This is a genomic window from Streptococcus sp. HMSC065E03 (assembly GCF_001815045.1).
Classification (GTDB): domain Bacteria; phylum Bacillota; class Bacilli; order Lactobacillales; family Streptococcaceae; genus Streptococcus; species Streptococcus parasanguinis_AD.
Window position 1 is genome coordinate 239,252 of sequence record NZ_KV818852.1, and the last position, 41,318, is coordinate 280,569.

A 41,318-nucleotide genomic window follows, 5' to 3' on the forward strand; every position below is an offset into this window, starting at 1 on the left:
AAAAAGAGGTCCACTGGACCTGAAAAAAAGACCCGTTAGGGTCTTAATTCGCTCTCTTGTCTTCAAGCTCATGAAAAAAAGACCCGTTGGGGTCTTACTCGCTTTTTTATTTTCAAGCTCGTGAAAAAGAGGTCCACTGGACCTGAAAAAAAGACCCATAAGGGTCTTTTCTTTAATCTTCGTTTACGAAAGGCATCAAAGCCATTACGCGAGCGCGTTTGATAGCTGTTGTTACTTTACGTTGGTTCTTCGCTGAAGTTCCAGTTACACGACGAGGAAGGATTTTCCCACGTTCTGAAACGAAACGGCTAAGAAGCTCAGTATCTTTGTAATCGACATATTCGATTTTGTTTGCTGCGATGTAATCAACTTTTTTACGGCGTTTGAATCCGCCACGACGTTGTTGAGCCATGTTTAATTCTCCTTTATAGTTTTAATTCGTTAAACCCATTCTTAGAATGGAAGATCGTCGTCTGAGATATCCATTGGATTCGCTCCAAATGGATTTTCTTCACGACCAAAGTTTGGCGCTGCATTGCTTGGTTCAGATCCACCAAAGCTTGGGGTTGCATTTCCAGCAAAACCACCGTTACCTGATGAATAGCCACCACCTGCATGCCCTTCGCGTGCTGCACGGCTTTCCAATAGTTGGAAGCTGTCTGCTACGACTTCAGTGACATAAACACGTTGACCTTGCTGGTTTTCGTAATTACGTGTTTGAATGCGACCGGTAATCCCAATCAAAGCACCTTTCTTAGCCCAGTTGGCTAAGTTTTCTGCTTGCTGACGCCAGATCACACAGTTGATGAAATCGGCTTCGCGCTCTCCATTTTGACTCTTGAAGTTGCGGTTGACAGCTAGGCTGAAAGTAGCAACTGCTTGATTGCTTGGAGTGTAGCGAAGTTCAGCATCACGGGTCATACGACCGACAAGTACAACATTGTTAATCATAAGTCACCTCTGATGATTTCTTACGCGTCAACTTTTACGATCATGTGACGAAGAATGTCACCGTTGATTTTTGAAAGACGGTCGAACTCGTTAAGAGCTACAGCGTCGTTCGCTTCAACGTTTACGATGTGGTAAAGTCCTTCACGGAAATCTTGGATTTCGTATGCAAGACGACGTTTTTCCCAATCTTTTGATTCAACAACAGTTGCACCGTTGTCAGTCAAGATAGAATCGAAACGTGCTACCAAAGCGTTTTTAGCTTCTTCTTCAATGTTTGGACGAATAATATAAAGAATTTCGTATTTAGCCATTGATAATGTTCCTCCTTTTGGACTAATGACCCCCTGTCTTTGCAAGGGGTAAGTGAGGTTTACTCACAAGAAACTATTATACCAGACTTTTCGAACAAAGGCAAGAATTATCTTTAGGATTTGAAAAATGATTCTGGACGTCCCCTTCGAGAAAAAAGAAAGAAATGTCCTAAAAAATGACATTTTATAGAAGAAACCCCTCCCCTTCTTTCTCCTCTTTCCTTAAAGAAAACTGATATCAGTTAGCTTTAAGCTTGAGTCTTTATACTAGCTACAACAAATCTCAAGAAACGAGGAACGATTATGAATTATCTTATCATCCCCGCCTATCAACCGGATCTGAATCTTGTCAAACTGGTTCGCCTGGTTCACGCTAAGAGCGATCTCCACATCATCGTCATCGACGATGGGAGTGACGCTGACAAGAAAGTGATCTTTGACAAATTAGAGGGTCTTGCGACAGTTCTGACTCATGAGCACAACCAAGGAAAAGGACAAGCACTCAAGACTGCTTATGCCTACATCCTAGAAAGAGGCACCTATGGAAGCATTGTTACAGCTGATGCAGACGGTCAGCACAAAATTTGGGATATTTTCAGGGTTGTTAACCAATCTCAAGAGCATCCTGGAACACTTATTCTAGGAGCACGCGCCTTCTCTGGAAAAGTTCCTTTGCGTTCTGCTTTCGGAAATAAATTGACTCGTTTCTTGTTTAAGCAACAAACAGGGGTCGCTGTGACAGATACGCAGACTGGCCTTCGAGCCTTTACAACCAACATGATCCCCTTTATGTTAGAAATCGAGGGACAACGGTATGAGTACGAAATGAATGTACTCCTCGCAGCAAGCAAATCCTTCCCCATCGTGGAAGTTCCCATCGAGACGGTCTACATCAATGACAACGAAGGCTCCCATTTCCGACCTATTCGAGATGGCCTCATGATCTACAAGGACATGTTCAAGTTTGCCCTCTCCTCTCTGAGTAGTTTTATCGTTGACTATCTGGTCTACGCCTTCTTCCTTTTCGTGATGATGGCCGTGCCCATTAGTCTGCGTATTCTCCTAGCGAATGGGATCGCTCGTGTGACGAGTTCCATCTTTAACTACTCGACCAATAAGCACCTGGTCTTTAAGAATAAAGATAGTGTCGCTAAAACTGGAAGTGGCTACTTTGGTCTAGCTCTTGGCCTCTTTATTCTCGATACGCTCTTGATTCGACTCTTCTATACTGCTTTCGGGCTCAATCTCCTGATCAGTAAGATTGTCGTCGGCTTCCTCCTCTTTCTGGTCTCATGGGTGATCCAGAAAAAAGTGATCTTCAAAGAAAGGACTGCTCCCCACCATGAAATTCTTTAAAAAATCCTACACCTATGCTGCCTGCTTTGGCCTTCTTTTGACCAGCAGTTTTAGCTACTCGATGCTCAAGACCTTTGTCTTATCCGATGCCATCCAAACCGTAAAAGCTACGACTACGGACACCAAGGCAGCCAAAAAAGCAGCTGCATCGGCTACAACGACCGATACTAGCTATTCAGATGACAATATCCAGGTGAACCTAACAGAAAAAACGGTTGAAAATACCCAGGTTTACATTGCAGATATCACAGTCAGCTCATCTGACTACCTCAAAACAGCCTTTGCACAAAACACTTACGGAACCAACGTGACTGCTAAGACCTCTGTCACAGCCGCCAACAACAGTGCCATTCTAGCAGTGAATGGTGACTATTACGGGGCTAACAGTACAGGATACGTCATCCGAAATGGAGTGGTCTACCGCGATACCGTTCGGGAAGATGCAAGCAATGGTGACCTAGCCATTTACAAGGATGGATCCTTCAAAATTATCTACGAAGACGAGATCTCTGCAGATCAATTGGTCAAGGACGGGGTCGTCAATCTCCTCGCTTTCGGTCCTTCCTTAGTTGAAAATGGAGAAATTACTGTCGATACCAACTCAGAGGTTGGGCAATCTATGGCATCCAACCCACGGACAGCGATTGGGATCATCGATGAAAACCACTACATTATCGTCGTGTCAGACGGACGGACTTCAGAAAGTGAAGGCCTGTCTCTCTACCAATTAGCAGAAGTGATGAAGTCTTATGGCGTTAAAACAGCCTACAACCTGGATGGGGGTGGATCTTCTACCCTTTACTTCAATGGCCAAGTTATTAACAAACCAACAACAAATGGTACTATCTCAGAAAGGGCGGTGAGTGACATTGTCTACATCGGTTACTAATCCTATTAAACAACGGTTTAAAAAAACGATTCTCTGGTACACTCTGATTTCAGCTTTCTTCTTCGTTGGAAGTCGCATTTACGAACACTTTAGTTTTGGCGAAACCTCCGCCTTCATGCACTACCTCTTCTTGATTCCTTTGATCGGTGGCGCCCTACTAGTGGCTCTACAGTTGATGGTGAAAGGCTTCTCTCGACTGAGTCTCAATCTTTGGAATTCAGGAGTAGCTACGCTCACAGCCGGGGCCCTCTACCGAGGGATTGTCAACCTCTCTGGTCGATCTACCACAATGGATCAACCCTATTATTACCTTGGAGTTGCCTTTCTAGCACTAGCTCTGATCAGCCTCTTCTTTGTCCGCAGTGTCTGGGTGGAAAAAACAGCCTAAGATATCAAAAACGTCCGTTTCTTAAAAGAACGGACGTTTTTTAGGGTAACTTAACGGATGAAGAACTTAGCCTTCACGTTTTTTGCTGGCTACAAATCCTGCTAAAGCTAGTGAGGTCATGCCAAAGAGGCTAAGGACGGTTGAAGCCAATTCATCTTGACCTGTTTTTGGAAGACCAGTTGCTTGTGTAGCAACTACTTCAGCTTGACCACCCGTATGATAAGTGACAGCGACTGGTTTGTTTGTTGCCACTTCTTTTGTTTCGCTTGCAGCTGGTTGAGCTGGAGTTACTGGAGTTTCGGATACTACTAGTTGGTCTGGGGTCACTGGGATTTCTGATTGACGACTTGGCACTTCATCTATCACTAGTGTCGGATTTTCTGGTTGAATCCATGGTTCTACAATCGCTCCACTGTGTACCTCTGGGTTTGGCTTGATAACGTCTTTGACCAAAGAAAGAAGATGGTAGTTGATCCGATTGCTCACTTCATAAAGGAAATCATTTTCCGCAACATGATAGCCTGCCGGGAGATCGACATGGACACGATAGGAACCGTTCATCAGCATCGTCTCAAAGCGCAGAAGATCATAGATGCTTTGTGGGAGAAGTCGGCTGATACCGTCATTCCCTACCACTTTTACAACCGTTCCGGCTGGGACTGGCTGATCAAATCCAATGGTCAATTTATTTTCATCTAAATAATGGAAGGCAAAGGTTACTTTTGGATGTGGATTCTCAGGTGAAACGGTCACCTTTTTCACCAGCTCTGTTCCCCAATCATAATGGTAATCAGATAGGGTGATCTTGGCTGTATAAGTACCAAAAGGCAAGTCTGGGAAGGTGCCACCATTATAGGAAGCATTGAACTCTCCTTCCACTACACGTCCTTGGTCGTCCACCACTTGGTAACGAACGACGGATGGATAATAAGAAATGACTTCGCCACTGCTATCTGTGAAGACGACTTCTAGGGTACCCTTTTCAGCCTTCGGTTTTTCAGACTCTGTCTCACTTGGTTGTTCATCTGAACTGGTTTCATTCGTCGGAGTCGTTGCCTCTACTTTCTTTCCTTCAATGTCCATCTCAGTGGTATTGTAGACCTTATCCCAGATGGTATAACGAACAGTAGAAGGGTCCACTCCTTCTGGAAGAAGATAGCTACCATCCTCTTGGGGTTCCAAGGCCACTGTTTCCCCATCTTTGACGTAGGACAGATAAGTCCCTGCTAAACCACTACCGGTTTCAAGTACCTTACCTGGTCGGAAAATCCGTGTTGCTGGATCGTACTGAGCACTTCCAGACTCGATGCTTGGAGCCGTATTGTCAATCTTAACCTTGAAGTTAAGCTCTTGTTGCTTGGCCCCTGAAGCAGTTGGACGGTAAGTGATCACAAATTGGTATTCCCCATCTGGTAATTGCTTGCCGTCTTTGTCCAAGCCTTCCCAAGAGATTTCATAAAACTCTTCACTGCGATTCCCAATCCGGTAACTCCAGTCCGTCTTACGATGTACTTCATTTCCGACCTCGTAAATTGGATTAGCACGAGCTGTGTCATCCTTCTTGTAGACTGATAGGTGTACATTTTCAACATTGCGAAGCATGACGGCTTTTACCTTGACACTATCAAAGCTGGAATCGTTGTTCGGAGAGAAGTAGAGTTGATCCCCGTCAAAGCGATCCCCATCCTGACCAAGAGTTTTGGCTACGGACTCTCCATTTTCATAGACATAACTAATCAAAGAGGTAAAGTGATTGTCTGGATGACGCTCTGGAGTTTCTGGGACTTTTTCATCTGGATAATCGGTCTTATCCTTGTAGTAGTAAAACGGCTTGTCGCTACCTGTATATTCGTAGATAGGCTTTTCAATGCCACGCAGATTTTGGTAATCCCCATGGAAACCAACATAAGGGAGGCTGACCAGATGTTTTTGGGTGCTGGCATCTTTAACCAGTACAAAACCTTCTAAGAAATAACCATTTGGCATTTGCTTGCTGAGCTCTTCCTTGTACTTGCTTGCATCAACTGCTACGTGGATGGTCCGCTGACCATTGGCTGGGATAGTGACCGTTTCCTTACCGTCTAAAGTTTCTAATAGACGAGGATGGAGGGTGAATTTGCCATCTTGAACTTGATCTGTCTGAAGAGTGGTTTCATATCGAACAGACTTATCTTGATTGGAAAGATTGTGGATGGTCACATCAAATTCAAAGGTATCTGTGACATTGCCAAGTGTCAGGCTACTTTTAGCATCTTTTGCCGTCACATAGAGATCACCTAGTGCCGCAGCTGTGACATCCATAACCCCCGCTCCTTGCTGACGAACAGAGGAATAGGCATGCGTTTCCTCATCTACATGAGGGATCGCTGTACTCATAGTCATTTGTTTGACTAGAACCTGTAGTTGTTCTGGGCTAAGATGAGGGAAGCGCTCCTTCAAGGCTTGTTTCACCAGTACAGTGGCTCCCGCAGCATGAGGAGAGGCCATGCTGGTTCCCCTATCCATATAGTACTCCCCATTATTAACAGATGAGTAGATCATTCCTCCTGGAAGGGTGACATCCGGTTTGAGATCCCCATCAGCTGATAGCCCCCAAGAGGAGAAGTCAGATAGTTGATTGGCTGCATCGTAAGGCACACGTTTGAATTTATTGGCAATATGGAGCTGGTAATCATTGGCATGTTGAGCCAAAACAAGTCCAGCAGCGTGGCCAATAACCCCAACTGGGAATCGTTCCCCCAGTCCTTCTAAGTCAAAGCTTACAGGATTATTGCCCTGCTCTTTAGTCTGGTAGAAGATCACCCCTGTAGCACCAGCTCTTTTCAGCTCTTTGACCTTATCCACATCCGAAACTTCGCCACCTCGCTCCGTAAGGACTAAGTGCCCATTGATACTATCAGCTTGGTAGTGGTCGATCCCTCCCTTTTCCACATGGAGATAGCTTTGAGAGATGGTTGTCCGAAAGGCGTCACGTTCTACAAAGGAATGCATCGGAATCTTGCCCTCTGGGAAGTCTTTTGAATCTTTTAATGCATCTACGGTCAAACTTGCTTCTGTCGACTCATGCTTGGTTAGACTATTAATAGACGCGACTGAGATGACATTTGGATTGACGGAAGGCGTCCCTGTCATTCCGTAATCTGGTGTGGTGGCCAGTGGCTTGCTGTGCCAGAAGCCATTGGTCGCCATATTGGTAGAAGCGACTGTAATGGTTACTCCCGCCTTTCTTGCTGTATCAAAGGCCTGGCGAGTGATCTCTCCAACATCATAAACAGAGCCTGAAGCTGTTCCCAAACTCATATTGATGGAATCCGCCCCTAATTTGACCGCATCTTCTACCGCTTTAGTGTAGATGAAATTTTGAACTTGACCTCCCTTGGTATCTGAGAAAACACGTAGAAACATCAGTTGGGCTTCTGGAGCAACACCACGGATAATTTCACCATTTGGAGAAGGTTGAGAAGCGTTTCCCACAGCAGTTCCTGCTACGTGAGCCCCGTGTGAAATTGGATCGTCTTCTTTGACATTGTCGTCCATATCACTGTAGTTATGAATGTAGACAATTTTATTGTTGTACCATTTGCCGTAAGTGATCCCCGCTTTTTTCTTAGCCTCTTCAATTTCCGCTTCACTCTTGTACTTGGCCTTACTGATATCTGTCAGACGAAAAACATCATGAGCAGGGTCCACACCGGAATCAATGATCGCAACTACCTGCCCTTGACCCTTGATTCCCTTATCCCAGAGGGGTTGTAAATTGATCAGACTATTTTCTTCACTGACCTTGGTCGTAGTTGAAGTCGGTGATGTAGGTGTAGGCTGTGTTTCCGCCACTCTGGTCCGACCAAGTGGAGCATAATCTACAGCGTCTACACGCGCTAGTCCCCGAATCTTTTTAGCATCTCCATAAGTCGTCTCTAGAGCCAAGCCGTTAAAAAGCAGATTAAAGTCATATAATTTTTTAAATTGAATGGATTGCTTTTCGAGCTCTTTCAAAAACTGTTCATGATCCTGATTGGTTTTTTCGATGCGAGTTTCTTTTGAAGTCGGAGATACTTCTCCAATGCCCTCAGAAACCTTTTCTTTCAAGCGAACCAGCACCTCAACTGGGCTTGTTTCTTCTAAATTTTCCTTTACTGGCTCAATAGAAGTCGTAATTGGAGTAGCAACCCCATTTTCTTTTGGCGCTTCCGCAACAGAAGGCGAAGCCTTCTCTGCTTCTACTTGATTTGTAGCCGAACTGCTTGTATCGATTGAAGATGAAGGTAGAGACTGATTTGTCTTTTCCTTACTCTCAATCTCAGCTGTAGCAAGGTTTTTAGAAGCAGTATCTTCTATAACTGAAGTGGGCATACTGTCCTTGGTAGCCGGAATCGGTTCTGCTGTTTTCTCATCTGTTGCTGCGGTTTCTGGCACCACTACAGAAGGCTCTACGACAGAGGGTGTTGGTACGATCGTATCAGCTGAAACGGCTGAACCCATTAGAAAGGTACCAATCAAAACAGAAGCGACTCCAATTGCGTATTTACGAATGGAAAAACGCTGTTGTCGATGAAATTCCATAAAAACTCCTTTTTACACACTAGGTTAAGGTAGCTTCACACTACCTTAACCCTTATTTTATTCTTGCAACTAAACTAATAGAAGATTATCCTTGATCTGGACGATTTTTCTTCAAGCGGATAGCACCAAAAGTGAGAAGAAGAACCATCAAACCTACCATCCCTGTTTGTTCATTTTCTTGTCCTGTATTTGGAAGAGAAGGTGATGATTGACTTGAGACCTCTTTAGTCGACGGATCCATTTCTGATACTCTTTCAAGATCTTTCTGGAACATTGGACGGATATCTGTCTTTTTCGCGACTATTGGATGGCTATCGATTACAGCCGGTTGTTTTCCTTTTTCACCTTCTTGCGTCATCGTTGACGGTTGAGGAGATGGAATAGAAGAAGATGGGATAATTGGATCTTCTACCTGGTCATCTGAAACTTCGATAAAACTGGTCAAGTAACGATTGATACGCTCACCAACTGTATAGAAGAAGTCGTTTTCCACTGCACGATAACCTTTTGGTAGATCAATATGGATCTGATAGTCTCCATTCACCAGAATCTTTTCAAAGGTCTTCGGTTCATAAAGAGTTTGATCCAACTCCACTTTCTGACCGGTCTTTTTATCGATGGCAAAGACGCGGGTGCCGTTTGGAAGTTCTTTATCAAAGACGAGATCAAAGCGATTTTTGTCGATATAGTGGTAGACAAATTTGACCACACCTTCTGGATGCTCTTTGCTCAATTCAACTGTTACCGTTGTTGGAGAAGCCCAAGAGTAATTTTGGTCTTGACCGACGACTTTTACAGTATAGGTTCCAAATGGAAGAGTTGGTAGTGGATCTTCATAATAAATATTAAATTCCTTATCAATCCGATTTCCTTTGCTGTCAAACACTTGGTAACGCATCATTTCTGGATATTGATTGGTCGCCTCTCCTTTTTCATTGACAATTTGTACTTCTAAACGGCCGACTGTAGCTTCACTAGTTTCATGTGTTGGACTTGCATCCTCTGTTCCGGCTTTTTCAGTCGTACTTTCTTCCGAGACAGTCTTTCCATCCAAAGTCAAGGTATTGGTATTATTGACCTGATCCCAAATATAGAAACGCACTGTTTTTAGATCGACTCCTTCAGGGATGAGATAGGTTCCATCTTCGTTTGGAGTGATTTCTACTTCCTGACCATCTTTTTGGTAGGAGAGGTATTTACCAGCTAGCCCACTACCCGTTTCAACAATCTCACCTGGCTTAAAGAGGCGCGTTGTTGGATCATACAGATCCTTGGTGTTAGCCAATTGTGGCACTTGCTTATCGACCTTGACCTTTAAGACAATCTCTTGAGGTTTGGCACCAGGTGTGCTTGGACGATAAGTGACTACATATTGATAGTCCCCATCTGGAACAAGCTGATTGTTATTGTCCTTGCCTGCCCACTGTGTCGCATAAAGAATCTTACTACGATCGTTGATCCGCCAGCCATAATCTGATTTTTTCTGGCTCTCATTGCCTTTTTCAAAAATTGGATGTTCTCTCTTGATATCATCCGCACGATAAACTGTCAGGTGAATATTGTCCACATTTCTTAAGACCACTGCATTGAGTTTGACACTATCATAGGATCCATCATCATTTGGCGAGAAGACGAGCTGATTTCCATCGTAATGCCCATCTTTTTCTCCCAGGACAACCTGTACTTCTTTGCCCCCGCGCCAAATAGTGCTGACCAAGGCTGTAAAGTGATCTCCTGAGTCTTTTTCAGGGTGTTCCGCTTTTTCATTTGCGTAATAATAGAATGGTTTTTCATCCCCAGTGAAGGCATAGATAGGTTTTTCAATTCCTGGTAAATCTTGATAGTTCCCTTTAAAACCAATATATGGAAGACTCACTAATTCTTTCTTGGTTTTGGCATCTTTAAAGAAGACAAAACCTTCTAAAAAGTAACCGTTTTTCATTTGATTGGTGAGCTCACTTGTATAGTTACTAGTATTCACAGAAATCGGAACCGTCACACTTCCCATAGCTGGTACATAAATGGTTTTTTCGCCTTCTTGATCCAGTAGTTGGCGCATCTTCAAGGTAATACGTCCATTTTCCACTTGATCCGTATTAACGACCGTATGGTAAGTAAATTCTTTTGCTTCTGAACTAAGATTATGCACAGTGACATCAAATGTGAAGGAATCCTTGACATTGCCAAGAGTCAGACTGCTAGTTGTTCCTTTCCCACCTGTTACAAAGACATCGCCAAAGGCTGCAGCTGCAGCATCCATAAGACCAGATCCTTGTTGGCGGACAGAGGAGTAGCTCTTGCTTTCCTGATCAAAATGAGGTTTGGCTGTACTCATGACTAATTGTCGCAAAAGCGTATGGATTTGCTCTGGGCTATAATTTGGGAATCGTTGTTCTAAGGCTTGCTTAATCAAGGCTGTCGCCCCTGCCGCATGAGGTGTCGCCATACTCGTACCTGCATCCATATCATAGGAACCATCTGGAATCGCTGAATAAACCATTCCCCCAGGAAGGGTAACATCTGGCTTGAGTTTTCCTTCAGCAGAAAGCCCCCAACCAGTAAAGAAGAGCATCTTGTTTGCTTCACTATAGGGTACTTTCTTAACTTCTTGATGGAAAGTTAGCTTGTACTCTCCAGCATGAGAAGCTAGCTCTTTTCCGATAGAATGACCAAGTACACTGACAGGATAGAAGGATCCCCAATACCCCATGGAAAGATTTTGAAGAGTATCTCCTTGTTCCTCATTTTGATAAACGAGGACCCCTTTTGCTCCAGCTTGTCTGAGGGCGTTGACCTTATCTTCATCCGTTACATCGCCACCACTTTCAACCAAGGCAATTTTGTCTTTTACAGCAGCATTTCGATAAGTGTCTTCTCCGCCTTTTGGTACTGAAACATATGTTTGAGGACCTTCTACTGGGAAGATCAACCGATAAACGGGTAAATCGACCAAGCCGTTTTGGAATTCTTTTTTATCCTTTAAAGCTGGGATTTCAAGGCGAATGGTCGTTTCGTGATTGATATTATTATTGAAGGCGCCAATGGCAAGAACCCCATCTTCAATGGAGGGTTCATCGATCGTTCCTGTATCTGGAGCATCTGCTTTTGGTTTGGCCTGCCAATAACCACTTACAGCATAGTTTCCTGCTGCGGCATTGATAACAACACCGGATTTACGAGCGAATTCAAAGGCTTGACGAGTTAAGGGATTAGTGTCTGCTTCAGACCCATTGACCCCACCAAAACTCATATTGATGGTATCTGCACCTAGTTTAACCGCATCCTCAACTGCTTTGGCTACGATAAATCCTTGTTCCGTCATTCCTTTCTTATCAGAGAAAACACGCATAAAGATAAGCTGAGCTTCGGGTGCGACGCCTTTTAAATATTCACCAGTTGGGACTGGTTTTGTCGCATTCCCCACAGCCGACCCTGCCACGTGGGTCCCATGTGAACGCGGATCATCTTCTCGAATCTCATCGTTCATATCAGAGTAATTGTAGGCATAGACCACCTTATCGTTGTACCATTTCCCATAAGTAATGCCTGCCTTTTTCATTGCCGCTTCCATCTGCTCTTTATTCTGGTATTTGGCTTTGCTTTTATCGGTTAAACTAAAGAAATTATGGTGGACGTCAAGGCCTGTATCTAAAACGGCTACCACCCGACCTTGGCCCTTGATTCCTTTATCCCAAAGGGGTTGCAGATTGATCAATTCATTCTCATCGCTCACCTTTGTAGGAAGAAGGGTGTTCTGCTTATTTGAGCTAGGCTCTCCATCCGTTCTAGCCGTCAATGGGGTAATTTCCACCTTTTCAACACGTGCGAGTTGCCGAATCTTCAAAGCATCCTTGTACTTGGTTTCTAAAACGAATCCATTAAAAACCAAATCAAAATCTGCCAATTTTTTGTACTGAATTCCTTTTTCCTTCAATTCATTTAATACAGTTTCCTTGATTGGAGCATTATTCTGGATCTGCTCTGCAATACTTGGAGACGTTGCCGTCTCTTGCTTCTTCGTCTCCAAGCGTACCAAGGCCTGAACAGGGGCTTCATCTGCCACAGTTTCTGAAGTACTTTCTTTATTTTCTACTGGATTCGCTTCTGGAATAGATTGATCCTGCTGCTCTTTCTTTTCAACAGCTTCTTTTTCAGGTATAGGATCCGAGACCGGTTTTGTTGGAGTCTGTGAAGGGGCTATCTCAGGAGTTTTATCAGGTATGGGTTGCTCTTGTGAAGAAGTTTCAATATTGACTTTATCAGTTGGAAGAGCTGCAGCTGAGTCTTTGTCCTGACCAGCTGTCGGATTCACTGCCTGACTTTCTTCTTTTGCTACGATAGCAGGAGTATTCAGTTGCCCTTCCTGCTCCTCAGCCAAAACAGTCGCACCACAAAAAAGGCATCCGACAAGTACCGATACCAAACCGACTGCATATTTACGGAAAGAAAACCGTTGTTGCCTTTCACTTCTCATCTACATGACCTCCTATGTCATTATTATATTTGTAAGCGGTTGCTTGCTTCCATTTTAGCTCTTCTCTCTATCAAAGTCAATAAATTATAGTAAAATTCCTAAGGTATAATAAATGATTGATTCTTCTGAAAATTCCACCCATAAATAAAAAAGAAGCTCCCTGTTGGGAGCTCCTGATTCTTTTTATCGAGAATTTTTTGACCCTATTGCTAGTCTCTTTTTCTCTTAACCTTCACGTTTTTTGCTAGCTACAAAGCCTGCTAAAGCTAATGAGGTCATACCAAAGAGGCTAAGGACGGTTGAAGCCAATTCATCTTGACCTGTTTTTGGAAGACCAGTTGCTGGTGTAGCAGCTACTTCTGTTTGTCCACCCGTATGATAAGTGACAGCAACTGGTTTGTTTGTTGCCACTTCTTTTGTTTCGCTTGCAGCTGGTTGCGCTGGAGTTACTGGGGTTTCAGGTTGAGGAGTTGGGGTAGCCGGAGTTACTGGAGTAACTGGAGCTACGGGATGAACTGGACTTACTGGATCAACTGGCGCTGGCTGTGGTTGTGGTTCTGGAGTTGGTTGAGGGGTTGGTTGTGGTTCTGGAGTAGGCGTTTCTTCTTCCACTTTTTCCACAAATGTCTTGTTGCCCAAGATTGAAGCAGATAATTTCTTCCCTGCCTTATTCACATCTTCGATGTACTGGATAAAGACTTCCGTATCTGGATTAATCGCACCGATCAATTTTGTATCGCGGAAGACTGAGAAGCCATCTCCGCCACCATACAAGAAGTCGTTGATAATCGCCTTGTAGGTTTTGTTGCGATCAATTTCAGTTCCATCTGCCTTGTAAGCTTTCACAACCTTATATGGATTTTCTTCTGTTGCATCGGCTGGTTTCGTATAGGTGTACTTGATCCCTGCCATTTGCAAGAAGTAAAGCTCTTTCTCATCATATTGTTGATCCAAAGCTTTGTAGATTTGGTCCCCAGTGATTTCTACTACTTGAAGGATATTTCCAAATGGTTGCACCGCTTGAGCGGCACCCCAAGTTACTGTTCCGTCTGGTTTCACCACGAGGTCTGCACGGATTCCTCCATTATTGGTGAAAGCAAAGTCAACATCTGGATAACCTGATTTTTTGGCAATATCTAGTTGCGCTGCTGTGACCAAATCTCCAACAGCACTTTCTTTTTGCGCATTCAACTCACGAGTAATATTTTCAGCTTTCTCTGCTGTACCGATTTTTGCTTCTGTTACTTTTTTAACCGTCGCATTGGCATCATCGATGATCGCTTGAACCTTGGCATCTTTTGCTTTGCCTTTAGATGGATCTACTGCAATAATTTTAGCAGTTGGAGCTTTAACAAAGTCAGCTGTATCTGTATCTAGGACTCCACGGACATCCGAGTAGGCTTTCCCTTGAGACGTACCTTGAACGATCAAGGTATTTCCAACCATCCCGTTTGTATATTGGTGGTTATGACCTGCAAAGACGATATCCACTGAGTTTTCAGGATAGATTTGATTTAATTTTTTGATCATGTCTGCAGCAGGACCTTCTGCTACACCATTCTTACTAGTGGCAGCAACGTGGGCCAAGACAGCGATAGCATGCACACCTTGGTCATTTAATTCACGCGCATATTTGGCAATCGATTCTGCTTCATCCAAAACACGGTATTGTTCATGATTTTTACGCAAAACAAGATTTGGAAATTCTGTCGTAACAACCCCGATAAATCCGACCTTAACGGTCTTGTCATTGACTGGGATTTCTTTGATGGTATAAGGTTTCCAGTCAAATGGGATTTTGTTGGTATCCTTGTCGACCAAGTTGGCAATCACGACTTCTTGTTTAGAAGCTTCATGAGGATATTCATCGACGATCTTATTGAATTGACCAGGTGTTGGGGCTTCTCCCTTCATGATCCGGTTGAATTCACCAAGTCCTTCGTCAAACTCGTGATTTCCAAGGGTTCCGTATTCAAAGTTCATTTCATTGAAGACTTTTACAGTTGGTTCATCTTGAAGGAGGGCAGAGTTGGCTGGACTAGCGCCGACCATATCTCCCGCTTGCACACGGATGCTGGCATTAGGCGTTCCTGCATTCTCCGTTTCAAAGTCTTTTTGCGAATCGTTCAAGTAGGTTGCCAAAAGTGGGGCTGTTCCTGCATTTTTCACAGTTTCGCCTTCTAAACGAGCTGTCCCTGTTTGTTCCAAGGCACCGTGGAAGTCATTGACGCCCATGAACTGCACGGGCAATTCGTCTGCAAAAACGCTATTGATCGCAAAAACACTAAGACCCGCAGCGACCGCTAAGATACTGCTTTTCAAGATAATTTTTTTCTTCATAGAATACTCCATTTTCTAATGTAGGACACTTCTCCAAAAAGGAGAACGCAGAACAGTTGATTTGCTGCAATCAGCTCTTCCATTTTACTATTTTTTCGGTTTTACTTCAATATTTTCCTAGAAACTCTTACAATTTTATTGGAAAGCGCTTGATTTCCGAACATCTATTTCCAGTATCTTCCTTTTGTTACTTGCTGTTCCTCACAAAAGAGGCTGGGACAAAAGTCCTAGCCTCTCAATTATTTTTGGATTGTCGAGCAAGACGCAGTGGTTGATGGGCTCTACTACGCTGATTTCATCAGCTTTTACAGCCCTACTCAACTGTGCGGAGGAGGGACGACGAAATCGAATTCTAACGAATTACCGATTTCTGTCCCACTCTCTTTTTCTTATTTATTCACGTTTTCCCATTTCCAGTTTTGAACTTCTGGAATGTCGTCTCCGTTTTCACGGATGTAGTCATGGTGGAAGGCGATTGTTTCATCCATTTGAGCTGCGAATTCAGCTGCTTCTGCTCCAAGAGCTGCATTAGCTGCATCTTGTGCCAAGTGGAAGCGATCCAACTCAGACATCACACGCATATCAAATGGTGTGGTGATATCCCCGTTTTCACGGTAACCATGCACGCGCAAGTTATGGTTGTGACGGTTGAAGAAGATATCACGGATCATGCCTTCGTAACCATGGAAGGCAAAGATAACTGGTTTATCAGTTGTGAAGACTTTGTCGAACTCTTCATCTGAAAGTCCACGCGCATCAACGGATGGGTGACGCAATTTCAAGATGTCGATAACGTTGACAAAGCGGATCTTCAATTCTGGGAAGGCTTTGTGCAAGATTGTAATAGCAGCAAGAGCTTCTAAGTTTGGCTCAGTACCTGCAGCTGCAATAACAAGATCTGGCTCTTCATCTGCTGAAACAGTTGATGCCCAATCGATCACCTTGTATCCTTCACGAACCAATTCTTCTGCTTCAGCTGCTGAGTAGAATTGAGGACGTGGGTGTTTAGAAGAAACGATCAAGTTGATCACATCTTCTCCCTTGAAGGCTTCATCCATTACCGCAAGCAAGCTATTGGTATCTGCTGGCAAGTACTCACGGATATATTCAGGAGTTTTCTCAGCCAAGTGAGTCAAGATACCTGGATCTTGGTGAGTGTAACCATTATGGTCTTGTTGGAAGACCGTTGAAGTTGCAATCAAGTTCAAGGCTGGGTAGTTTTTACGCCATGTTGTATGGGTCTTAGACTTACGCAACCATTTGAAGTGTTGAGTGATCATAGAATCCACAACACGAAGGAAGGATTCGTAAGAAGCGAAGAAGCCATGACGACCTGTCAAGACATATCCTTCAAGCATTCCTTCTGCTTGGTGCTCTGACAATTGAGAGTCAATGACACGACCAGCAGGGCTCAACGCTTCATCGTAGTCTGGTTTCATACGTCCTAACCATTGACGGCTTGTACGAGTGAAGACTTCTTGAAGACGGTTTGATTTGGTTTCGTCTGGACCGAAGATACGGAAGTTATCTGGGTTTGCATCTACTAAGTCTGCCGCATACTTACCAAATTCGATCATGTCTTGAGCCATGATTTCACCTGGTGTGTTGAATTGAAGGGCATGTTTCTTCCAATCAGCTGTGTTCATTGGTTTGATCACACCAGCATTTGTGATTGGGTTCATCGCCATGCGACGGTCACCTTTTGGTGCAATTTCAGCAATTTCAGGAACTAGCTTTCCAGTTTCGTCGAACAATTCAGCTGGACGGTAAGATTCCAACCATGAAAGAAGGGCATCGACATGCTCCATGTGGTGAGCATCTACTGGGATTGGAACTTGGTGAGCACGGAATCCACCCTCGATTGGTGTTCCTTCCCATGCTTTTGGACCAGTCCAACCTTTAGGAATACGAGCAATCAAGACAGGGTAAACTGGTTGAGTTGCTTCTTCAGCAGAACCTTTACGAGCTTCTGCTTGGACTTTCTTGATTTCTTCAATTGCTTCGTCCAATTTTTCAGCGAACAAAGCGTGGGCAGCTTCGTGGTCTTCTGAAATTGCAGTGACATTCGCAAAGATTGGTTTCCAACCAAGACCTTCAAAGAAGAGGGCCAATTCTTCGTCTGTTTTGCGCTCGAAGATGGTTGGGTTGTGGATCTTCCCACCATTGAGGTAGAAGATTGGAAGGATAGCACCATCGTTGACTGGGTTCAAGAAGGTATTTGACAACCAACCAGCCATCAATGGACCTGTTTCTCCTTCACCGTCACCGATAACTGTGGCAGCAATCACATCTGGATTATCCAATACAGCCCCTGCAGCGTGAGAAAGAGCATAACCAAGTTCTCCACCTTCGTGGATAGATCCTGGTGTTTCAGGCGCCGCGTGAGAAGCGATTCCTCCTGGGAATGAGAAGATCTTACACAAGTGTTTGAAACCTTCTTCATTTTGTGGGATGTTTGGATTCAATTCAGTATAAGAACCATCTAAGTAAGAGTTCGATACCATTACTTGTCCACCGTGACCTGGTCCTTCAATGTAGAACATATCCAAGTCGTATTTGTTGATGGTACGGTTCAAGTGAGCATAGATAAAGTTTTGCCCTGGAACAGTTCCCCAGTGTCCGATTGGGTGAGCCTTCAAGTCATTTTCAACGACTTCGCGCTTCAACAATGGGTTATCTTTCAAGTACATTTGAGCAGCTGAAATGTAGTTGGCTGCACGCCACCAAGCGTCTACTTTATCCAAGTAAGCTTTGCTGTTATAATCGACAGTCATCTTGTCTCCTCACAATTTCTAGACAGGTCTGTTGAATAACCTGTTCGTTTGATCAATAGTTTAAACAATCTGTTTTCAATCAAACAGATGATATTGAAGAAAATATTCAATATCACTTCTATTCTATCAAGAATTTCCCTTTTTGTACATCAGAAAGTAAGAAAAATATTCTTTGAACGTCAAATTTTAATTTCCCACTAAAGTGGTTCCATTCCCTACAGGGATACGTTTTAAAAAAAGACTTTGCTGATTTTTGCAAACCAGCAAAGTCCCAAATGAAATGGAGTCAGTTAAATGACTTTTTGACCTTTCTTGTAGACATCTGTCACGAGATTTGTCGCAAAGAAATAGAAGAGATAATCTAGATTTGGTGCGTCAAAGATGGTAATGTCGGCCTGTTTGCCAACATCGAAAGAGCCGATTGTTTTAGCACGATCAACTGAATAGGCCGCATTGATGGTCACTGCATTGAGAATTTCTACTGGAGTTAGGCGCATCATGAAGCAACCCAAGTGCATGGCAAACTGGAGATTGGCTGTTGGACAAGATCCTGGGTTGCTATCTGTTGTCAGGGTGATGGCCATGCCAGCGTCCAACATCTTACGAGCCGGTGCATAGGTATCTTCCATGAGGCTGAAGGTTGTAGCAGGCAAAAGATTTCCAATCACTTTTGCTGCAGCTAATTTTTGAATGCCTTCATCGGTAATCACCATCAAGTGTTCTGCACTAGTAGATTCCAATTCAGCCGCCACATCAACACCACCAATGGATTCGATCTCATCCGCATGAATCCGTAACTTGAAGCCCATCTCCTTAGCTTTAGAAAGAAGATAGCGAGATTCATCTGCTGTAAAGACACCTTTTTCACAGAAGATATCACAGAATTCAGCTAACTTTTCTTCCTTCACTTTTGGAAGCATTTGCTCAATGATGAGATCTAAATACTCTTGAGAACGGCCCTTATACTCTGTCGGGATCGCATGGGCTGCCATAAAGGTTGAAACCAGATCAATTTCATGGTCACGGTCCAAGGCAGCTACTACATCTAGTTGGCGTTTTTCTGTTTCCCAATCCAAACCATAGCCACTCTTAGCCTCAACGGTAGTCACCCCATGACGCAACATGTAATCCAACAGTCGTTTGGACTTGTCATAGAGATTTTCAAAAGAAGCTTCCCGTGTCGCCCGAACCGTGCTCAGAATTCCACCGCCTTGGGCGAGGATGTCTAAGTAAGAAACACCCGCTAATTTTTTCGCAAATTCATGCTCCCGACTGCCTCCATAGACCAAGTGGGTGTGGCAGTCAATCAAGCCAGGAGTCGCAACTTTTCCTTCACAGGATTTGACTTCCGTATGGTCATCGATCAGTTCTGGGTCTGGTTGACCTGTCCCAACTGCAAGAATCTTTCCATCTTTAATGGCAATATAAGCATCGGAAAGGATTTGCGCTTCTGCCATCTCTTTTCCATAGAGAGGATGGCCTAGATCATTCGGACAAAACAATTGATTAAAGTGGGTTAATAGGATATCAGCAGACATATGAAACATTCCTTTCTATTTCCATTGTTATTCATTTTACAATTCTACAGAAAAAGCGTCAAAAAAAAGTCAAAAAGTTTTTCCCTCATTTTTTTTTGCTTTATTAAAAATTATATTTTTTTTTGACTCTTTATTGACGTTTCTTCGATACAATAAAGAAAATATAAATTCACAGTCCAACTATAAGGAGGGTTCTGCTATGTCATTTATAGACGAGAAAGAAATTGCAGCTGCTATGTCTGTCAAACTTGACTTTGATGTCCTACCTGAAAAGGCGACTTTTCAAGAAGGCATCCGTCGTGCACCTGATAGAGGCTTCCGCTTAACGCAAGCTCAGACTGAAATTGCCCTTAAAAATGCTTTGCGTTACATTCCTAAAAAATTCCACCAAGAGTTGATCCCAGAATTTCTGGAAGAACTAAGAACTCGCGGTCGGATCTATGGCTATCGCTTCCGTCCAAAAGATCGCATCTATGGAAAACCAATCGATGAGTACAAAGGAAAATGCACTGCTGCTAAGGCTATGCAGGTCATGATCGACAACAACTTGAGCTTTGAAATTGCTCTTTATCCATATGAATTGGTCACTTATGGGGAAACAGGATCTGTCTGTGCCAACTGGATGCAATACAACTTGATCAAGAAATACTTGGAAGTCATGACAGAAGACCAAACCTTGGTGGTTGAATCGGGTCACCCTCTGGGTCTCTTCAAATCGAAACCAGAAGCTCCTCGTGTCGTCATTACCAACGGTCTCTTGATCGGTGAGTATGACAACATGCGCGACTGGGAAATCGCTGAAGAAATGGGAGTGACCAACTACGGTCAGATGACGGCTGGTGGCTGGATGTACATTGGTCCTCAAGGGATCGTTCACGGTACTTTCAACACCCTTCTCAATGCTGGTCGTCTCAAACTCGGTGTTCCTGATGACGGCGACTTGACCGGTAAACTCTTCATTTCATCTGGTCTCGGTGGAATGAGCGGAGCTCAAGGGAAAGCAGCTGAAATCGCAAAAGCGGTTGCCATCGTTGCAGAAGTGGACCGCTCTCGGATCGAAACTCGTCACTCTCAAGGCTGGATTAGCCAAGTGACCGACAGTGCTGAAGAAGCTGTGAAATTGGCTCAAGCAGCACTGGAAGCTGGTGAATCAACTTCGATTGCCTACCATGGTAATATCGTAGACTTGCTCGAATATGTCAACGAACACCAAGTCCATGTTCATCTCTTATCTGACCAAACCTCTTGTCACAACGTTTATGATGGTGGCTATTGCCCAGTTGGCATTAGCTTTGAAGAACGGACACGTTTGCTGGCAGAAGACAAAGAAACCTTCCGCCGTTTGGTTGATGAAACCTTGGCTCGTCACTTTGCAGTGATTAAAGCCTTGACAGCTAAAGGTACTTACTTCTTCGACTACGGTAATGCCTTCATGAAATCTGTTTACGACTCAGGCATCAAGGAAATTTCTAAGAATGGCTTGGATGACAAAGACGGCTTCATTTGGCCATCTTATGTAGAAGATATCATGGGACCTATGCTCTTTGACTATGGTTATGGTCCATTCCGTTGGGTCTGCCTCAGCGGTAAACACGAAGACTTGATTGCAACTGACCATGCAGCCATGGAAGCGATCGATCCAACTCGTCGCTACCAAGACCGCGACAACTACAACTGGATTCGCGATGCGGAAAAGAACCAACTGGTGGTTGGTACACAAGCACGTATCCTCTATCAAGATTGTATGGGCCGTGTCAACATTGCTTTGAAATTCAATGAACTCATTCGCCAAGGCAAGATCGGACCGGTCATGATCGGACGTGACCACCACGACGTATCTGGTACAGATGCTCCATTCCGTGAAACATCAAACATCAAAGATGGTTCGAACGTCACTTGTGACATGGCGGTTCAATGTTACGCTGGTAACGCTGCTCGCGGTATGAGTCTCGTCGCTCTCCACAACGGTGGTGGTACTGGTATTGGTAAAGCTATCAACGGTGGATTTGGTCTCGTCCTAGACGGTAGCCACCGGATCGATGAAATTATCAAGTCTGCCATTGCCTGGGACACTATGGGTGGGGTTGCTCGTCGGAACTGGGCACGGAATAACCATGCCATTGAAACAGCGATCGAGTACAACCGTCTCCATGCAGGAACAGACCACATCACCATTCCGTATCTGGCAGATGAAGATTTGGTCAAAGAAGCCGTTCAAAAATTGTTTTAACATCAAAAAATAAAAACTGAGAAAGGGGAGGAAAATGCAAAGACTCCTCCTCCCCAACTTCTCCTATAAAAAGAGGTAATCATATGGCAAAAATTGTTGAGTGTATTCCAAACTTCTCTGAAGGACGCAATCAAGCTGTGATCGACGGATTAGCAGCAACAGCAAAAAGTATTCCAGGTGTCACTTTACTAGACTACTCGTCTGACGCCAGTCACAACCGCAGCGTCTTTACACTCGTTGGAGATGAAGAAAGCATTCAAGAAGTGGCTTTCCAATTAGTGAAATACGCTTCTGAAAACATTGATATGACCAAGCACGAAGGCGAACACCCTCGTATGGGGGCAACAGACGTTTGTCCATTCGTTCCCGTTAAAGATATCACTACAGCTGAATGCGTTGAGATTGCTAATAAAGTGGCCGAACGCATCAATCGTGAATTAGGTATTCCAATCTTCCTTTACGAAGATGCTGCAACTCGCCCAGAACGGAAGAACTTGGCCAAAGTGCGTAAAGGACAATTTGAAGGAATGCCAGAAAAATTGTTGGAAGAAGACTGGAAGCCAGACTACGGTGAACGCAAGATTCACCCAACTGCAGGGGTTACAGCTGTCGGTGTCCGGATGCCACTCGTTGCTTTCAATATCAACCTTGATACAGACGACCTAGAGATTGCCAATAAGATTTCTAAAATCATTCGTGGATCAAGCGGTGGATACAAATACTGTAAAGCGATCGGTGTCATGCTAGAAGATCGCAACATCGCCCAAGTCTCCATCAACATGGTCAACTTGGAACAATTCCCATTGTATCGTGTTGTGGAAACCGTTCGTTTCGAAGCGCAACGCTATGGTGTTCGCATCATCGGAACAGAACTCATTGGACTGGCTCCTGCTAAGGCTTTGATCGACTCTGCTGAATACTACTTACAATTAGAAGACTTTGACTACAGCAAACAAGTCTTGGAAAATCACTTGTTGGGTTAGAAAGGGAGTTCTATGAAACTAGTTGACTTAAGTATTACGGAGTTTGCCAAGGTCCTTGGTTCGGATGCTCCAGCTCCAGGTGGTGGTTCTGCTGCTGCTCTATCTGCTGCGAATGGGATTTCCCTTACCAAAATGGTCTGTGAACTGACCATTGGAAAGAAAAAATACGCAGAATTTGAAGACCACATCAAAGGGGTTCATGAAAAAAGCGCTCACCTCCAAGACCAATTACTAGAAGCCATCGACAAAGATACAGAAGCTTTCAACGTTGTATCAGCAGTCTTTGATCTTCCAAAGGAAACGGAAGAAGAGAAAGCCGCTCGTCGTGAAGCCATGCAAAAAGCTTTGAAACATGCGACAGTATCTCCTTTCTCTATGATGGAGCTCATCGTTGAAGCGCTTGAAACAACAAAAGAAGCTGTTGGCAAGTCCAACACCAATGCGGCTAGTGACTTAGGGGTAGCTGCTCTGAATCTTAAAGCTGGTCTTCAGGGGGCTTGGCTCAATGTCCTGATCAACATTTCAGGAATCAAGGACCAAGACTTTGTCCAAGAATACCACGGTAAGGGACTCAAACTCCTCCAAACCGGTTCTGATCTTGCAGATAACATTTACCAAACCATTTTAGAAAGTCTATCTTAAACCTAGCAAATAAAAATAAAGAAAGAAGGGATTCTATGGTTTTATCGGATATTGAAATTGCCAATTCTGTCCAAATGAAGCCCATCACCGATATCGCTGCCGAACTTGGATTGACCGAAGACGATATTTCGCTCTACGGAAAATACAAGGCAAAAATTGATAGCAACCAACTGGAACAACTCAAGGATAAGGAAGATGGAAAGCTGATCCTCGTGACAGCCATCTCACCAACACCTGCTGGAGAAGGAAAGACAACCACCTCTGTTGGCTTGGTCGATGCTCTTTCAGCTATTGGTGAAAAAGCCGTCATTGCCCTGCGCGAACCTTCTCTTGGCCCTGTCTTTGGGATCAAGGGTGGAGCTGCCGGTGGCGGGTACGCCCAAGTGGTTCCAATGGAAGATATCAACCTTCACTTTACCGGAGACTTCCATGCCATTGGGATTGCCAACAACCTCCTTGCTGCTTTGATTGACAACCACATCCATCACGGCAATGAGTTGGGCATCGATTCTCGTCGCATCACATGGAAACGGGTGGTCGATATGAACGACCGTCAACTCCGTCATATTGTCGATGGTCTTCAAGGAAAAACAAACGGGGTTCCTCGTGAAGATGGCTTTGACATCACAGTGGCTTCTGAAATCATGGCCATTCTCTGTCTCTCTGAAAATATCCTTGATCTCAAAGAACGTCTTGATCGCATCATTATCGGGTACAACTACCAAGGACAACCGGTCACAGCCAAAGACCTCAAGGCTGGAGGGGCCATGGCAGCTGTCCTCAAAGATGCCATTCATCCGAACTTGGTGCAGACTTTAGAACATACTCCTGCTATTATCCACGGTGGACCATTTGCCAATATCGCTCATGGCTGTAACAGTGTGCTGGCTACTAAACTAGCCCTCAAATATGCAGACTATGTCGTGACAGAAGCTGGTTTTGGAGCAGACTTAGGCGCTGAAAAATTCATCGACATCAAGTGCCGTATGGCTGGACTCAAACCTGCTGCCGTTGTCCTCGTCGCAACCATCCGTGCCCTCAAAATGCATGGTGGGGTTGCCAAAGCGGACTTGGCTACTGAAAATGTCCAAGCCGTTATCGATGGTCTACCAAACCTAGACAAACACTTGGCCAACATCCAAGAAGTCTATGGCCTACCAGTGGTCGTTGCCATTAACAAATTCCCACTGGATACTGAGGCAGAGCTAGAAGCTGTCTATGAATCTTGTAAGAAACGTCACGTAGATGTCGTCATTTCAGATGTCTGGGCACATGGTGGGGCTGGTGGTCGTGACTTGGCTGAAAAAGTCATTCAACTGGCTCAAGAAGAAAACCACTTCTCTTATGTCTATGACGAAGAAGACAGCATTGAAACAAAATTGACCAAGATCGTCACAAAAGTCTATGGTGGTAAAGGCATCAGCTTAACACCAGCAGCCAAACGCGAACTGAAAGAATTGGAAGCTCTTGGCTTCTCAAACTACCCAATCTGTATGGCCAAAACCCAATACTCCTTCTCAGATGATGCGAAGAAGATGGGAGCACCTAAAGACTTCACTGTTAAAATCAGTAATCTCAAGGTAGCTGCCGGAGCTGGCTTTATCGTAGCTCTCACCGGTACCATTATGACCATGCCTGGCCTACCAAAAGCACCTGCCAGTGAAAAGATTGATATCGATGCCCACGGCAATATCACTGGTCTCTTTTAAGAAAGAAGGCGTCCTATGGTGACTCTCCTTCATCTTACCCCCGCAGATTATCAAATTTCTACTTGGTCCGGTGGCCAAACCACCCAACTCTTTCTCTCCCCAGAGGGAGGAAGCTATCCAGATCGGACATTTGACTTCCGCCTCTCCACTGCAACGGTAGAGGTTGAAAAAAGTAACTTTACCGATCTCACTGGCTACTACCGAATCTTGATGCCCTTGAATGCCTCCATTAGGCTCACCCATCACCATAAAGAAGTGGTTTTGAACCCCTTTCAAAGCTACTTCTTTGATGGGGGAGATCCTGTATCTAGCCAAGGGACTTGTCAAGACTTTAATTTGATTTACAAACCTTCTTATCAGGGGCATATGAGTGCTATATCCCCAAAAGAGAGTGTCAAAAGTCAGAGTCGCTATCAATTGATCTACGCTCTCTGTCCACTAACACTCGAATGGGGAAACAATCATTCTCAAACTCTCCAAACTCACGAGCTCCTGGTGATCGAACAAGCATCTCCTCTTCAAGAGATGACAATCACGTTTTTACCCCATCAGTCTGGGGAGCAACCGATTGCTATCTGGACTGGACTACAATAATGTTCACAAAGGAGAAACATTATGAACGGAGCACATAAACAGTCGATTGAGGAACAAGAAAAAGCGAAATTCAGCTTTAGCGGTGCCACTCTTTACGGTATCAACGCCGTAATCGGATCTGGTATCTTCCTCCTCCCTCAAAAAATTTATTCTGGCCTCGGACCAGCTTCTCTAGCTGTCATGTTCGGGGTTGCCATTCTCGTCATGCTACTATCAGCCTGTCTGGCTGAAACAGCTGGCTACTTCGACAAAAACGGTGGAGCTATGCAATACTCAAAAGCCGCTTTCGGAGACTTCGTTGGCTTTAACGTTGGGATTCTCGGTTGGGCCGTTACTGTTATCGCTTGGGCTGCCATGTTAGCCGGATTTGCTAAGATCTTCATCATCACCTTCCCAGCATTTGAAGGCTACAACCTTCCGATCAGTATCGGTATGCTGATTCTCTTGAGTCTGATGAACATTGCCGGTCTGAAAACCTCTAAGATGTTTACTCTGACAGCTACTGTTGCAAAATTAATTCCAATTGTCCTCTTCTCACTCTTTGCCATCTTCTTCATTTCCGGTGGCGTGAGCAAGGGCAACTTCACACCTTTCCTTCAATTGGAAAGTGGAACAAACCTCTTCAGTTCTATTTCTAGTACAGCCGTCTACATCTTCTACGGTTTCATCGGATTTGAAACCATGTCTATCGTTGCAGGGGAAATGCGCAACCCTGAAAAGAACGTTCCCCGCGCTATTCTAGGTTCTATCAGTATTGTATCTGTTCTCTACATGTTGATCATCGCAGGAACAATCGCCATGCTTGGTGGTCGCATTATGCAAACTGGTGCACCAGTACAAGACGCATTTGTCGAAATGATTGGCCCTATCGGAGCTCCCCTTGTTTCTTACGGAGCCCTCATTTCAATCGCCGGTCTAAACATCGGTGAATCCATCATGGTCCCTCGTTTCGGTGCCGCATTAGCAACTGAAAAACTCTTACCAGAGGGTCTTGGAAAAACAAACTCTAAGAATGCTCCTGTCATTGCCATTATCATTTCTGGTATCTTCGCTTTCTTACTCTTGTTATCTGGCTCTTTTGAATCCTTAGCAACCTTTAGTGTTGTCTTCCGTTTCTTCCAATACATTCCAACAGCTTTGGCAGCCATCAAACTCAGAAAAATGTACCCAGACAAAAAGGTTACCTTCCGAGTACCATTTGGTCCCGTTATCCCAGTTCTAGCCGTTGTGGTCAGTATCTTGATGATTGCAGGGGACAACATGATGAACTTTGTTTGGGGTGCCATCGGTCTAGTGATCGCAAGTGGACTCTACTTTGTTTTCCACGGCGATAAACTACATAAATCGAAAGCCCTTCCTCACTAATTTTCTTTACACACTAGATGGGAACAGAGACGGGAGCGAAGCTCGGTTTTGCTCCCTAACCCATCTAGGACTCCACGAATGTCAAACCTGAGCCCTTTTCTCTATGACTCTTTTCAATTCTTTAGATCAATAGACAATGGGCCCATGTTTGGTATTCAAACCGAAGTAAACAACACTACTTCCACAGAACAACTATTCATAATCGGAGGTTTTATATGACTCAATTGATTCATTTAGATGGTAATAGCTTAACACTCGAAGAAGTCATCGCTGTAGCTCGGCACGGTGCCCAATGTGAGCTTGATGAACAAGCCAAAGAAGCCGTTATCGCATCCCGTAAAATCGTTGATGACATTGTCCGGGAAAAACGAGTCGTCTATGGTGTAACCACTGGCTTTGGTTCCCTCTGTAATGTCAGCATCTCTCCAGAAGATACTGTTCAACTGCAAGAAAACCTGATTCGAACTCACTCATCTGGCTTCGGTGATCCACTTCCTGAAGATGCCGTTCGTGCCATCATGCTGATCCGTATTAACTCACTATTGAAAGGTTATTCTGGCATTCGTCTGTCAACCGTTGAAAAACTGTTAGAATTGCTCAACAAAGGAGTCACTCCTTATATCCCTGAAAAAGGCTCTCTCGGAGCTTCTGGAGACCTTGCTCCTCTTTCTCATATGGTTTTACCAATGTTGGGTCTTGGACGTGCCTATTACAAAGGAGAACTTCTCAGTGGTCAAGAAGCCCTAGATCGTGCTGGAATTGAAAAGATCCAATTGGCTGCCAAAGAAGGGCTTGCCTTGATCAACGGTACAACCGTCCTAACGGGTATCGGTGCTCTTGCGACTTATGATGGTATCCAATTGCTCAAACTCTCTGATATCGCTGGTGCTCTCTCAATGGAAGTTCACAATGGAATTACCAGTCCATTCGAAGAAGACCTTCATACCATCCGCCCACAAAGTGGACAATTGGCAACTGCTCGCAACATCCGTAACCTTCTTGAAGGAAGCAAGAATACCACTGTTGCGACTCAACAACGGGTCCAAGATCCTTATACACTTCGCTGTATCCCTCAAATTCATGGGGCCAGCAAGGATTCTATTGCTTACGTAAAAGAAAAAGTTGAAATCGAAATCAACTCTGTCACAGATAACCCAATCATTACCAAAGAAGGACACGTCATCTCAGGAGGTAACTTCCACGGTGAACCAATGGCGCAACCATTTGACTTCTTAGGCATTGCCCTTTCTGAAATTGGGAATGTATCCGAACGTCGGGTGGAACGCTTGGTCAACAGCCAACTCAGTAAATTACCATCCTTCTTGGTCAAACACCCTGGACTCAACTCAGGCTTCATGATTACCCAGTATGCTTGTGCATCCCTTGCATCGGAAAATAAAATTTTGGCTCACCCTGCTAGTGTCGATTCTATTCCATCTTGTGAAAACCAAGAAGATTTCGTCAGTATGGGAACGACTGCCGCTCGTAAAGCAGCAGAAATTCTTAAAAACTCACGTCGCATCGTTGCTACTGAAATCATGGCAGCCTGCCAAGCCTTAGATCTCAAACCAGAAAATCATGAACTTGGTAAAGGGACAAAACCAGCTTATGAGCTGATTCGTCAAAAACTGAACTTCATTGAATTTGACAAAGATATCGAAATCTTTGAAGAACTCAATAAAGCTTCTGCTGTTGTCGAAAGCGAAGAATTCTTAGCAACCATCGAAAAAGCAGTTGACTTAAGCATTCAATACTGATACAGTAAGAATAAAGCAAAACAGAGGCTGGCGATCTTCTCAGCCTCTGCCTGCTTTCAGAAAAATAAGGGAGGCGACAAGCTTGCTCACAAACTACTATCCAATGACCTACAGCTACTACCAAGGTAGCATCGAGGACAATCCCTACACGGCCAAATGGGGAATGGTCACCAAATTTTTAGACCTAAACGACGAGACCCTCACTCCATTTGAGGGTATGACCTTTGGGATCATCGGCTTTAAGAGCGACAAAGGAGTCTATATCAATAATGGGCGTGTAGGAGCAGTCGAGGGGCCTACAGCCATCCGTTCTCAAATCGCTAAACTTCCATGGCACTGGGGAACCAATGTGACAGTGTATGATGTGGGAAATATTGACGGGCCCAACCATTCACTAGAAGAACTCCAAGAAAGTCTCTCACAAGCGATCCAGCGCATGTACCAATTAGGGATCCAACCTATTGTCCTAGGAGGCGGTCACGGAACTGCGTACGGCCACTATCTAGGGATTCAATCCAGTTTAGAAAAAGATGAACAACTGGCTGTGATCAATCTGGATGCCCACTTTGATTTGCGGCCATACGACCAAACCGGTCCCAATTCTGGAACAGGATTTCGTCAAATGGCTGATCATGCTAAAGAAAAAGGTCAGGACTTCCCTTACCTCATCCTTGGGATCCAAGAGCACAATAACAACCTCTTCCTCTTTAATTATGTCGCTAAAACACCAAGCATTGATTTCTTAACAGGGCAAGACCTCTTCCAGATGAGCCACCAAGCCATTCTGGATCGAATCGATCAATTTTTAGAAAACCAAACCGCGATCTATCTGTCTATTGATATGGATTGCTTTGCGGTCGGCTCTGCTCCTGGTGTTAGCGCCATCCAATCATTGGGTGTCGATCCCAAACTGGCCCTTCTGCTTCTCCAACACATTGCTGCTAGTGGTAAGCTAATCGGATTTGATGTCGTGGAAGTTTCTCCTCCTCATGACATTGACAACCATACTTCAAACCTTGCTGCGACCTTTATCTTTTACTTGACCCAAATATTGGCGCAACAAAAACTGAACTAAGAAGATTTCTACACACATAAAAAGCATAGAAACACCCATTGCTTGGGTATTTCTATGCTTTTTTCATTTTCGCCTGAAAGGAGGCATGGCCTCTTAGCCTTCTCTTATGATTTAGATAAGAGACACTACAGGTCTTTTAATTTCTTAAGAAACTGACGATCTCTGTATGGATTCAAGTGTTGCTCTGCCACCTTTTTGTAGTAATTTTTATCTTCTTTTAAGAAGGTGCTCAGGGCAGGAGCGAGCTCTATTCCTTTCTCCTTTTGATCAGATAAGTAAGCTAATAGATAATGAACCATCCCCTTATCCCGTGAATTGGCAGATTGTTTCATCGTCCTTTCTTTTCGAGCCAGATAAGCCGCAACCTTCTCCTGATCCCCTTGCTGGCAAGCAATTAAAGATTGGTAAAATTCGAGCAACTCTTCCTTCCAAGGGAAGCGAACACTGGACAAAATCTTCTGAGCTTTGTCAAAACAACGGCGAGCTTGGATCAAATCTCCCTTCCAATAATAGGCGATCCCAAGATCAATATCAAAGACGACACGGACGGAATCAACAGCCTGATCTCCCACCAAACGCAGAACCTCTTCTAAGTGGGTGACAGCTACTTGGAAATGGCCTCTCACTTGCTCGATTTCAGCGAGGTAGGCCAAAGAAGCCGCAATTTGAATGGCATACTTGGCCTGCATGCTATTGGTCAAACTAAAGCAATCAATGGAGCGATACAGATGCCGGGTCGCCTGCTCCTCATCCCCAACCATCAGGTGATACAAGCCCTTCAAACGCAACTGAATCGCGATGACCTCATGATTATTAGCTTGGATGGCATCTTCCAAAGCTAAATCTGTATAATAGGCCATCTCAGAGATATTTTCCGTTTGAATGCAATAATAAATGATTTGCCGATAACCCTCTAAGAGGAAGTCTGACTGTTTGAGTTCCCGCGCATAGGAGATGACTTTTTGGATATCATGAATCCCCTTTTGATACTCCCCACTTCGAATAAAATAGCGACCTTCTAGGTACAAGTAACGCAGTTGTAAATGCTTGTATTCTCTATCTCTTTGGTGCCTTGAAAAGAGGTTATCTAATTCTTGGCGAATGCGGGATAGCTCTCCAAAAATGTCCAAATGGCTATTTGTACCATCTGATAGGAACCCCTCATCTACCTTGGAATAAATCGGAAACAGCTCATGCTCCAGCTGAAGGATTTCTTCTAAGTAGGTCAACTCAAAAGATATGGAGCGCAGGAGATTTTGGGATTGCTTGTATTGGTAGGCAATTTCCTTATAAAGAAGAAGGTCCGTCGAATCTTCTAAAGTTTCTTCCAATTTTTGCGCAATTTGTTGGTGGAAGAGCCGCCGTCTAGCTGGCGAAAGAAGATGGTAACAATACATGGCCACCAATTGCTTGCAGAATTGAACCATGAGAGCCTCTCCTTCTTCTACGATTGAGACGATCGCTCTTTCAGATAAAGGCTCGATTAATTCTGTCAAAACAGGAAGCTCTGTAGCCGTCAATTCCGCCAAGATAGACAGAGAAATTGGCTTATGAAAACAAGATAGGTAGTGTAGAAGAGCCTCTTCCTCGCTGCTCATATCCCCAAGCTCCTGAGAAAGATAAGCTTGAATGATATCAGGCAAGGGTTCTAAATTTTCATTTTCTTTCCACTCTTCGATATAGCTGGATAGTAAGAAGGGACTGCCTTCACTCCATTCGACCATCTTCTCCATCATTGCCGGCTCTATTGCTCCCAGTTCCCCTTTCAAGAGAGCACGACTTTCACTTGGATCAAAATTGGTCAACTCTAGTTGAGACAGCCGTTTCTCTACCTTCAAGCTCCCCAAGAAGTTGACGAAGGAAGCTGGCAGAGGCTCTTCAGCTGTAAAAATTAGTTGCCATTTCTCCTGGTTTCTTCTCTCCTCTAGTTGTTTCACTTTTTCTAGAGACACTGCATCGATCCACTGGGCGTTTTCAAGCAGGATCAGGAGGGGTTTTTCTTTGCTAAGTCCCTGAAGCTGATTCCATACCGAAATGAGATCATCCTCCTCTTCCAGAAATGAAATCCCCATCTCATCCCCCAGTTTCTCTAGCGCTTGTCTGAGATCATTCCAGCTGCTTCCTTCGTAGCGCTGACTAGTAGCTCTTCCTTCAACCTTGATAAAATTAAAACTGCGATTGGACATCAAGACCAACTGCCGTAAGAGACGTTTCTTACCTGTTCCAGATTGCCCCATCACGAGAAAAGGACCAACCGCTTCACCCGTCTCGACTAAGGAAAGGTATTCCTCGAGTTGCGAGAGTTCTTGTTTCCGACCAAAGAAAGAAAGTTCACGAATATTCAAGCGATTGGTCAGTTTATGAGTTCGTTTGGCTTCCAAAACCGAGTGATAAAGTTCCTCAATTGCTCGACTGGGACGCACACTGAGCTCGCGATCCAATAAATCGACTAGCTTATAATAGGTTTCAAAAAATTTTCCTAGCTGATGATGGAAGCTATAATACTCCATCAAGAGTTGGTAGTTCTTTTCTTCAAATTCATCCAACTCTACCAAATGATGGAGCAAGAGTTCTATACTAGAGTCTCCGAAACCGACCTTTTCAATTTTTTGATAGCAGCTTTCGACATAGAGCTTCCTATAAGCATCTCGTTTGCGAGAAGCCCACTGATCAAAGTCTTCATCATCCTTGACATAGAAGCCCTCTAAAAAGTCTCCCCGATAAAGATCCAAGGCACTTAGTGGATCTCTTTCAAAGAGTTTGACATCCAAAGAAAGGCTCAAATCAGGATTAAGGGCCAAACTGCTCCGACTTGGAGAGACAATGATATCTCCTTCAAAGATTTTATTGGCTTGGTAAACCGTATTCCGTAAGTTTTTGCGAGCTACTTGGTTTTCCTTATCTCCCCAAAGGATACCGGCTATTTCATCGCGGTTGACCTGGCCCATGACCGCTAAATAATAAAGCAAGGCCTCCATCTTCGAAAAAGAAAACCGAATAGTTTTCTGATTGAAAACAACCTTAGGGGGTCCAAATAACTTTAACGTGAGATCTTTCTTCATTGCAAGCGCCTCCAAAAACTTCATATTAATACTATAAAAAAAAAGTTGGCTTTTAGCAAGTAATTTATCCAAATAAAAAGAGACTGAGAACGATTCTTTCTCAATCTCTACACTTCCTACTAAAAGTGTTGATTAATTCACTTCAAAATTCGGTTGATGAGCAAATAAATCCTTTGTCGCTTGGTAGACGTGGTAAGCGACATCTTCATTGTTCATGGTGTAAAGATGGACACCTGCCACATCTTGAGTAACCAAATCAACGATTTGATCGACTGCATAAGCCAAGCCAGCTGCGCGAAGAGACTTTGGATCATGCTCATACTTGTCCAGAATGGCTTTAAACTTCCGTGGGATATGAACATTTTCACAAGTCTTAAGGAGACGAAGGGCCTGATTGCGATTGAGAATCGGCATCACTCCTGCATGAATAGGAACATTGATCCCAGCCAAGGTACACTTATCTTGAAAATCATAGAAACGCTCATTATCAAAGAAAAGTTGAGTGACCAAGCTAGAGCACCCTGCATCTACCTTCTTTTTAAGATTTTGAATATCTGAAATTTGGTTGGGAGAATCCGGATGTCCCTCAGGATAGCAGGCACCAATTACCTCAAAATGGGGCGCTTCTGTTTTGATAAATTCAATCAGATCCGTTGCATAACGAAAGTCTTTTAAAGGTTCCACACCCGGGATAATATCCCCACGCAGAGCCAAAATCCGATGAACCCCTACTTCATCTAACTCATGAAGAGTATCAGCTACTTTTTCCTTGCTCAAATAGACGGCTGGTAAGTGAGCAATCGTCGGAATAGACAATTCATTTTGAATGTAATTGGCTAAAGCAACCGTCGTCTCTTTGATATTGTATTTATTATTGCTAGCGGTCACACTAATAAAGTGAGGAGCTAGCTCCTGCATATTTGCCAAGGCACGTAAGAGTTTGGCATTGCCTACTTCAGGATTTGGAGGAAAAACTTCAAATGACAGAGACGGTGTGTGTTGTGACATATTCTATCCTTTTCTTTTGTTTCTTTGATCAAGAACTCTGAGCCACTATTTCTAGGATAAGGGAACGATTCGAAAACCCTCTACACGATGATAGAAGGTCCTCGAAACATTTCTTACAAGTGTTCACGCGCTTCTTTAGCAGCATTAACCAGCTTGATCAAGCTTTCTTTTGTTTCTTTAATTCCGCGAGTCTTCAAACCACAGTCAGGGTTGATCCAAACTTTGCCACTTGGTACTTTAGCCAAGATTGCTTCGATAGTGTGATCAATTTCACCGTCTTGTGGGACACGTGGTGAGTGGATATCGTAAACCCCAGGTCCAACTTCTGTTTGGAAGTTTTTCGCTTTCAACTCATCCAAGATTTCAAGGTTTGAACGGCTTGCCTCAAATGAGATAACGTCTGCATCCAAGTTGTCGATAGCTGGGATGATATCTGTAAATTCTGAGTAACACATGTGAGTGTGGATTTGGGTGTCTGGTGCGACAGTTGAGTGTACCAAACGGAAGGCTGGAATCGCCCAATCAAGATAGTCTTCGTACCAGTCGCTACGACGAAGTGGCAATTTTTCACGAAGAGCAGCTTCGTCGATTTGGATGATTTTCACGCCTGCAGCTTCAAGGTCAAGAACTTCATCCTTGATAGCAAGAGCGATTTGAAGAGTAGAATCCTTGATAGAGATATCTTCGCGTGGGAATGACCAGTTAAGGATGGTAACAGGTCCAGTCAACATCCCTTTAACCGGTTTGTCTGTGCGGCTTTGTGCGTAGCTAGACCATTTCACAGTGATTGGGTTAAGACGAGTCACATCACCCCAGATGATTGGTGGTTTAACCCCACGCATACCGTATGATTGTACCCAACCGTTTTTAGAGAAGAGGTAACCAGACAAGTTTTGACCGAAGTACTCAACCATGTCGTTACGCTCGAATTCACCGTGTACAAGTACGTCAAATCCAACTTCTTCTTGCCATTTGATCCATTCGTCAATCGTTTCAGCAAGAAAGGCATCGTATTCTTCTTGTGTCAATTCACCCTTACGGAAGGCCAAACGTTTGGCACGTACTTCCTTGGTTTGAGGGAATGAACCGATGGTAGTTGTTGGAAGTGCTGGAAGCTTGAAGGCTTCTTTTTGGATTTCTTCCCGTTCTGCGAAAGCTGGCAAACGAGTGTAGTCTGCTTCTGTCAAGGCTGCGATACGAGCATGAAGTTCAGCATTTGCTCCAACGCGTTCTGTTGCAAAGAGTTCTTTGTTGGCAGCAAGAGCTTCTGCCCCTTGACCATTGCGGATGGCATCCAAGTCACGCAATTCACCCAATTTTTCAACTGCAAAGGCGAAGTGGTTCAAAATAGCTGGTTCAAAATCTTCGTTAGCCGTTGTAAACGGCACATGAAGAAGGGAGCAAGAAGTTGTCAAGACAACTTTTTCAGCTGGAACTTGATCCAAGATTTCCAAGCTCTTTTCATAGTTGTTGCGCCAGATGTTTTTCCCATTCACAATACCAGCATAAAGGGTCTTATCAGCTGGGAAGCCACCTTTCACCAATTCAAGTGTTTTCTTGCCTTCAACAAAGTCAAGACCAATACCATCAACTGGCAAGTTCACAAGGTCATTGTAGACATCACGAACATCACCAAAGTAGGTTTGGATCAAGACTTCAAGGCCTTTCTTATCAGCCAAGAGTTTGTTGTAGAGGTCCAAGAAGAGAGCTTTTTCTTCAGCTGACAAATCTTTAACAAGAGCTGGCTCATCGAGTTGAATACGAGTCGCACCAAGCTCAGCCAATTTGGCAAAAACTTCTTGATAAGCAGCAACCAAGCTGTCTACGAAGTCCTCAGCTTTCACACCATCTTCAAAGTCAGATAATTGAAGGAAAGTGAATGGTCCAACCACTACTGGACGAGTGTTGATCCCCAATTCTTTGGCTTCTTGGTACTCATCAAAAATCTTGTGACCAGCCAATTTCACTTCTGTCGCTTTTTCAAATTTAGGAACGATGTAATGGTAGTTGGTGTTAAACCATTTTTTCATTGGAAGGGCACGGACATCCCCTTTTTCACCTTGGTAACCACGCGCCAAAGCGAAGTATTGTTCAAGGTCTGTCAAATCCAAGTTTTGAACAGATGCAGGCACGACGTTGAAAAGGAAGGCCGCATCAAGGAAATTGTCGTAGTGTGAGAAGTCATTTGAAGGAATCTCTGAGATGCCTTGTTCTTTAACAATGTTCCAGTGTTTTGCGCGCAAGTCTTTAGCAGCTACCAAGAGCTCGTCTGCTGAGATTTCTTTTCTAAAGTATTTTTCAGTTGTAAATTTTAATTCACGGAATTCACCCAAACGTGGGAAACCGATAATTGTAGTTGACATGTTGTGTCCTCCAAAAATTCTAATTGACACTATCATATCAGAAGATAGCCGTCTTGTATAATTGCTTTTACACGAATTTTGATATAGCCAAAAACTATAACACAGATTTAATGGGCCTTGAGAGCAGAAATCAAAAGCAAAAACTAGGACTTCTTATAAATATTTCCTATAGCCCAAGCGTCCCTGAACCATTTTTGAGCGGATTTCGCTAGAAGGACAGCCTCTAAAAAGCAAAGCAGGCCTTCTCTATTGAGAAAGACCTGTGCAAGCATAAACAAACTGCTTCTGTTTACAAATCTAAGAAATTCTATAAAAATGTATTCGTTAGAATGATTCTATCATCTACTGAAACTTTCCGCCGTGAGAAAAGTGCTAGAAACACTAGTTTCTAGCACTCGGGAGTTTTGAGAGTAAAACAGTTTGGGAAACTGTTTTAGCCTGAGCCCAGAAATTAAAGAGCGAAGGGGCTCAATACGAATTGAACACGGGCTGCGGATTGTGTCAAAAAGATAAGTTCTCCTAGAATCTAAAGATTCTTCGTCAAACTTCCTATTTTGCCTTTATCCGCAGTCTCCCTTTGTATCTTGATTTAGTCTTGGAACTTCGTAGAAGTTCGCTGACGTCCGTCCTCACCTAAGGAAAGTTTTTTAGATGACTTCGTCCTCATTCTGACAGTCCTTCTCAACTGAGAAAGACCTGCTTCTACGAGGAAGTAATTTCCTCTATTTTTCTTACTTTTATTAGGCTAATTTGACACAGAAGGCATCCCAAGGGGCTAACTTGCCTGATTCGAGGACTTGTTCTACCTTGGTATTGGCAATAAGAACCTCTTCAACCCCATTAACGATCGGCAACTCTTGCTCTTGACTGGAGAGATTGACAACCACCAAATAGGCTTGCTCTCCTTCTACACGCTTGTAGGCAAAAACCTTGTCTGCTGCGTCCACCAATTCATAATCAGCAGTCACAAGCCAAGGATACTCTTTTCTCAAAGCAATGAGGGCTTGGTAGGTATAGAAAATAGAGTCTGGATCTGCTAGGGCAGCCTCCACATTGATCTCTTTGTAGTTTGGGTTGACCGCAAGCCATGGACGACCTGTCGTAAAGCCAGCTTCTGCTTCATCATTCCACTGCATCGGTGTCCGGGCATTGTCCCGACCAATATGGCGGATTTGATCCATGATCACTTCGAGAGGAACCCCTTTTTCTAAGGCTTCATGAGCATAGTTGATCGACTCAATATCTTCTACGTCCTCAAGGCTCTTAAATGGAAAATTGGTCATCCCGATTTCTTCCCCTTGATAGATATAAGGAGTTCCCTTCATCAAGTGAAGCAGAATCGCTAAAGCCTTGGCAGATTTGACACGGTAGTCGCCATCATCCCCCCAAGTTGACACAATCCGTGGCAAATCGTGGTTGTTCCAAAAGAGGGAATTCCAGCCTTCCTCTTCTCCTAATTCCGTCTGCCACTTGGTGAAAATTTCCTTCAATTTAGGCACATCCAATTCCTTAGCGTAGTGCCACTTTGGTTGACCCGGTTGGTATTGAAGGCCTATGTGTTCAAATTGGAAAACCATGGACAATTCTTGATTTTTTGGATTGGAGTATTGCTTGGCAATCTCTGGAGTTGCTCCCCAAGTTTCTCCCACTGTGAGCAGATCCTTATCGCCAAAGGTCGCTTGATTCATTTCCTTCAAGTAAGGATGGAGCATGGGACCATTGCTGATGATTTCCTGATCTGGGATCTTACCGATCATATCGATCACATCCATACGGAAGCCACCAATTCCCTTGTCAATCCAGAAATTCATCATGTCATAGATCTGATGACGGAGCTCCTCATTTTCCCAGTTAAGGTCTGGTTGCTTCTTACTAAAGTTATGCAGGTAGTATTGACCAGAAGCTTCATCGAACTCCCAAGCAGAGCCACTAAAAGCAGAAATAATGCCATTGGGCTCATCGCGCCAAATATAGAAATCCCGCTTTGGACTGTCTGGATTTTCACGCGCCTCGATAAACCAAGCATGCTCATCAGAGGTATGGTTGACCACCAAGTCCATGATGATTTTGATCTTGCGTTTCTGACCTTCTGCGATCAATTCTTCCATATCTTCCATGGTACCAAAGATGGAGGCAATATCCTCGTAATCCGAGATGTCATAGCCGTTATCATCCATGGGACTCTTGTAGACTGGTGAGAGCCAGATGGCTGTAATCCCTAGCTTTTCCAGATAGTCTAGCTTGCTCGTGATCCCCTTGAGATCCCCTATGCCATCGCCATTACTATCCTTGAAACTTTTTGGATAAACTTGGTAAATTACGGCGTTATGCCACCATTTTTGTTCCATTTTTTCTTCTCCTTTATGATTGTGAAATCATTTTCATCATACAAAAATAGGGGTGAAATTGCAAGAGTTTACAAGTCTTCTCCCTCTTCACTGGAATAAATCACTTCAAAGAGACGTTGGCGCAAGCCTTCCTCCAAAGGTGTGATGACCTTCATCAACTGTTTCCAATCCTTCGCTCTTGAACAAGCCGCAAATAATTCATTTTTCCTATCGTAGGCCAGGTTGGCAGATTTCAAGAGTTCAAACATCCGATCTTCTTTTGCAGTAGGACGCGATTGCAGCTCACCCATCGCAATTTCTTGACTTTGATTGTCTACTAAGATAGGGGCTGTCTCTAAGGTATGGAGGAAGAACCGGTGCTGTCTCTTTTCAGGAAGCAAGGCTAGATCACCTGACAGATCCATCCTAATCTTTTTTTCATCCCAATCGACTGTTAGGCGGGTTTCAACCTTGCTAGCTCCTTCTCCTTCGACGAGTACGAAGGAACGATTGTCACCTGGGAAGAGATGCCAGTCCAGCATTTCTGGAAGGTCTACTCCTGTCTGTGGTTGTGCATCCATAGGGATGATGGCTCCTGCACGTGCAAAGACCGGAATATCCTGGCTGGTCCTAAAGACCGTAAGCTTGCCTCTTCCTTCATACTTCCAATCATGGAAGAAATCGTACCAAACGCCGTCTGGGAACCAAACGCTCACAGAAGCACTATGAAAGACAGGATCCAGCGCTTCGGTAATTGGTGCCACCATGAGTTCACTACCAAAGAAATATTGATTCTTCGCTTCATAAGCCTCTTCTTCATTTGGATAGTGGTAATAGAGGGGTTGAACCAAAGGTAGCCCTTCTTCGTGTGTCGCCACATTCATGGTGTAGAGATAAGGTAGTAGGCCATGGCGCAGGCGCAAATACTGCTTCATCAAGCGACAGGTCTCAGGCGAGTAAAACCACGGTTCCTTGCTGTTAAAGGCATTACAAGAACTATGGAGACGATTAATCGGGCTAAAGACCCCAAACTGCAACCATCGAAGAGCCAAGTCTTCATCATAGTAGCCCCGCATATGGCCACCGATATCATGACTCCACCAGGTGTAGCCGATATTGGAAGCTGTGCTAGTAAAATAGGGTTGAAAGGCTAGGGATTCCCAAGTCACAATAGTGTCCCCTGAAAAACCAATCGGATACCGATGGCTACCAGGACCCCCATAACGCGATAAGATGAGACCAGCTTGGCCTTTTCGACAATTGTCTAGATAATGATAGTGATTTAACAACCAAAGGGGATCCATCTTGCCATGACTACCTTGCTGCCAATCAATCCACCAAAAGTCCACTCCTTGATCTTCCAAAGGATGGTGGACATCTTCAAAATAAGCTTCGCGAAAGGCCGGACTATAAAAGTCAAAGCTAGCCGCTTCTTCTTTTTCCGCATCCAGTCCCAAGCGTTTTGCGACCATGGGATAAGCATCTTCGAAGGCGCGAATTCCATCTGCCGGATGGACATTTAAGGTCACCTTTAAACCACGCTCATGCAGGCCATTTAAGAAAGCAGCTGGATCAGGAATCAAATCCCGGTTCCAACTATAGCCAGTCCAACCACTTCCAAAGCGAGCTGGAATCGCCGTCTTGTGCCAATCCATATCGATCACACTGACTGCTAGAGGCACCCCTTCTGCTTTGAAACGATCCATCAAATCTGTGTACTCCTGACTGGTATAAGGCCAATAGCGGCTCCACCAGTTTCCCAGAGCATAACGTGGCAAGAGGGGTGGCTGTCCTGTCAGATGGTAAAAATCTTTCAAGGCACCTAGATAATCGCGCCCATAACCGAAGAAATACAAATCCACTTCTGGATAGGGCCGTGCTCTAAACCCGCTTTCGTCATCATACAAGTAGGAAGCGGAATCGTCTAAAAGAGCATAACCGGCCTTGCTCAAGATCCCATCTTGCAACTCCATAGCCCCATCGACCTCGTCAAGCGTCCGACTGGTCCCCTTTAAGGTCTCCGGCTGATCTCCATAATGCCACCGGCTCCCATAGACTGCATACTGACCCTTGAGTTCGATAAAAAGCCGATCCGGTGCAAAAGGTCCTTTTTCAAAATGGAGGTGGAGATGCTCTGTATGAAGGTCGAGAACAGCTTCTGTCTCTACAACCTCACAGGCAACAGGTCCAAAATCTCGATTTTGTACAACTTGCGTCTGACCATCTTCAAAAACACCATCCTCTGAGTATTCCAAGCGCACCAAGGATTCCGTTAATACGGAGATCCGATAGTTTTCTCCCTTTATCACTGGTCCTGCCATTTGTCTGTCCTCCTCTTTTTATAGGGCATCTGACTAGCCCTCTTTTCATCTGGTTCGCCTCACTAGGTAAGCGCTTACGATTTTACTATAGCACTCAAAAAAAGGCCTGTCAACACTTGACAGAGCCTTTCCTAAAATTTTATAAGATCAACTTCCCCAATTGATCAAGAGATACATGAGACTCGAGCCAAACATATCTGCCAAGGCAAGCATGAGGAAAAATGGCAAGAGATTCTTGACGTCCTTGAGGACGGACGTTAGGTCAAATTATCCAGTGGATGATTTCAGCAATCCAGGA

At 44.2% G+C, this 41,318-nt stretch carries 24 protein-coding genes and 1 pseudogene; 11 read left to right on the forward strand and 14 right to left on the reverse strand.

Annotated features, from left to right (window positions below; genetic code table 11):
- Positions 1 to 172 precede the first annotated feature (172 nt).
- Genes rpsR through rpsF form a run of 3 tightly spaced genes read right to left on the reverse strand, consistent with a single transcriptional unit; the run spans position 173 to position 1,262 of the window.
- On the reverse strand, positions 173 to 412 hold the full coding sequence (gene rpsR / locus HMPREF3002_RS05815) for a 30S ribosomal protein S18 (RefSeq protein WP_000068664.1): 240 nt from the start codon (positions 410 to 412) through the stop codon (positions 173 to 175).
- A 41-nt stretch (positions 413 to 453) separates the two neighbouring features.
- Positions 454 to 951 carry a single-stranded DNA-binding protein gene (locus HMPREF3002_RS05820; RefSeq protein WP_003008622.1) on the reverse strand — a complete coding sequence of 166 codons (498 nt, stop codon included), beginning with the start codon at positions 949 to 951 and terminating at the stop codon, positions 454 to 456.
- Between the two features lie 20 nt (positions 952 to 971).
- Positions 972 to 1,262 carry a 30S ribosomal protein S6 gene (rpsF, locus tag HMPREF3002_RS05825; protein ID WP_003005040.1) on the reverse strand — a complete coding sequence of 97 codons (291 nt, stop codon included), beginning with the start codon at positions 1,260 to 1,262 and terminating at the stop codon, positions 972 to 974.
- A gap of 303 nt (positions 1,263 to 1,565) precedes the next feature.
- Between rpsF and HMPREF3002_RS05830 the strand changes: the two genes are divergently transcribed.
- From HMPREF3002_RS05830 to HMPREF3002_RS05840, 3 genes are read left to right on the forward strand one after another with little or no spacing between them, the layout of a single operon-like run.
- Positions 1,566 to 2,618: a bifunctional glycosyltransferase family 2/GtrA family protein gene (locus tag HMPREF3002_RS05830; RefSeq protein WP_070588707.1), complete on the forward strand. Its 1,053-nt coding sequence runs from the start codon at positions 1,566 to 1,568 to the stop codon at positions 2,616 to 2,618.
- Positions 2,605 to 3,507 carry a phosphodiester glycosidase family protein gene (locus tag HMPREF3002_RS05835; RefSeq protein ID WP_070588705.1) on the forward strand — a complete coding sequence of 301 codons (903 nt, stop codon included), beginning with the start codon at positions 2,605 to 2,607 and terminating at the stop codon, positions 3,505 to 3,507. Before HMPREF3002_RS05830 ends, HMPREF3002_RS05835 begins: the two co-directional genes overlap by 14 nt.
- Positions 3,488 to 3,895 (forward strand): hypothetical protein, encoded by a 408-nt coding sequence (locus HMPREF3002_RS05840; RefSeq protein ID WP_070589696.1) that lies wholly within the window; start codon positions 3,488 to 3,490, stop codon positions 3,893 to 3,895. Before HMPREF3002_RS05835 ends, HMPREF3002_RS05840 begins: the two co-directional genes overlap by 20 nt.
- A gap of 66 nt (positions 3,896 to 3,961) precedes the next feature.
- On the opposite strand, the gene HMPREF3002_RS05845 is transcribed toward HMPREF3002_RS05840, so the two are convergent.
- From HMPREF3002_RS05845 to hutI, 5 genes are all read right to left on the reverse strand, one after another.
- Positions 3,962 to 8,458: an SGO_0316/SGO_0317 family LPXTG-anchored serine peptidase gene (locus HMPREF3002_RS05845; RefSeq protein ID WP_070595432.1), complete on the reverse strand. Its 4,497-nt coding sequence runs from the start codon at positions 8,456 to 8,458 to the stop codon at positions 3,962 to 3,964.
- Between the two features lie 85 nt (positions 8,459 to 8,543).
- Entirely contained in the window at positions 8,544 to 12,932 is a 4,389-nt protein-coding gene (locus tag HMPREF3002_RS05850; protein ID WP_070595434.1) for an SGO_0316/SGO_0317 family LPXTG-anchored serine peptidase, read from the reverse strand.
- 225 nt (positions 12,933 to 13,157) lie between these two features.
- Positions 13,158 to 15,272: a surface-anchored 5'-nucleotidase gene (locus tag HMPREF3002_RS05855; protein WP_070665552.1), complete on the reverse strand. Its 2,115-nt coding sequence runs from the start codon at positions 15,270 to 15,272 to the stop codon at positions 13,158 to 13,160.
- 389 nt (positions 15,273 to 15,661) lie between these two features.
- Positions 15,662 to 18,046 (reverse strand): phosphoketolase family protein, encoded by a 2,385-nt coding sequence (locus tag HMPREF3002_RS05860; RefSeq protein WP_070595436.1) that lies wholly within the window; start codon positions 18,044 to 18,046, stop codon positions 15,662 to 15,664.
- Positions 18,047 to 18,336: 290 nt separating this feature from the next.
- Positions 18,337 to 19,584: an imidazolonepropionase gene (gene hutI, locus HMPREF3002_RS05865; RefSeq protein WP_070595438.1), complete on the reverse strand. Its 1,248-nt coding sequence runs from the start codon at positions 19,582 to 19,584 to the stop codon at positions 18,337 to 18,339.
- A gap of 199 nt (positions 19,585 to 19,783) precedes the next feature.
- Here hutI and HMPREF3002_RS05870 point away from each other — a divergent pair, with 199 nt between their 5' ends.
- The 8 genes from HMPREF3002_RS05870 to hutG all read left to right on the forward strand — a co-directional run bounded on the left by HMPREF3002_RS05870 (position 19,784) and on the right by hutG (position 29,939).
- Positions 19,784 to 21,814 (forward strand): urocanate hydratase, encoded by a 2,031-nt coding sequence (locus HMPREF3002_RS05870; protein ID WP_049490357.1) that lies wholly within the window; start codon positions 19,784 to 19,786, stop codon positions 21,812 to 21,814.
- 83 nt (positions 21,815 to 21,897) lie between these two features.
- Entirely contained in the window at positions 21,898 to 22,797 is a 900-nt protein-coding gene (gene ftcD, locus HMPREF3002_RS05875; protein WP_003008641.1) for a glutamate formimidoyltransferase, read from the forward strand.
- Between the two features lie 12 nt (positions 22,798 to 22,809).
- A complete protein-coding gene (locus tag HMPREF3002_RS05880) occupies positions 22,810 to 23,439 on the forward strand; it encodes a cyclodeaminase/cyclohydrolase family protein (RefSeq protein ID WP_003018741.1) in 630 nt (209 codons plus the stop codon).
- Positions 23,440 to 23,474: 35 nt separating this feature from the next.
- Positions 23,475 to 25,148 (forward strand): formate--tetrahydrofolate ligase, encoded by a 1,674-nt coding sequence (locus HMPREF3002_RS05885; protein ID WP_070449929.1) that lies wholly within the window; start codon positions 23,475 to 23,477, stop codon positions 25,146 to 25,148.
- A 15-nt stretch (positions 25,149 to 25,163) separates the two neighbouring features.
- On the forward strand, positions 25,164 to 25,742 hold the full coding sequence (locus HMPREF3002_RS05890; RefSeq protein ID WP_070665553.1) for a HutD/Ves family protein: 579 nt from the start codon (positions 25,164 to 25,166) through the stop codon (positions 25,740 to 25,742).
- A 21-nt stretch (positions 25,743 to 25,763) separates the two neighbouring features.
- Positions 25,764 to 27,107 carry an APC family permease gene (locus HMPREF3002_RS05895; protein WP_070665554.1) on the forward strand — a complete coding sequence of 448 codons (1,344 nt, stop codon included), beginning with the start codon at positions 25,764 to 25,766 and terminating at the stop codon, positions 27,105 to 27,107.
- 215 nt (positions 27,108 to 27,322) lie between these two features.
- Entirely contained in the window at positions 27,323 to 28,864 is a 1,542-nt protein-coding gene (gene hutH, locus HMPREF3002_RS05900; protein ID WP_070595442.1) for a histidine ammonia-lyase, read from the forward strand.
- Between the two features lie 82 nt (positions 28,865 to 28,946).
- The gene (gene hutG, locus HMPREF3002_RS05905) at positions 28,947 to 29,939 is read left to right on the forward strand and encodes a formimidoylglutamase (RefSeq protein ID WP_024054987.1); all 993 of its coding nucleotides are present in this window, start codon (positions 28,947 to 28,949) and stop codon (positions 29,937 to 29,939) included.
- A 125-nt stretch (positions 29,940 to 30,064) separates the two neighbouring features.
- Here the strand turns inward: hutG and HMPREF3002_RS05910 are convergent, their stop codons facing one another.
- The 6 genes and pseudogenes from HMPREF3002_RS05910 to HMPREF3002_RS11325 all read right to left on the reverse strand — a co-directional run.
- Entirely contained in the window at positions 30,065 to 33,001 is a 2,937-nt protein-coding gene (locus HMPREF3002_RS05910; RefSeq protein WP_070665555.1) for an ATP-binding protein, read from the reverse strand.
- 132 nt (positions 33,002 to 33,133) lie between these two features.
- On the reverse strand, positions 33,134 to 34,009 hold the full coding sequence (gene metF, locus HMPREF3002_RS05915) for a methylenetetrahydrofolate reductase [NAD(P)H] (RefSeq protein ID WP_049486236.1): 876 nt from the start codon (positions 34,007 to 34,009) through the stop codon (positions 33,134 to 33,136).
- A gap of 113 nt (positions 34,010 to 34,122) precedes the next feature.
- Complete coding sequence (metE, locus tag HMPREF3002_RS05920) at positions 34,123 to 36,372, reverse strand: 5-methyltetrahydropteroyltriglutamate--homocysteine S-methyltransferase (protein ID WP_070665557.1); 2,250 nt, start codon at positions 36,370 to 36,372, stop codon at positions 34,123 to 34,125.
- A gap of 740 nt (positions 36,373 to 37,112) precedes the next feature.
- Entirely contained in the window at positions 37,113 to 38,720 is a 1,608-nt protein-coding gene (locus HMPREF3002_RS05925; RefSeq protein WP_023919043.1) for an alpha-glucosidase, read from the reverse strand.
- A gap of 68 nt (positions 38,721 to 38,788) precedes the next feature.
- A complete protein-coding gene (locus HMPREF3002_RS05930; protein WP_070665558.1) occupies positions 38,789 to 41,020 on the reverse strand; it encodes a glycoside hydrolase family 31 protein in 2,232 nt (743 codons plus the stop codon).
- A gap of 147 nt (positions 41,021 to 41,167) precedes the next feature.
- A pseudogene (locus tag HMPREF3002_RS11325) lies at positions 41,168 to 41,260 on the reverse strand (CPBP family intramembrane glutamate endopeptidase); the annotation flags it as partial.
- Between the last annotated feature and the right edge of the window lie 58 nt (positions 41,261 to 41,318).

Coding starts and splice junctions, on each gene's coding strand:
- rpsR (WP_000068664.1), bottom strand. CDS start 412: ATGGCTCAACAACGTCGTGGCGGATTCAAACGCCGTAAAAAAGTTGAT.
- HMPREF3002_RS05820 (WP_003008622.1), bottom strand. CDS start 951: ATGATTAACAATGTTGTACTTGTCGGTCGTATGACCCGTGATGCTGAA.
- rpsF (WP_003005040.1), bottom strand. CDS start 1,262: ATGGCTAAATACGAAATTCTTTATATTATTCGTCCAAACATTGAAGAA.
- HMPREF3002_RS05830 (WP_070588707.1), top strand. CDS start 1,566: ATGAATTATCTTATCATCCCCGCCTATCAACCGGATCTGAATCTTGTC.
- HMPREF3002_RS05835 (WP_070588705.1), top strand. CDS start 2,605: ATGAAATTCTTTAAAAAATCCTACACCTATGCTGCCTGCTTTGGCCTT.
- HMPREF3002_RS05845 (WP_070595432.1), bottom strand. CDS start 8,458: ATGGAATTTCATCGACAACAGCGTTTTTCCATTCGTAAATACGCAATT.
- HMPREF3002_RS05850 (WP_070595434.1), bottom strand. CDS start 12,932: ATGAGAAGTGAAAGGCAACAACGGTTTTCTTTCCGTAAATATGCAGTC.
- HMPREF3002_RS05855 (WP_070665552.1), bottom strand. CDS start 15,272: ATGAAGAAAAAAATTATCTTGAAAAGCAGTATCTTAGCGGTCGCTGCG.
- HMPREF3002_RS05860 (WP_070595436.1), bottom strand. CDS start 18,046: ATGACTGTCGATTATAACAGCAAAGCTTACTTGGATAAAGTAGACGCT.
- hutI (WP_070595438.1), bottom strand. CDS start 19,584: ATGTCTGCTGATATCCTATTAACCCACTTTAATCAATTGTTTTGTCCG.
- HMPREF3002_RS05870 (WP_049490357.1), top strand. CDS start 19,784: ATGTCATTTATAGACGAGAAAGAAATTGCAGCTGCTATGTCTGTCAAA.
- ftcD (WP_003008641.1), top strand. CDS start 21,898: ATGGCAAAAATTGTTGAGTGTATTCCAAACTTCTCTGAAGGACGCAAT.
- HMPREF3002_RS05880 (WP_003018741.1), top strand. CDS start 22,810: ATGAAACTAGTTGACTTAAGTATTACGGAGTTTGCCAAGGTCCTTGGT.
- HMPREF3002_RS05885 (WP_070449929.1), top strand. CDS start 23,475: ATGGTTTTATCGGATATTGAAATTGCCAATTCTGTCCAAATGAAGCCC.
- HMPREF3002_RS05890 (WP_070665553.1), top strand. CDS start 25,164: ATGGTGACTCTCCTTCATCTTACCCCCGCAGATTATCAAATTTCTACT.
- HMPREF3002_RS05895 (WP_070665554.1), top strand. CDS start 25,764: ATGAACGGAGCACATAAACAGTCGATTGAGGAACAAGAAAAAGCGAAA.
- hutH (WP_070595442.1), top strand. CDS start 27,323: ATGACTCAATTGATTCATTTAGATGGTAATAGCTTAACACTCGAAGAA.
- HMPREF3002_RS05910 (WP_070665555.1), bottom strand. CDS start 33,001: ATGAAGAAAGATCTCACGTTAAAGTTATTTGGACCCCCTAAGGTTGTT.
- metF (WP_049486236.1), bottom strand. CDS start 34,009: ATGTCACAACACACACCGTCTCTGTCATTTGAAGTTTTTCCTCCAAAT.
- metE (WP_070665557.1), bottom strand. CDS start 36,372: ATGTCAACTACAATTATCGGTTTCCCACGTTTGGGTGAATTCCGTGAA.
- HMPREF3002_RS05925 (WP_023919043.1), bottom strand. CDS start 38,720: ATGGAACAAAAATGGTGGCATAACGCCGTAATTTACCAAGTTTATCCA.
- HMPREF3002_RS05930 (WP_070665558.1), bottom strand. CDS start 41,020: ATGGCAGGACCAGTGATAAAGGGAGAAAACTATCGGATCTCCGTATTA.